52 protein-coding genes (2 of these 52 only partly in view) are annotated in these 57,671 nt (G+C 60.0%); 35 read left to right on the forward strand and 17 right to left on the reverse strand.

Annotation, left to right across the window (positions count from 1 at the left end; translation table 11 throughout):
• The 10 genes from NSND_RS02555 to NSND_RS02600 form a co-directional block, all read left to right on the forward strand.
• On the forward strand, positions 1-950 hold the 3' portion of the coding sequence (locus NSND_RS02555; RefSeq protein ID WP_080877467.1) for a class I SAM-dependent DNA methyltransferase. 610 nt of this gene lie to the left of the window's left edge; the window shows 950 of its 1,560 coding nt (coding positions 611-1,560); its start codon lies off the left edge, out of view; the stop codon is at positions 948-950.
• Complete coding sequence (locus NSND_RS02560; protein ID WP_080877468.1) at positions 940-2,088, forward strand: PDDEXK nuclease domain-containing protein; 1,149 nt, start codon at positions 940-942, stop codon at positions 2,086-2,088. Before NSND_RS02555 ends, NSND_RS02560 begins: the two co-directional genes overlap by 11 nt.
• Before the next feature lie 87 nt (positions 2,089-2,175).
• Positions 2,176-3,342 (forward strand): restriction endonuclease subunit S, encoded by a 1,167-nt coding sequence (locus NSND_RS02565; protein WP_080877469.1) that lies wholly within the window; start codon positions 2,176-2,178, stop codon positions 3,340-3,342.
• Complete coding sequence (locus NSND_RS02570; RefSeq protein ID WP_080877470.1) at positions 3,339-4,157, forward strand: RNA-directed DNA polymerase; 819 nt, start codon at positions 3,339-3,341, stop codon at positions 4,155-4,157. Before NSND_RS02565 ends, NSND_RS02570 begins: the two co-directional genes overlap by 4 nt.
• A 20-nt stretch (positions 4,158-4,177) precedes the next feature.
• The gene (locus NSND_RS02575) at positions 4,178-5,428 is read left to right on the forward strand and encodes an IS256 family transposase (protein ID WP_080877471.1); all 1,251 of its coding nucleotides are present in this window, start codon (positions 4,178-4,180) and stop codon (positions 5,426-5,428) included.
• Between the two features lie 106 nt (positions 5,429-5,534).
• Positions 5,535-6,203: a hypothetical protein gene (locus NSND_RS02580; RefSeq protein ID WP_143833358.1), complete on the forward strand. Its 669-nt coding sequence runs from the start codon at positions 5,535-5,537 to the stop codon at positions 6,201-6,203.
• 7 nt (positions 6,204-6,210) lie between these two features.
• The gene (locus NSND_RS02585) at positions 6,211-9,384 is read left to right on the forward strand and encodes a type I restriction endonuclease subunit R (protein WP_080877473.1); all 3,174 of its coding nucleotides are present in this window, start codon (positions 6,211-6,213) and stop codon (positions 9,382-9,384) included.
• Between the two features lie 49 nt (positions 9,385-9,433).
• Positions 9,434-9,793 (forward strand): type II toxin-antitoxin system RelE/ParE family toxin, encoded by a 360-nt coding sequence (locus tag NSND_RS02590; RefSeq protein WP_080877474.1) that lies wholly within the window; start codon positions 9,434-9,436, stop codon positions 9,791-9,793.
• Entirely contained in the window at positions 9,790-10,182 is a 393-nt protein-coding gene (locus NSND_RS02595; RefSeq protein ID WP_080877475.1) for a helix-turn-helix domain-containing protein, read from the forward strand. Before NSND_RS02590 ends, NSND_RS02595 begins: the two co-directional genes overlap by 4 nt.
• A 502-nt stretch (positions 10,183-10,684) precedes the next feature.
• Positions 10,685-11,164 carry an NUDIX hydrolase gene (locus NSND_RS02600; protein ID WP_080877476.1) on the forward strand — a complete coding sequence of 160 codons (480 nt, stop codon included), beginning with the start codon at positions 10,685-10,687 and terminating at the stop codon, positions 11,162-11,164.
• A gap of 332 nt (positions 11,165-11,496) precedes the next feature.
• Here the strand turns inward: NSND_RS02600 and NSND_RS02605 are convergent, their stop codons facing one another.
• Together NSND_RS02605 and NSND_RS02610 are read right to left on the reverse strand one after the other, a co-directional pair.
• Positions 11,497-11,820: a type II toxin-antitoxin system PemK/MazF family toxin gene (locus tag NSND_RS02605; RefSeq protein ID WP_200810496.1), complete on the reverse strand. Its 324-nt coding sequence runs from the start codon at positions 11,818-11,820 to the stop codon at positions 11,497-11,499.
• Positions 11,814-12,068 carry an AbrB/MazE/SpoVT family DNA-binding domain-containing protein gene (locus NSND_RS02610; protein ID WP_080877478.1) on the reverse strand — a complete coding sequence of 85 codons (255 nt, stop codon included), beginning with the start codon at positions 12,066-12,068 and terminating at the stop codon, positions 11,814-11,816. Before NSND_RS02610 ends, NSND_RS02605 begins: the two co-directional genes overlap by 7 nt.
• A 263-nt stretch (positions 12,069-12,331) precedes the next feature.
• On the opposite strand from NSND_RS02610, the gene NSND_RS21795 reads away from it, so the two are divergent.
• Together NSND_RS21795 and NSND_RS20835 are read left to right on the forward strand one after the other, a co-directional pair.
• Positions 12,332-12,457 carry a hypothetical protein gene (locus tag NSND_RS21795; RefSeq protein WP_255373830.1) on the forward strand — a complete coding sequence of 42 codons (126 nt, stop codon included), beginning with the start codon at positions 12,332-12,334 and terminating at the stop codon, positions 12,455-12,457.
• 140 nt (positions 12,458-12,597) lie between these two features.
• A complete protein-coding gene (locus tag NSND_RS20835; protein WP_159450595.1) occupies positions 12,598-13,326 on the forward strand; it encodes a UPF0149 family protein in 729 nt (242 codons plus the stop codon).
• Positions 13,327-13,591: 265 nt separating this feature from the next.
• Here NSND_RS20835 and NSND_RS02620 read toward each other — a convergent pair whose 3' ends face one another.
• The 3 genes from NSND_RS02620 to NSND_RS02630 all read right to left on the reverse strand — a co-directional run bounded on the left by NSND_RS02620 (position 13,592) and on the right by NSND_RS02630 (position 15,531).
• Positions 13,592-13,903 carry a type II toxin-antitoxin system PemK/MazF family toxin gene (locus NSND_RS02620; protein WP_200810462.1) on the reverse strand — a complete coding sequence of 104 codons (312 nt, stop codon included), beginning with the start codon at positions 13,901-13,903 and terminating at the stop codon, positions 13,592-13,594.
• A gap of 25 nt (positions 13,904-13,928) precedes the next feature.
• Positions 13,929-14,165 carry a hypothetical protein gene (locus NSND_RS02625; RefSeq protein WP_080877479.1) on the reverse strand — a complete coding sequence of 79 codons (237 nt, stop codon included), beginning with the start codon at positions 14,163-14,165 and terminating at the stop codon, positions 13,929-13,931.
• 121 nt (positions 14,166-14,286) lie between these two features.
• Complete coding sequence (locus NSND_RS02630) at positions 14,287-15,531, reverse strand: MFS transporter (protein ID WP_143833360.1); 1,245 nt, start codon at positions 15,529-15,531, stop codon at positions 14,287-14,289.
• Positions 15,532-15,778: 247 nt separating this feature from the next.
• On the opposite strand from NSND_RS02630, the gene NSND_RS02635 reads away from it, so the two are divergent.
• From NSND_RS02635 to NSND_RS02670, 8 genes are all read left to right on the forward strand, one after another.
• Complete coding sequence (locus tag NSND_RS02635; RefSeq protein ID WP_159450596.1) at positions 15,779-19,192, forward strand: DUF3971 domain-containing protein; 3,414 nt, start codon at positions 15,779-15,781, stop codon at positions 19,190-19,192.
• A 51-nt stretch (positions 19,193-19,243) separates the two neighbouring features.
• A complete protein-coding gene (locus NSND_RS02640; RefSeq protein WP_080877482.1) occupies positions 19,244-20,401 on the forward strand; it encodes a M24 family metallopeptidase in 1,158 nt (385 codons plus the stop codon).
• A gap of 79 nt (positions 20,402-20,480) precedes the next feature.
• Positions 20,481-21,455: a succinate dehydrogenase/fumarate reductase iron-sulfur subunit gene (locus NSND_RS02645; RefSeq protein ID WP_080877483.1), complete on the forward strand. Its 975-nt coding sequence runs from the start codon at positions 20,481-20,483 to the stop codon at positions 21,453-21,455.
• Between the two features lie 5 nt (positions 21,456-21,460).
• The gene (locus tag NSND_RS02650) at positions 21,461-21,901 is read left to right on the forward strand and encodes an archease (protein ID WP_080877484.1); all 441 of its coding nucleotides are present in this window, start codon (positions 21,461-21,463) and stop codon (positions 21,899-21,901) included.
• Positions 21,902-22,067: 166 nt separating this feature from the next.
• A complete protein-coding gene (locus tag NSND_RS02655) occupies positions 22,068-23,519 on the forward strand; it encodes an RtcB family protein (protein WP_143833361.1) in 1,452 nt (483 codons plus the stop codon).
• Positions 23,520-23,542: 23 nt separating this feature from the next.
• Positions 23,543-23,908 carry a PilZ domain-containing protein gene (locus NSND_RS02660; RefSeq protein WP_080877485.1) on the forward strand — a complete coding sequence of 122 codons (366 nt, stop codon included), beginning with the start codon at positions 23,543-23,545 and terminating at the stop codon, positions 23,906-23,908.
• Between the two features lie 16 nt (positions 23,909-23,924).
• A complete protein-coding gene (locus NSND_RS02665; protein WP_080877486.1) occupies positions 23,925-24,638 on the forward strand; it encodes a hypothetical protein in 714 nt (237 codons plus the stop codon).
• A gap of 229 nt (positions 24,639-24,867) precedes the next feature.
• Positions 24,868-26,994 carry a putative bifunctional diguanylate cyclase/phosphodiesterase gene (locus NSND_RS02670; RefSeq protein WP_080877487.1) on the forward strand — a complete coding sequence of 709 codons (2,127 nt, stop codon included), beginning with the start codon at positions 24,868-24,870 and terminating at the stop codon, positions 26,992-26,994.
• Here NSND_RS02670 and NSND_RS02675 read toward each other — a convergent pair.
• The 3 genes from NSND_RS02675 to NSND_RS02685 form a co-directional block, all read right to left on the reverse strand.
• Positions 26,960-28,663, reverse strand: a complete 1,704-nt coding sequence (locus NSND_RS02675; RefSeq protein ID WP_143833362.1) for a tetratricopeptide repeat protein — start codon at positions 28,661-28,663, stop codon at positions 26,960-26,962. The two genes, NSND_RS02670 and NSND_RS02675, sit on opposite strands and share 35 nt — an antisense overlap.
• Positions 28,664-28,760: 97 nt before the next feature.
• Positions 28,761-30,179, reverse strand: coding sequence for a Si-specific NAD(P)(+) transhydrogenase (sthA, locus tag NSND_RS02680; RefSeq protein WP_080877489.1), 1,419 nt, complete (start codon positions 30,177-30,179; stop codon positions 28,761-28,763).
• On the reverse strand, positions 30,179-31,048 hold the full coding sequence (locus NSND_RS02685) for an HDOD domain-containing protein (protein ID WP_080877490.1): 870 nt from the start codon (positions 31,046-31,048) through the stop codon (positions 30,179-30,181). The genes sthA and NSND_RS02685 overlap by 1 nt, the downstream gene beginning before the upstream one ends.
• Positions 31,049-31,361: 313 nt before the next feature.
• On the opposite strand from NSND_RS02685, the gene NSND_RS02690 reads away from it, so the two are divergent.
• The 3 genes from NSND_RS02690 to NSND_RS02700 all read left to right on the forward strand — a co-directional run bounded on the left by NSND_RS02690 (position 31,362) and on the right by NSND_RS02700 (position 33,155).
• Positions 31,362-31,805 (forward strand): sll1863 family stress response protein, encoded by a 444-nt coding sequence (locus NSND_RS02690; RefSeq protein WP_080877491.1) that lies wholly within the window; start codon positions 31,362-31,364, stop codon positions 31,803-31,805.
• A 109-nt stretch (positions 31,806-31,914) separates the two neighbouring features.
• Positions 31,915-32,817, forward strand: coding sequence for a CoB--CoM heterodisulfide reductase iron-sulfur subunit B family protein (locus NSND_RS02695; protein ID WP_080877492.1), 903 nt, complete (start codon positions 31,915-31,917; stop codon positions 32,815-32,817).
• A gap of 17 nt (positions 32,818-32,834) precedes the next feature.
• A complete protein-coding gene (locus NSND_RS02700; RefSeq protein WP_080877493.1) occupies positions 32,835-33,155 on the forward strand; it encodes a cupin domain-containing protein in 321 nt (106 codons plus the stop codon).
• A gap of 70 nt (positions 33,156-33,225) precedes the next feature.
• On the opposite strand, the gene NSND_RS02705 is transcribed toward NSND_RS02700, so the two are convergent.
• The 7 genes from NSND_RS02705 to NSND_RS02735 all read right to left on the reverse strand — a co-directional run bounded on the left by NSND_RS02705 (position 33,226) and on the right by NSND_RS02735 (position 39,917).
• Positions 33,226-33,987, reverse strand: coding sequence for a Tll0287-like domain-containing protein (locus NSND_RS02705; protein WP_159450597.1), 762 nt, complete (start codon positions 33,985-33,987; stop codon positions 33,226-33,228).
• A 22-nt stretch (positions 33,988-34,009) separates the two neighbouring features.
• On the reverse strand, positions 34,010-35,041 hold the full coding sequence (locus NSND_RS02710; RefSeq protein WP_159450598.1) for a substrate-binding periplasmic protein: 1,032 nt from the start codon (positions 35,039-35,041) through the stop codon (positions 34,010-34,012).
• Positions 35,041-35,652 (reverse strand): hypothetical protein, encoded by a 612-nt coding sequence (locus NSND_RS02715; protein ID WP_080877496.1) that lies wholly within the window; start codon positions 35,650-35,652, stop codon positions 35,041-35,043. Before NSND_RS02715 ends, NSND_RS02710 begins: the two co-directional genes overlap by 1 nt.
• Positions 35,653-35,731: 79 nt before the next feature.
• On the reverse strand, positions 35,732-36,079 hold the full coding sequence (locus NSND_RS02720) for a hypothetical protein (RefSeq protein ID WP_080877497.1): 348 nt from the start codon (positions 36,077-36,079) through the stop codon (positions 35,732-35,734).
• Positions 36,080-36,192: 113 nt separating this feature from the next.
• Entirely contained in the window at positions 36,193-37,164 is a 972-nt protein-coding gene (locus NSND_RS02725) for a multicopper oxidase domain-containing protein (protein WP_080877498.1), read from the reverse strand.
• Between the two features lie 169 nt (positions 37,165-37,333).
• Entirely contained in the window at positions 37,334-38,074 is a 741-nt protein-coding gene (locus NSND_RS02730) for a Crp/Fnr family transcriptional regulator (protein ID WP_159450599.1), read from the reverse strand.
• Positions 38,031-39,917, reverse strand: a complete 1,887-nt coding sequence (locus NSND_RS02735; RefSeq protein ID WP_080877500.1) for a transketolase — start codon at positions 39,915-39,917, stop codon at positions 38,031-38,033. Before NSND_RS02735 ends, NSND_RS02730 begins: the two co-directional genes overlap by 44 nt.
• A 329-nt stretch (positions 39,918-40,246) precedes the next feature.
• On the opposite strand from NSND_RS02735, the gene pyrR reads away from it, so the two are divergent.
• The 11 genes from pyrR (at position 40,247) to NSND_RS02795 (ending at position 53,202) form a co-directional block, all read left to right on the forward strand.
• Entirely contained in the window at positions 40,247-40,807 is a 561-nt protein-coding gene (pyrR, locus tag NSND_RS02740; protein ID WP_200810463.1) for a bifunctional pyr operon transcriptional regulator/uracil phosphoribosyltransferase PyrR, read from the forward strand.
• A gap of 14 nt (positions 40,808-40,821) precedes the next feature.
• Positions 40,822-41,742, forward strand: a complete 921-nt coding sequence (locus NSND_RS02745; RefSeq protein ID WP_080877502.1) for an aspartate carbamoyltransferase catalytic subunit — start codon at positions 40,822-40,824, stop codon at positions 41,740-41,742.
• Positions 41,743-41,798: 56 nt separating this feature from the next.
• Positions 41,799-43,091, forward strand: a complete 1,293-nt coding sequence (locus NSND_RS02750) for a dihydroorotase (RefSeq protein ID WP_080877503.1) — start codon at positions 41,799-41,801, stop codon at positions 43,089-43,091.
• Positions 43,092-43,103: 12 nt separating this feature from the next.
• The gene (locus NSND_RS02755) at positions 43,104-43,607 is read left to right on the forward strand and encodes a DUF4149 domain-containing protein (protein ID WP_080877504.1); all 504 of its coding nucleotides are present in this window, start codon (positions 43,104-43,106) and stop codon (positions 43,605-43,607) included.
• A 9-nt stretch (positions 43,608-43,616) separates the two neighbouring features.
• Positions 43,617-44,801, forward strand: a complete 1,185-nt coding sequence (gene carA / locus NSND_RS02760; protein WP_080877505.1) for a glutamine-hydrolyzing carbamoyl-phosphate synthase small subunit — start codon at positions 43,617-43,619, stop codon at positions 44,799-44,801.
• Positions 44,794-45,870, forward strand: coding sequence for a signal peptide peptidase SppA (sppA, locus tag NSND_RS02765; protein WP_080877506.1), 1,077 nt, complete (start codon positions 44,794-44,796; stop codon positions 45,868-45,870). Before carA ends, sppA begins: the two co-directional genes overlap by 8 nt.
• A gap of 47 nt (positions 45,871-45,917) precedes the next feature.
• Positions 45,918-46,901, forward strand: a complete 984-nt coding sequence (locus NSND_RS02770) for a M48 family metallopeptidase (RefSeq protein ID WP_235000142.1) — start codon at positions 45,918-45,920, stop codon at positions 46,899-46,901.
• Between the two features lie 21 nt (positions 46,902-46,922).
• Positions 46,923-50,192: a carbamoyl-phosphate synthase large subunit gene (gene carB / locus NSND_RS02775; RefSeq protein WP_080877508.1), complete on the forward strand. Its 3,270-nt coding sequence runs from the start codon at positions 46,923-46,925 to the stop codon at positions 50,190-50,192.
• 144 nt (positions 50,193-50,336) lie between these two features.
• Positions 50,337-50,813, forward strand: a complete 477-nt coding sequence (greA, locus tag NSND_RS02780; protein ID WP_080877843.1) for a transcription elongation factor GreA — start codon at positions 50,337-50,339, stop codon at positions 50,811-50,813.
• Between the two features lie 80 nt (positions 50,814-50,893).
• On the forward strand, positions 50,894-51,694 hold the full coding sequence (locus tag NSND_RS02785; RefSeq protein WP_080877509.1) for an SAM hydrolase/SAM-dependent halogenase family protein: 801 nt from the start codon (positions 50,894-50,896) through the stop codon (positions 51,692-51,694).
• A 359-nt stretch (positions 51,695-52,053) separates the two neighbouring features.
• Positions 52,054-53,202: an efflux RND transporter periplasmic adaptor subunit gene (locus NSND_RS02795; protein ID WP_080877511.1), complete on the forward strand. Its 1,149-nt coding sequence runs from the start codon at positions 52,054-52,056 to the stop codon at positions 53,200-53,202.
• Positions 53,203-53,226: 24 nt separating this feature from the next.
• Here the strand turns inward: NSND_RS02795 and NSND_RS02800 are convergent, their stop codons facing one another.
• On the reverse strand, positions 53,227-54,453 hold the full coding sequence (locus tag NSND_RS02800) for a hypothetical protein (RefSeq protein ID WP_080877512.1): 1,227 nt from the start codon (positions 54,451-54,453) through the stop codon (positions 53,227-53,229).
• A gap of 174 nt (positions 54,454-54,627) precedes the next feature.
• Positions 54,628-56,010, reverse strand: a complete 1,383-nt coding sequence (bioA, locus tag NSND_RS02805) for an adenosylmethionine--8-amino-7-oxononanoate transaminase (protein ID WP_080877513.1) — start codon at positions 56,008-56,010, stop codon at positions 54,628-54,630.
• Positions 56,011-56,152: 142 nt separating this feature from the next.
• Here bioA and lepA point away from each other — a divergent pair, with 142 nt between their 5' ends.
• Positions 56,153-57,671, forward strand: partial view of a translation elongation factor 4 gene (gene lepA, locus NSND_RS02810; RefSeq protein ID WP_080877514.1) — the 5' portion only. 293 nt of this gene lie beyond the right edge of the window; the window shows 1,519 of its 1,812 coding nt (coding positions 1-1,519); the start codon lies at positions 56,153-56,155; its stop codon lies beyond the right edge, outside the window.

Genomic DNA, 57,671 nt, shown 5'->3' on the forward strand with positions numbered 1-57,671 from the left:
AGGGCCGGGTCTATGACCCATGCTGCGGCTCCGGCGGTATGTTCGTCAGCAGTGAGAAGTTCATCGAGGCCCACAGCGGCAAGCTGGGCGATATTTCCATCTACGGTCAGGAGTCGAATTACACGACCTGGCGGCTGGCCAAGATGAACCTCGCCATTCGCGGCATTGATGCGCAGATCGCCCACGGCGACACCTTCCACAACGATCGCCACCCCGACCTCAAGGCCGACTATGTGCTGGCCAACCCGCCCTTCAACGACAGCGACTGGCGCGGGGAGCTGTTGAAAGATGATATGCGCTGGGTTTATGGCACGCCGCCCGCGGGCAATGCCAACTATGCCTGGGTGCAGCACTTCATCCACCATCTGGCGCCCACCGGGCTTGCCGGATTCGTACTCGCCAATGGCTCCATGTCATCGAATCAATCGGGCGAGGGCGAGATTCGCAAGGCCATCATCGAGGCCGACCTCGTAGACTGTATGGTCGCGCTGCCGGGGCAGCTATTCTATTCGACGCAGATCCCGGTCTGCCTGTGGTTTGTCGCCCGCAACAAAAAGAACGGGAGGTTTAGAGACCGGCGGGGCGAAACGCTTTTCATCGATGCCCGCAAGATGGGCACGCTCGTAGATCGTGTGCATCGCGAACTCACCGAAAGCGACCTTACAAAAATCGCCGGCACCTACCACGCCTGGCGGGGCGATAAAGCCGCGGGCAAGTACGACGATATACCCGGCTTCTGCAAAGCGACCAAGCTTGACGACATCCGGAAACATGGCCACGTGCTCACGCCGGGCCGTTACGTCGGTGCTGAAGCGCAGGTGGAGGATGCCGAGCCATTCGGAGAAAAGATGAAGCGGCTTACTGCGACGCTGCGAGAGCAGCAGGCTGAGGCTGCGAAGCTGGATACCGCCATTGCCGCCAACCTGAAGGAGCTGGGGTATGGCTCCTAAGCGCCCGCGCAAAGAAGAGCCACGCTTGACTCGTGGGCGCGCAAGGCCCGAAGCGAGCTTCCCGGTTGCGCCGGCCAAGGCAACCGTTCCACAGGAGTATGCCGCGGCACTCGCCACGATCAAGACACGTATCCTGCAGGAACGATTGCGCGTCGTCCTGTCCGCCAATGCAGCTATGATCCTTCTCTATTGGGACATCGGCAGCACGATCCTCGACCGTCAGAAACGCGCGGGCTGGGGCGCGAAGATCATCGATCGCCTGGCAGCCGACCTATACGAGGCGTTCCCCGATATGAAGGGGTTCTCGCCCCGCAACCTGAAATACATGCGCGCGTTTGCCTCAGCCTGGCCGGAGCGCGCAATTGTGCAAGCGTCTCTTGCACAAATCCCCTGGTACCACCACATCGCGCTGTTGGAGAAACTCGACAACCCCGTCGAGCGCCTGTGGTATGTGCGTCAAGTCATTGAACAGGGGTGGTCTCACAACATCCTCGCACTCCAAATCCAGGCCCGCGTCCATGCGCGGCAGGGCAAAGCGCTCACCAATTTCACCGCCACGTTGCCTCCGAGTGAGTCCGATCTTGCAACCCAAGTCTTCAAAGACCCCTACCTGTTCGACTTCCTCGGCACGGCCGATCCCCGCCGTGAGCGAGAGGTCGAGCAGGCGCTGGTGGATCACATCCAACGATTTTTGCTGGAACTCGGTGCCGGATTCGCATTCGTAGGCCGGCAGGTACCACTCGAAGTCGGGGATCAGGACTTCATCATCGACCTGCTGTTCTATCACCTGAAGCTGCGCTGCTATGTCGTGGTCGAACTCAAGGCCGTTGCCTTCGATCCTGCGTTCGTCGGTCAGTTGAATCTCTATCTTTCCGCCGCCGACGATCTGCTGCGGCATGCGGACGACCAGCCTACAATCGGGCTGCTCTTGTGTCGTGGTAAGAATAAGCTCGTGGTTGAGTATGCGTTGCGGCATCTGAAACGCCCGGTCGGCGTCGCGCAGTGGGAAACCCAGCTCGTCGAGAAGCTGCCGAAGGCCTTGAAGGGAAGCCTGCCCACGGTGGAAGAGATCGAGGCGGAATTGGCCGGGCAGGAACCGCGACCGAGGAAATCGACTAGGCGGGCGAGGAAAAGATGACTCGGCTTACCGCGATGCTGCGAGAACAGCAGGCCGAATCCGCGAAGCTGGATGTTGCAATCGCCGCCAACCTGAAGGAGCTTGGGTATGGCGGGTGAGTGGGCAGAGATAAGCCTCAGCGACGCGATCGAGTTGAAACGTGGCTATGACCTGCCTAGTTACGAGCGTAGGGAGGGACCTGTTCCGATCGTGTCGTCGTCGGGGATAACCGGCCGGCACACTGAAGCAAAGGTTAAGGGCCCTGGTGTCGTGATTGGACGATACGGAACGCTCGGCGAAGTCCACTACATCACCAAAGACTACTGGCCGCTCAACACAGCACTCTACGTCCGCGACTTCAAGGGGAACTGTCCGCGGTTCATCAACTATTTGCTTCGATCCCTCGATTTCACAGCCTACTCGGACAAGGCGGCCGTCCCGGGTCTCAATCGAAACGATCTTCACACTGCGCGCATAGTTCTGCCGCCGCTAGCCGAGCAGTATGCAATCGCCCACATCCTTGGCACACTGGACGACAAAATCGAACTGAACCGCCGTATGAACGAGACGCTGGAGGCAATGGCGCGGGCGCTCTTCAAGTCCTGGTTCGTGGACTTCGACCCAGTCCGCGCCAAAGCGGCAGGCCGCGACCCTGGCCTGCCCCAGCCCCTCGCCGATCTCTTCCCGAATTCCTTCGAGGACTCGGAGCTGGGAGAGATACCGAGAGGGTGGCGCGTTACGAATTGGGGAGCGTTGGTAAGTCTGGGATATGGGAAAAGTCTCAGAGACTACGACAAAACCAATGAAGCTTATCCTGTTTATGGCACGAACGGCATGATCGGGAGCCATTCGAGACCACTTTGCGGACACCCGGGAATTATCATCGGGAGAAAAGGGGCCTATCGCGGGGTTCACTTTTGCAGCAGTCCATTTTTTGTGATCGACACAGCGTTCTACGTTGAACCCAAAGAACCGATCGAGCTGCGCTGGGCCTATTACCAGTTACTCCGGCAAGACATTAATAGTATGGACAGTGGGTCTGCCATCCCTTCGACCGGCCGAGAGGATTTCTATAACTTGAGCGTTTTGGCTCCACCGTTAGAAGTCCAGGAGGCCTTTGCGGAACTACTGAATCCATGCTGGGTACGGCAGGAACGTAATAATCGTGACTCCAGCACTCTCGCAACCTTACGCGACACACTGCTGCCCAAGCTAGTCTCCGGCGAGCTGTGCGTGAAGAACGCGGCGCGCATGCTGGAAAGGACAGCAGTGTGAGCGGCAAAACAGTCAGACCCAAGCGAGGGCCGACCGATCGGTCTGTGCTTGATATGTCAGCGCGGCAGGCTCGTGCATTTTTTCTAAAGCCAGAAAGCTATTGCCGTCTCGACCTTCCACCATACTTTGATTTTGGACGGCTCTTGCGGCCGGTGGAGAAGTTTCTGACAATCAAACCGCTGGCCAGCCTGAAGCTCAAGCCGCGAGACTTTGAGGATGTTAATTACACAATCTACTCCAACAAGGACGGTCGCTATGCGTGGCGACCTTTCCAACTTATCCACCCCGTGCTCTATGTTGATCTTGCTCATTCAATGACCGAATCCATAGCGTGGGCTGCCATCCGGTCAAGATTCCAGGAGTTCTCGAAGGATCCCAAGATTCGATGTCTGAGCATCCCGCAAGAGTCCCTGACAAAGAAGAAAGATCAAGGCGCCCAGATTCTCCATTGGTGGCAAGGAATCGAGCAGGCTTCTATTGATTTGGCATTGGACTTCGCCTATGTGCTCCACGGTGACATTACAGATTGCTACGCTTCTATATATACGCATTCAATTGCATGGGCCTTGCACGGGAAGTCGACTGCAAAGGCTAAGAGGCGAGATCTATCGCTCAGCGGCAACGCAATTGATTTTCGACTTCAAAATATGCAGCACGGACAAACCAATGGCATCCCCCAGGGTTCTGTACTGGTAGACCTGATTGCTGAAATGGTTCTTGGCTATGCCGACCTAGAGCTAAGCCAGCGGTTGGCCGATACAAAAATCACCGACTTCCAGGTTGGACTTGTCCGAAATTTTGTGTGTGAGGCATAGTGTGGCTGAAAGGAGCCTCGATGCCTCGCAAGACGAACACGACGAAGGACCTCGCCCCGGCGCTGCCGGTAAGCCAGGAATTGTTGGACCAGTTGGTGCCTGGGCCGCTGACGCCGGCACAATTTGAGACTCTGTTCCGGGGCCTGAAGAAGGCGGTGCTGGAGCGTGCCCTGGGGGCGGAGCTGACGCATCACCTGGGGACGGAGCAGGCCCCCGGCGCGCCCCGTGGCAACCACCGCAACGGCACGACGCCGAAGACCGTACTCACCGACGAGGGGGCAGTGCGGCTCGAGGTGCCGCGGGATCGGAGCGGGACCTTCGAGCCGCAGTTAATCGGCAAACACGAGCGGCGCTTCACGGGCTTTGATGACAAGATCATCGCCTTGTATGCTCGGGGGATGACCGTCCGGGAGATCCAGGGCTACCTGTCCGAGATGTATGCGGTGGAGGTCTCGCCCGACTTCATCAGCACCGTGAGCGAGGCCGTGCTGGCCGAGGTGACGGCCTGGCAGAGTCGGCCCCTGGAGCCGCTGTACCCCGTCGTGTTCTTCGATGCGTTGCGGGTGAAGATCCGTGAAGACGCGGTGGTGCGGAACAAGGCGGTGTATCTCGCGCTGGGCGTGCGCGCCGATGGGACGCGGGAGATCCTGGGGCTGTGGATCGAGCAGACCGAAGGGGCAAAGTTCTGGCTGAAGGTGTTCAACGAGCTGCGCACCCGTGGGGTCATGGACGTGCTCATCGCGGTGGTGGATGGTTTAAAGGGGCTCGCCGAGGCGATTGGCACGGTGTTTCCACAGACCACCGTGCAAACCTGCATCGTGCACCTGATCCGCAATTCACTGGACTACGTGAGCTGGAAGGACCGCCAGGCGGTGGCCGCCGCAATCCGGCCGATCTACACCGCGCCGACCGAGGCGGCGGCTCACGCCGCGCTGGACGCGTTCGAGGCCGGTCCGTGGGGGACCAAGTATGCGCCCATTCGCGGCCTGTGGCGACGGGCCTGGAACCACGTGACGCCCTTCTTTGCGTTCCCCCCGGAGGTGCGGCGGATCCTCTACACGACCAATGCCATTGAGTCGGTGCACATGCGGCTGCGCAAGATCATCAAGACGCGCGGTCACTTCCCGACCGACGAAGCGGCGACCAAATTGCTGTGGCTGGCGCTGCGCAATATTACGGCCGGCTGGAGCCGGGCGACGCGGGACTGGAAGGCGGCGATGAATCAATTCGCCATCCTGTATGCAGAGCGGTTCAATCCGAGTGTGGCGTGAAACTAACCCGCCTCACACACAGAAAATCTGACAGGCCCTCCAGGTTCTTCGGTATCGAGACGATTACCGTATCTTCGTGAATGACTCCCGCGCCGGAGAGTTAATTTTGAAGACGTTAACTGAGGTCTTGATTGCTCTCGGCCTCAAGCTTAATGCGTCTAAGACCACCACGGCGCAAGCAGTCATTGCAAGTTCTATCAAGATGGATAAGCGCGAATGGATGCGACGCCGGCAGAGCGATAGAAACCTACAGAAACACCTACTGCTAATCCATGCTCATGGAACCGATTTTCCTAACGGTGGCAGTTTGCTCATCGCCCTCGACCAGTTCTACAGACGACTGGCTTCCAGAAAATCAGTACATAACCCGATGCAGCTCATTAGTATCGCAATTGATATCGGCTACAACAGTCCGCGATGTTTCCCTACCTGCGCCGCGATCGTCAGCAAGCTTTTAAGCAAGCTGCCAACAAAGAAAGAAAAGCTTGTTGCAGTCGATCGTATCCGGAAAAGGCTCGACCAATTGCCGAATAACGGACACCTCGAGGTATGGCTTCAACGGATTAGCTATTGCTTCAGTCCAAAGCTAACCTACGGAGACAAGCTATGTGGTCTTGTCGAAGGTAAGAAGATGAATCTATGGAACGATTCTTGGATTTCTGACACTGGGCTTAAACGGACAGTTAGACCAAACATTATTGTAAACAAGAAACGCTTAAAGGTACTGCGATCAATCGTGTCCCGTGCTGAATACGCCTTACTTAGAACCTATTGAGTTGTTTATGGAGCTGTTTGCCGAATCCATCGTCGAAGACGCCGCCCTCGCCTGGCTAGAAGCGCTTGGCTACGGCGTGCTGCACGGGCCGGACATCGCCAACGGCGAACCAGCCTCGGAGCGCGGCGATCCGAACTACCGAGACGTGGTGCTGGAACAGCGGCTACGCCAGGCGCTCGTGCGACTGAATCCAGAGCTTCCATCCGAAGCCCTCGAAGACGCCTTTCGCAAGCTCACCAGGACGGATGCCGCGATGTTGATAGAACGGAACCGTGCCATCCATCGGATGATTATCGATGGCGTAAACGTTGAGTATCGCCGGGAGGGCGGCTCGATTGCTGGCGCACAAGCAAAGGTGATCGACTTCGACAGGCCCGAGAACAACGATTGGCTTGCCGTCAATCAGTTCACGGTTTCAGAGGGGCAGCACCAGCGGCGACCTGATATCGTCCTGTTCGTGAATGGCCTTCCGTTCGCCGTGATCGAGCTGAAAAACCCTGCGGACGAAGAGGCCACCATCTGGACTGCCTACCGGCAACTTCAGACCTACCAGGCTCAAATTCCCTCGATCTTTGCTACCAATGTGGCGCTCATCATTTCTGACGGTGTCCAGGCTCGCATCGGGACTCTTGGGGCCGGGAAGGAATGGTTTAAGCCCTGGCGAACCATTGCAGGGGTTCAGGACGCGGCCCCCACAATGTCCGAGCTGCAAGTGGTGCTGGAAGGAGTCTTTGAAAAACGGCGATTCCTGGATCTGGTGCGGCATTTCGTTGCCTTCGAAGACGAGGGACAGGGCAAGCTCATCAAGAAGATGGCGGGCTACCATCAGTTCCATGCGGTGAATGTAGCGGTTGAGGAAACCTTGCGGGCAGCCCGTCATGCGGCAGAACATCGAGCCGCCGAGGCCTGGGGTCATTATAAAGCGGGGCATCAACCAGGTGGCGAACCAGGCGATCGGCGGGTGGGTGTGGTGTGGCATACCCAGGGATCGGGTAAGAGTCTGACCATGGCCTTTTATGCGGGACGGGTCATCCTGCATCCGACGATGGCGAACCCCACCATCGTGGTGCTGACCGATCGCAACGATCTCGACGATCAGCTCTTTGGGACGTTCGCTCGTTGTCGCGATCTGCTTCGACAGGACCCGGTTCAGGCGACCGACCGGACTGACTTGCGTGCAAAGTTGAGCGTGGCTTCCGGAGGGATAGTCTTTACGACGATTCAGAAGTTCTTTCCGGAAGAAAAAGGCGACCGGCATCCCGTACTGTCAGAACGCCGCAACATTGTCGTGATCGCGGACGAAGCCCACCGGAGCCAGTATGACTTCATCGACGGCTTCGCCCGCCATATGCGTGACGCGTTGCCTCACGCCTCGTTCATCGGATTCACCGGCACACCCATCGAACAGACCGATGCCAATACACGAGCCGTCTTCGGCGACTACATCAGTATCTACGACATCCAACGGGCGGTCGTGGATAAAGCCACAGTTCCCATCTACTACGAGAGCCGGCTTGCCACGCTGGAGCTGAAGGCGTCCGAGCGGCCGAAGATCGACCCCAATTTTGAAGAGGCGACTGAAGGGGAAGAGGTCGAGCGGAAGGAAAAGCTCAAGACGAAGTGGGCGCAGCTTGAAGCGGTGGTGGGATCGGAGAATCGAATCAAGTTGATCGCGCGTGACCTCGTCGATCACTTTGAGAATCGCCTTGCGGCCATGGATGGAAAGGCGATGGTGGTCTGTATGAGCCGCCGGATCTGCGTGGAGCTGTATCGCGAGATTGCAGCCCTGCGTCCACAATGGCATGCCGATGGGGATGGTCAAGGCTCGATGAAGGTGATTATGACAGGCTCGGCGTCCGACCCGATCCAGTGGCAAAGCCATATCCGGAACAAGAAACGCCGCGAAGACATGGCCCTACGATTCCGTGCTCCCAAAGATCCCTTTCGACTCGTCATTGTTCGCGACATGTGGCTGACCGGTTTTGACGCGCCGAGTCTCCACACGATGTACATCGATAAGCCGATGCGCGGGCATGGGCTGATGCAAACCATTGCCAGAGTCAACCGCGTGTTCAAGGATAAGCCCGGTGGGCTGGTCGTGGACTACCTCGGCCTTGCCGACGAACTCAAGCAGGCTCTCGCGACCTACACGGAAAGCGGTGGGACGGGTAAGACGGCGATCAACCAGGCAGAGGCCGTCGCCGTGATGCAGGAGAAGTATGAAATCTGCCGAAGTCTCTTTGGTTCATACACCACACCTGCCGGCCTGGTGAGGGGCTTTGATTGGTCGCCATGGATGACCGGCAAGCCGCAAGAGCGGCTCTCTGTCTTGCCTGCTGCACAAGAGCATATCTTGAAGCAGCCAGACGGTAAGGCGCGTCTCCTGCGCGCCGTAACGGACCTGTCGCAAGCCTTTGCGTTGGCTGTCCCGCATGAGGAGACGTTCCGGATTCGGGATGATGTTGGTTTTTTCCAGGCCGTGCGTTCGGTGTTGGCCAAGAGCGTGCCGGCTGAACAGAAAACCGACGAAGAGCTCGACCATGCCATTCGCCAGATCATTTCAAAGGCTGTGGTGTCCGATGAGATCCTGGACATCTTTGCCGCTGCGGGGCTGAAGAAGCCGGATCTCTCGATCCTCTCGGACGAGTTTCTAGCCGAAGTGCGGGGGATGCCACAGAAGAACCTGGCTGTCGAACTCTTGCGCAAGCTGCTGAGCGGGGAGATCAAGGTACGGTCTCGAAAGAATGTGGTGCAGGCCAAGTCCTTTGCAGAGATGTTGGAGCAGGCCGTGAGAAAGTACCAGAACCGGGCGATCGAAGCCGCACAGGTGATCGAGGAGATGATCGGATTAGCCAAAGACCTGCGCCGGGCGCACGAACGAGGGGAACGCCTTGGTCTGACCGAGGACGAAATGGCCTTCTACGATGCGCTCGAAACGAACGACAGCGCAGTGAAGGTATTGGGCGATGAGACGCTACGGACCATCGCGCGAGAAGTAGCGGACGCCGTCCGCAAGAATGTGACGATCGATTGGACGGTGCGAGAGAACGTGCGTGCTCAACTTCGCGTCATCGTGAAGCGGATTCTTCGCAAACACGGCTATCCGCCGGACAAGCAGGAGAAGGCAACCCAGACGGTGCTGGAGCAGGCGGAAGTGCTGTGCGCGGAAGCGGGCAGCTAATCGAGCCTAATGTGAGACGGCTGAGAGACAACACTAATATTGATGTTGCATGAGCATGGAGTTCGCGGTAGAGTTCTATGAAACGGTGGCAGGGCACTGTCCCCTTCGGGAGTTTCTCGATGAACTCAAAGCCAGCGATCCCGGCGATTTTGCCGCAGTGCTGGCTGGGTTATCCAAGCTGCGCAACCGGCAGTATCACCGTGAGCCGCTGTCCAAGTCGCTTACGAATGGACTCTACGAACTCCGGCATGTCGGCAAACTGAATACGAGAGTGCTGTGGTTCTTTATGAGCGGCCGCCGCATCGTCGCTCTGCACGGCATCAGGAATAAAGGCCGCGCGATTCCTGCCCGCGATCTCGATACGGCCCGCGAACGGATGCGAGATTGGCAGAAGAGGATGAAGGGATGAAACAGACGAACTTTGATCGCTACCTCAAAGAGCAGCTTGCGGATCCGACGTTTGCCAGGCGCTTCGAGCAGGCGGGCCAGGCCTGGGACGTGGCACTTCAGATTGCCACGCTGCGACGGCAGGCGGGCCTGTCGCAGAAGCAATTGGCTGAGCGGGTGAAGACCTCGCAACAGCAGATTTGTCGGCTTGAATCGCCAGGCTATGAAGGTCATTCGCTCAGTATGCTGCGCCGCGTCGCCCGGGAACTCCATGCGCATGTGCGGGTGGTGCTTGAACCGGAGGGTGGAGCCGATCAGGTGGCCGAAACCCCGGCCGCATATCGTGCGGAACGGCGCAAGACGTCGAACCGGGTCGCACGATCATGGCGCACCAAAAAGCCGAGGAACTGACCTAGTTGGAGACAATGAGATTCTGACTTACTCCACCCACTTCTCTTCCGGTTCAATCGCTTCACCCACAATACCCCGCCGCAGAGGGCGATGAGCGCTACCATTAGCAACGAGGCCGCCCTCCCTCGGAGATCGTCTAGCCAGAGGGTGAGGCCCGGGGAGATGATCCCGCCTTGATTCGCGACATATTCATCACGCCGACAACCTATTCACCCGGCTCTTCGAGAATCCGGTCAACCGCGCAGCGTCTTTCCGTCACTCACGCCATCGCCGCCGCTTCGAAGACCGGCGTCGGTCGGTGAGCATCCCATGTGGGCCTGCTTGACAGTGTGAGGCAGACTGCCTAGCCTGATTGCTGACCCTTGCACCTTGCGGCTGTCCAACTTCGATTCCCACCGGAAGAAGGGAGCTGCGTGCCCGACATGGATGCGACGTGGACGCAACCCGGTTACGGCATCCAGCCTCCGCGGCCTCATACACGTCGGATTGGAGGAATCCTCACATGAGTCACCATGGCAAGACGAAGGCGCAGAAAGGCTCGCTGCCGGCCATGACCGTCACGCCGGTTGCTGCGGCGATCGGCGTGGTGCTGCGAGACGACCAGGTTCTACTCGTCCGCCGCGCGAATCAGCCGGACGCGGGGAAGTGGGGCTTTCCCGGTGGCAAGATCGAGCCGGGTGAACCGGTCCAAGCTGCCGCGGCACGGGAGGTGGCGGAAGAGACCGGCCTCGTCGTGCGCCCGCTGCACGTGTTCACGGCGGTCGACGCCTTCCATCGGAACGCGAGTGGACAGTTGGTCACCCACTATGTGTTGATCGCCGTATTATGCGAGTGGATTTCAGGCCTCCCGCAGGCGGCCGGTGATGCGTTGGAGGCGGAGTGGTTCCCGATCGAGACGTTAGACTCAGTCGACATCGTCATGAGTGTTGACGTCGCACGCGTCGCCTCGATGGCTGCGAAGGTCCGTGACGACGTTCAATGACCCGCTGTTGATGAAGGATCCTGAATCGGGCAGGCTTCACAGGCTTCTGTGGTTGCGCCGATTCCGCTAGCACCTCTGGATCGACCCTTTGTCCACGGAGTGACTTCCAAAACCAGTCAGCTGAACCGCTGGTCCCCGGCTTCGTCCAACTTCGAGCGTTCTCCTTCATGAGCCCGTCACTTCTACTTCTTCATCGCCTGGGGCGAATCAATCTTCACCCACATCACGTCGCCGCAGGTGGAGATGAGTGCGGCCACCAGCAACGAGGCGGTTCAACCCCAGCTATCGGCGAGCCAGGGCGTGAGTGTGGGACAAGTAGGACTGTCGAAGGATTACGGGGCAAAGAGTTCGGCAAGCAGAGTGAGGATCTGGGCGCGTGTCACGTCAGTGATCGTTCCTACACGCTTGACCAATCGGCTTTTGTCCACTGTCCGGATTTGATCCAGCACAACTTGCCCGGACTTACCTTTGAATCGAAGCGGGACACGAGTCGGGTAGGGACGGCCTTTCGTCGTCATGGGAGCGATGATGACCGTGTCGATGTGCTGATTCATTTCATCCGGGGAAATGATGAGACAGGGGCGGGTCTTACGGATCTCACGTCCTTGTGTAGCATCGAGACGGACGAGAAAGACATCGAAGCGGGACACTACCATGTCCATTCGCTCCGATCCCATGTAGACATCGCTGCAGATTCTTCATCCAGCAGGTGGTCATCCTCGTGTCGATGCATCTGCTCAAACGCTTGACGCCAGCCGGCGCGCGGTTTGGATGCCGCGCGAATAACCAATTGTCCGTGCTGAATCTCCAGATCGACGTCGCCGTGCAGGTGACACTGTTCAATGACAGATTTCGGAATCCGGATGCCCTGGGAATTGCCGATTCGCACAACACGAGCTTTCATTGCGATTTCCTCCCCTGCCTTGCTGAACTCTTGTGTAATTACATTGGCACTACCCGCTCTGTCAAGAATTCATACCACCGCCTCACTCCCTCAACCCCTCGCTCGCATCGATCTTCATCCACATCACGCCGCCACCAGCAACGAGGCGGTCCAACCCCAGTGGTCGGCGAACCAGGGCGTGAGGGGCAGGGAAAATGAGACGTAAAAATGTACAGGGAGTCTCCTAGGCCCCCCATGTGCTGCAACATCAGGAAATGGCTGGTATGGCGCAGGAGATAGAACGGGTGCTCCAGTCGCCGACAGAAGTGCGGCTTTCACGGTTCGACCGGGCGGTGCGGTTATTTTATGAGCGCTACGCCAAGACGAAGGATGGTGGGAAGTGGCTCTGAGTCGTGGTAACCTGGAAAGCCTAGGCAAGGACAACGGCGAAGGGGAGACAGGAAGCCATACCTCCCGCTGCTGCCCGACGATGAGCCTACCCGCATTATTTCGCCTTCCATCCCGAGTGCATCGGGGCTATGATCGCCGCATGCCTTCCATGGTCCCCCCATTTACCGCCACCCAGGCCGCCGTCCTGAAGAACTTTCTCGCATCGCCCCAGCGCCCGACCGGCACGCTAACGTATCCACAGCTGGCAGGATTTCTGTTCAGCCTCGCGAACGGTCCGGAATTAATCCCGCCATCGGAGTGGATACCGATGGTATTCGATGATCATGACGCCGGCTACGACACACAAGCTGAGGCAGAGCAGGTGCTTCAGGCCATGATGGCACTCTATAACGACTGTGCCCGGCAGTATTTTGCTGATCGTCCCACGCTTCCACCTGGCTGCGACATCAGACCGGCCCCCCTCGATAATCTGGAGCCCGACGCACCGCTGAGCCACTGGGCACAGGGGTTCGGCATGGGCCATGACTACCTGGTGGAATACTGGGACGAATTCACCCCGGAGGAACTCGATGAAGCGCTGGGAGCCGCGCTGATGACGTTGACCTTTTTTTCCTCTGCCAGCCTGGCCAGGGCCTACCATGAAGAAGGCAAGGCCGGCACAAGCCTCGCGCAGTTGGCCGGAACCGTCCTCGACATCTTTCACGATGCCCTGGGTGAGTACGCGCACCTCGGTCGCGCAATCTATCAGGGACGGCGCGAAGCGGGCGATCTCAGCCCTGCACCGACGACCGGCCGGAAAGTCGGGCGCAACGATCCCTGTCCATGCGGCAGCGGCAGCAAGTTCAAGAAATGCTGCGGGGCGACATGACTCAGTGCCGGGACGTATCCTCGGGTGCGGAAACACCACCGGGGCATCTCGTGGGCAGGTGCCTCTTCACGGCGATACTCCGCAAGCTTGCGACCGGTCTCGTCTCCTTTCACTCCCTCACCCCTCCGTCGGATCGACCTTCATCCACTAGCGACACCCTCCAACCCCAGTGATCGGCGAGCCAGGGCGTGAAAGTATGAACAGTGGCGGCGCTTCACTTCACCACAGAGCACAGCCTAATGGTCGGGGAGAGCGAGCCGCGGAACTAACCGAGATCCATCACTTCTTTGAGAGCGTGGGTTATGGCCCTGAGTTGGATCGTGGTGAGACGGGTCAACGGACCTTCGATCAATCGTTGATTATCGATCGCGCGGAGTTGATCCAACAGCAGATCGGAGTCTCTCCGAAGTTTGCCCTGAGCGGCAATTCTGAGACGGAGCGGTTCCGCGTCGTCAATGAGCTGGGTGGCAAGGGGAATGATCAGGGTGGAGGGATGTCCGGCATCGAGCAACGCTTGGGCTTGGACGATGAGCACGGGTCTGGTCTTTCCCGGTTCCGTCCCACGGCGAGGATTCAAGTCGGCAAGCTAAATCTCGCCGCGCTTACGCATAAAGGTCTGTCTCAATGGCATCAAACTCCCCGTTGATGCGCATACTTTGGTCGCGCACCTTATACGAGGCCTTGGTGAGACGATCGACACGAAGCCTTCGCTCGGTTTCGAGGTTCATGCGTTCCAAGGATTGCCGGATATAAGCCGCCCTCGATATATGGAGGGCCTGGGCGTAACGCGTGCAACGCTTGAGCAATTCGTCCGGCAAGGTCACCGTAATGGTACTCATCGATACCTCCAGCAACTATCGGAACCCGATATCATGTCATACTAAATCGAGGATGAGCGACGGCGCAAACAGTCCCGCATCCGCCTTCGTTATGCGCCAAGCCAATCCCTCGCCGTCCGCCTCACTCCCTCAACCCCTCGCTCGCATCGATCTTCATCCACATCACGCCGCCACAGAGGGCGATGAGCGCGGCCACGAGTAACGAAGCCGTCCAACCCCAGTGGTCGGCGAGCCAGGGCGTAAGGCTCGGAGAAATGACGCCGCCTACGTTCGCGCCCATATTCATCACACCCGACAGGGTGCCTGCATGGGTCTTAGAGAGATCGGTCGTCACGCTCCAGTAGGCCCCGACGGTGAAATACAACCAGCCGGCACCCAGCGAGAGAGAGGCGATGGCCACGGCCTGTGAGTCGGCCCAGGCGCCGACGGCGATCAGTCCACCGGCCAGCCCCATGCCGATCATGCCGACGATCATTCGAGCCTTCGTCAGACCGAGGGTCGAGACCAGGCGATCCGTGGTCCAGCCGCCGAGCGGGCAGAAGACGAGGATCGCCACGAAAGGTGCAGCCGCAAGCCAGCCGCCACGCAACAGATCGATGCCGCGGACGTTCACCAGGTAGAGATAAAACCAGGACATATAAATGTAGGCGACGTAACCCAGGCAGGCGTAACTCAACACCAGCCAGCGCAGGGATGACGAAGCGGCGAATTGCCGCCAGGGAACGACTACGCGCGGGTGTATGGACGCCACGCCATCCGCCGCTTTCTGCTCTCGGGAGCAGAGCACCCATAACAGGGCCACCACCAGACCGATCAACGCGGAGAGGTAGAAGACCGTCTGCCAGTGGTAATTCACCATGACCCAGGAGGCGAGGGGAGGGGTGATCGCGGCGCCGATGCCGATGCCGCCGATGGCAATGCCGATGCCGAGTCCACGTTGCGCAGGCGGAATCCAATCGGCCACGGCCCGATTGAAATTCGGCAGAGCCACCGCTTCTCCGACACCGAGGAGAAAGCGCACGACGATCAGCGCACCGACCGTCCCGACCATGGCGGCCAACGGCAGGGTTGCGGCCACCGCCGTCAAGGCCGTGAACAACGACCACCAGACCAGCGCACCCGCCAGCACCACCCGGGCTCCCCAGCGATCGCCCAGCCAGCCGCCTGGAATCTGGCAGAGCGCGTAACCGAACACAAAGGCGGAAAAGATATAGCCCATGTCCTGGTCGGTGAGGCCATAGGCGGGCATCATCTGTCTCGCGGTGACGGAGATGTTGACCCGGTCCATGTAGGTCACGGCGCTGATCGCGAACAGGAGCCCGAGAATGCCCCATCGCGGTTGTGTCGTCGCTCTGCCTGCTCCCACGCGTACCCCCGGTTTTTACTCACCCGTCAGAAAGCGAGGCATTATAGACCGGCACGCATCAACCGACGAAAGGTATTTGCGATCCCCAACGAGATACGGTCTCCTACCGTTTCACGTCACACGTGTGACGCCTCACGTTTCACCTTTCTCGTTTCACGTTTCACGCCCGATAGCGCCTCTCTGCCGTATGGATTTCCCTCTCATGCATCCAGTACACTCAGATTTTGACCTACCTGATGGAGGTGGAGTGAGGGTTCGTCCGCGCGTTGTCGTGTTATCGCTGCTCGGCCTGGTGGTCGTGGGTGCGCTCCTTCTCCTCTATTCGCGCGAGTTGTTCGGCGTCGACGTCATCAAGAATTTCTTCCTCCAGCAACTCGAAACCAGTCTGCGGCGCAAGATCGAGGTCGATCGGATCAAGCTGGTCGTCCTGCCCAGCGTCCGGCTCGAACTCTCCAATGTGGGTGTCTATGGTCACGACGACCCGACCCACGTCGTCTTCCAGGCCAAAGAAATCGACATCGTCCTGCGCCTCTTGCCGCTGCTGAAGAAGCAGGTCGTGGCCAAACGAATCTTTCTCGACGAGCCGACCGTCACGCTGATCCGCAATCGCTCCGGCCATTGGAATGTGCTCGCCGGGCTCCCCTCTGCGGCCAAAGACGAATCGGCCTATCAGATGTTCAGCCGTCTCCTGCAAATCCGTGAGGCCACGATTCAGCAGGGGCACATCACGATCACGGACGAGGCCCGTCCGGACGGCGTCCGCACCACGAAGCTGGAAGCGGTCGAAATGGCATTGAAGGTCTATCCTGGCAAGGCCCAGGGAGACTTGCACATCTCCGCCTCTTTGCCCGCAGAAGCGGCCCCTTCTTCATTTTCCTTAACCGGCACCATCGGCTTGAGCGAGTCCTCCTCGTCGCTGGCGGCGGAAGAACCCTATTCCGTCCATCCCGCGTTTCAGTTCGACGGCGAGATCGAAACCACCAACCTGCGCCTGCGCGAAGCGGCCGACTTCTTCGGCCCGCGCCCCGTGCCCGCTCAACTGCAGGGTGGCGCCAATCTGCAGAGCCGCATCCGCGTGGCGCCCGGCGTGGCCGGGTATGACGTGGTGCTCACGGAGATCGCCGCCAATGTCGATCAACTGGCGATCACCGGCAAGGCGAACATGGCGGGACTCCTGACCTCGCAACCCACGTTCTCCATCACCTTTGCGTCGCCCACCATCGATCTCAAGACGCTGTTCGCCCGCATGCCACCGCAATGGATTCATCCCCAATTGCCCGGCATCGTCGAACAGCGCCAACTGGGCGGGACGGTCGAAATCGTCTCGGCCACGCTGACCGGCGCCACCGCGCCCAGCCCGCAACTGTCGCTCACAGGCGACTTCCGGATTGAGAAGGGCACGGCGCTGATCGGAAACGACCGTGTGCCGACGCAGGATCTGTCCGCCACCATCTCCGTCGAGCCGGGACGTATCCGGGTCGGAAAGGTGACGGGGAGCTACGGGTCCCTCCAGATGACCGACGGAAAAGCCGTGGTGTCGTTCTTGGATGAAGGGCCCTGGATGGAGCTGGACATCAGCGGCAACATGACGGCGGCGGATCTGGTGAAATTTTTGACCAAGACGATCCGTGCGGACCGGTTGACCTCGCTGCTCGCGCAATCGCGTGAGATCGAAGGCCAAACGCATCCGACCTTCCGCCTCGTCGGTCCGCTGGACAAACCGGAAGGCATCACGTTCGCAGGCGGGGAAGTGCTGGCCGAACAAGTCAGCCTGGTGAATCCCTCCCTGCCGCAACGGCTCACGGCCATGCACGGGCGCATCCTGTTCTCGCAAACCGGCGGAGCCCAATTCGATCAAGTCACCGCCAACGTGGGCGAGACGCAACTGCAGTTCAACGGCATGATCAGCGGCGGCACGCCCAGCGTCTTTCAGGATTTTGTCATCCGCGCCAAGGGCAGCGCCGCCCAACTTCGCCAGATGGTCTCTGCCGGAACCTTCCCCGACGATCTCCTCTATGGCATGGTCAACGCGAAAGTCCAGTTATCCGGGGCCTCCGGTGCGCCGCACCTACGCGGGGAGATCGCCCTGAACGACGCCAAACTCGTACTGCCGATGGTCGGAGAAAAACCGTTCGGCTCACCGGCCTCCCTGGAGCTCGATGCCGATGTCACACGGGGAGTCGGCTTGGTGATTTCCCGCATGGAGCTCGTGGTACCGCCGTTGCGGTTGCCCTTGAAGGGACGCATCACCTTGGGCGATCAATTTTCGATCGACGCCTCACTCGCTTCCGGAACGGTCTCATTGTCGAGCCTTCCCGAATGGATCTACCGCAGCGGGTTCGAGGCGGGAAATCTCGAAGTTTCCATGGATGTGAAGGGCACGGATGCCGAATGGAGAAACTGGCGCACGGGCGGATGGCTGGCGCTCACCAACGGCCTGATGTCAGTGAAGGGCGTGGACGGCCAGGTCGAGGATATTTACCTCCGGCTGAAATTCTCGAAGAACATCGCCGATATCAAACAGCTCTCCTTCCGCATCAAGGACAGCGATGTCAGCCTGTCGGGGGCGCTGAAGAACTGGACGACGAAACCGGTCATCGCGGTGAAGATCGAATCGTCCCAGATGGATCTCGACCTGCTCATCCCCAAAGGCCACCGCTCACCGATCCGGGAATTTCTTGAGACCCTGGCTTCGACCAGTCAGGTCAGCGCTACCGCCACGATTGAAAAGGGCCTCTACAAACACCTGCGATTCGGCGGCTTGTCCGGGCGCTTGACGATTCAAGACGGCATGCTGGATCTCGACCGTGTCGTCGCTCAGTCTGGAACCGGCCATGCAGCCGGACGCATGGTCGTCCGGCTGCCCAAGGGACAACCGGCCGAAACCGAAACCTCAATCCGGATGACGGGCATCCCGGCCGAATCCCTGTTGCCGCTGCTCGGAGCCCATGATCAGCCGGTGACCGGCGAGATGAAGCTGACCGGTGTGATCCGCGGGCATGGACGGAACCCCCATGGCCTCCTACCGACCCTCAACGGCAAAGTCGAGCTGGTGTTGCAGGATGGCCGCATTCTCAAGACGGAGAAACGCGCCATCTGGAAGATACTCTCCATTCTGAATCTCCCCGCGGTCCTGCAAGGCAAGGTGGATCTGGAGAAAGAGGGATTACAGTACAACCGGGCTAGCACCACCCTGACGATTCAAAACGGATTGGTGAAGACCCAGAACATCGTCCTGGACAGTCCCGTGTTGAAAATTTCCGCCGTCGGTAATTACGACATGCCCACCGATCAGCTGGACATGATCTGGGCGGTGAGTCCCTTCGGGTCCTACTCACAATTTTTGAAATCGATTCCGCTCTTCGGGCGGCTGATCGCCGGGGACCGCAAGGGCCTGGCGACGGCGCTGTTTCAAGTGAAGGGCTCCATCGACGATCCGGACGTGACTTACATGCCGATGAAATCCTTTACGACGGGATTGACCGGTGTCGCGCAGCTCGCGTTCGACCTGCTGAAAAATACGGTGATGCTCCCGATCGACATTTTGTCGCCGCAGGAGGAGAAGGATCCGATGTTCGATCCCTCGCTGGAAATTCAGACGCCGCCGTCCACCGCGCCGCCGGTCGAGACGCCCACGACTCCGACACCGGCCACGCCTTGACCACCTCAGGACCGCGTGATAGCATCCGAATGACGTGAACGCACCCATCTCATGAGCCACTCGACCGAACACAACAGCCGCCCCGAACAGAGCGCGACGCTCTTCATCGCCGCCAGCGAAACCGATTCCAATCTCTATTACGCCACCCGCTTCATCGCGCCGGATCCCTTCATTTATCTTGAAGTGAAGGGTGAACGGCTCATGGTCATGAGCGATCTGGAAGTGGACCGGGCGCGTAACCAGGCGACGGTCGATCGCGTATTGTCCTATTCCGAGTTGGAGCGGCGGGCCAAATCGCAGGGCGTGAAAGATCCCGGCACGATCGATGTGATTCATCTGGTCTTGCAGGATGCCGGCCTGAAAGACATTCTGGTACCTCCGACGTTTCCCTTTCTCCATGCGAGCCGCCTCCAGGAACTCGGCTATCGGCTGCGCACCAAACGCGAACCGTTCTACGAACAGCGGGTGATGAAATCGGACGACGAAGTTCGGCACATCGAAGCCGCCCAGCGAGCAACGGAAACAGCCGTGGCCGCCGCGCACCAGACCCTTCGACGCGCCGAGATTCGCGACAACGTCCTCTGGCTGGACGGCGAGATGCTGACCTCCGAGCGGGTCAAAAAATTGATCAACGTCGCCCTGATGGAATGTGACTGCGTCGCGCAACATACCATCGTGGCGGGCGGGGAGCAGGCCTGCGATCCCCATGATGAGGGCAGCGGCCCGCTGCCGGCTCATCGCAGCATTATTTTCGATGTTTTTCCGCGCTCGGCCGGCACCCGTTACTTCGCCGACATGTCCCGCACGGTCGTCCGCGGCACACCCTCGCCGGAATTGACGCGCCTCTATCACGCCGTCAAAGACGCGCAGGAAGAAGCCATTACCAAGATTCGCGACGGCGCCGACGGGGCTGCCATCCATCAGGGCATCTGCGATCGGTTCGAGAAGGCGGGCTACAAGACCGGCCTGGTCAACGGCCGCATGCAGGGGTATTTTCACGGCACCGGCCATGGCGTCGGCTTGGATATTCACGAAGCGCCCCGTATCAGCCGGACCGGTTCGCTGCTGCAGGAAGGACATGTCGTCACCGTCGAGCCGGGACTCTACTACCCGGGCCTCGGCGCGGTGCGTATCGAAGACATGGTCCTCGTGACGAAAGACGGCTGCCGGAATTTGACGAATTACCCGAAAGTCTTCGAACTCGGCTGACCCATGGTACGCGCTCCCTCAACCTAGGGGCGGCTCTCTTTTCCGGTTTCACGTTTTAGGTCTCACGCCTCACGATTCTATGCGCCTGACCTTTACCATCCAGCGTTTTAATCCCGAAACCGATCAACAGCCTCACCGGGAAGACTATCGTCTCGACATCGGGCGGGGCATGACCGTGCTCGAGGCTTTGATCCGGATCAAGAATGAACTCGACGGCCGGTTGGCGTTGCGTTATTCCTGTCGATCCGCCATTTGCGGCTCCTGTGCCATGCATATCAACGGCACGGAAAAGCTGGCCTGCCGGACGTCCATCCGCAAAGAACTCGAACGCCACGGCAGAATCTCGATCGAGCCCTTGCCCAACCTCCCGGTCATCAAAGACCTGGTGGTCGATATGTCGCCGTTCTGGGAGAAGATCCGGGCCGTCACGCCCTGGCTGACGCCCGAAACCCATCCCACCAAACGATACGGGTCATCCGGACAACTTCGCCTGTTGCCGGAGTCGTACCAGTTTCATAACGTAGACGCCTGTATCATGTGCGGGGCCTGTGTGGCCGCCTGCACCTCCCATGAAATCTCACGAGGTTTTCTCGGCCCGGCGGCGCTCGCGAAGTCTGCGCGATTCGTCGCCGACCCGCGCGAACCGGCAGGGGCGAAACAGGCCAGACTCACCGCGCTCCAGGAGGCCGATGGCATCTGGGACTGCACCCGCTGCAACATGTGCGTGCAAGTCTGCCCGAAGGATGTGCAGCCGATGGAGGCGATCATTCGTTTGCGTCGCTCGTCCCTCCGGCATGGATTGACCTCAGCCGAAGGCGCTCGTCACATCACCGGCTTCGTCGACCTGGTCCGCCACGAGGGACGTTTGAATGAAGCATTGATGCCGTTGAAGGTCCTCGGGTTCAATCTCCGACGGGTGCTGGATGTCATGCCGCTCGGCGTGCGTATGTGGCTCAAAGGAAAGGTACCGTTGCCGTTCGGCCACACCATTCCGGGCATCGAACAGGTCCGGGCCATCTTTGCCGCTGCGCGCCGTCGGGCTCCGCGCGCCTGACGCCCATGCCGGGCTCTTTCCGATTCCTCGACGACATCGCGCTGGCCGATATGGCATTCGATGCCGAGGGAGAGTCTTTGCCGGCCCTCTTCGAGGCCGCGACGCAAGCTCTCATCGAAAGCCTGGCCGATCCTGTCACCATCGCCGAAACGTGGCGGCACAGCGTGGACATGGAAGAAGCGGACATCGAGACGCTCCTGTTCGAATGGCTGGGACGGCTCGTCTATTTGAAAGATGCGCAGGGCGTGGTCTTCCATCGGGCGACATTGTCGCTGAATCAGAATGAGGCCCACACAGCCTGGCACCTCCATGCCGAACTGACCGGTGCACCGGTCGATCCCGCGACACAGGACCTGCGCTCAGACGTCAAAGGCGTCACCAAACATCTGTATGCGGTCACACTAGAGGGGATAAGCTGGAAGGCCAGGGTGGTGCTGGACGTATGAAGCACCCCTTCGCGCAGAATCACCTTCATTCAATACAAGGATGCTCAAAAAGGATCGCCAACTAGGCCGCAGGACGCGAAGGCCCCGAGGCGTACTCAGCGTACGTCGAGGGGATTAAGTGCCCGAGCACGACGTTGGAGGCCTTTTTCAGCATCCGGCTGGACGTATGAAACTGAACACCGATATGCAGGTCGTCAAGATCAACGACTACCTCTGGGAAATTCCGCCCTCTGAAAAGCCGGGCATGCTGGTCCCGGCTCGCATCTACGCCAGCGCGGCGATCCTCGGTGCGATGGATAGGGGCGTCTTCGATCAGGTCACCAACGTGGCCTGTCTCCCCGGTATCCATCGTTATGCCCTCTGTATGCCCGATGGACATTGGGGGTACGGCTTTCCCATCGGCGGTGTGGCCGCATTCAATCCTGAGGATGGAGTCATCTCACCCGGCGGCGTCGGCTACGATATCAACTGCGGGATGCGGCTGATCCGTACCGACTTGTCGCTCTCCGAGGTGCAATCGAAACTGGAACTGCTGATGACGGAACTCTTCCGGCGCGTCCCTGCCGGTGTCGGATCGCGCGGCTTCGTGAATCTTTCCCGGCATGACTTTCGCGACGTTATGCGGCAGGGAGCCGGCTGGTGCATCTCCAAAGGATATGGCTGGGAGGAGGACCTCGAACGCATCGAGGAACGCGGTTGTCTGGAGGGCGCAGACCCCACCCATGTGACGGACTACGCCATCGAACGCGGCATCAACCAACTCGGCACCCTGGGATCCGGCAACCACTACCTGGAAATACAGGTGCTCTCCGACAAAGGGATCTACGATCGTGCGACCGCCGCGGCCATGGGGTTGACCGGTCGCGATCAGGTTGTCGTGATGGTCCATTGCGGTTCGCGCGGATTCGGCCACCAAGTGGCGAGTGACTACCTCAAGGTGTTCGAGAAAGCCATGCGCCGGTACGGGATCTCCGTCAAAGATCAGCAACTCGCCTGTGCGCCGTTTCGCTCACCGGAAGGACAGGACTATTTCGGCGCGATGAACTGCGCGGCCAACACCGCGTTCGCCAACCGGCAAGTCATCACGCATCAGATTCGCGAGGCCTTCGAAGCGGTGTTCGGAGAAAGCGCCCGGCGCCTGGGCATGCAGCTGATCTACGATGTGGCGCATAACATCGCCAAGGTGGAACGCTACCGGGACGGGGAGTGGCTCGTGCACCGGAAAGGCGCCACGCGGGCATTCGGGCCCGGAAGCCCTGAACTCCCGGCCTGTTATCGAGGGATCGGCCAGCCGGTCATCTGCGGCGGCTCCATGGAGACCGGCTCGTATCTTCTCGTCGGCACGGATCGGGCGATGCAGGAGACGTTCGGCTCGACCATGCACGGGTCCGGCCGGACCATGTCGCGCGCGCAGGCGAAACGCACGGTGCGCGGCGAGCAGCTCATGCGCGACATGAAACAGCACGGCATTCTGGTCAAAGCCGTATCCATGTCGGGTCTGGCTGAAGAAGCCGGGTTCGCGTACAAGAACATTTCCGATGTCGTCGAGACGGTGGATCACGCGGGAATCACAAAAAAAGTAGCGGAACTCAAACCAATCGGCAATATAAAGGGCTAGCCTTGTACCAGCGCTAGCCGATCATGGACCAACGCCACCATCCTCGTTTTTCAGTTCACTTTCGCAGTTCCTTCAGTTCGGTCAACCGCGTCGGCGGGGAGGGCAATGTCGTCGATCTGTCCCTGCGCGGTTGCGGGATCCTGAGCGCGACAGCCGTGCATCCAGGCACCACTCTTGAACTTCGCATCCAGCCCGCCGGTGATGCCGCCGCTCTGACCATTCAGCAAGCCGTGGTACGCTGGTGCCGCGACGGCCGCATCGGCATCGAATTCGTGTCCCTGCAACCGGACGAATGGACTCGCCTCCAAGGCATTGTCAAAGAACTCACGCGCCAACCCTATGAACGGGCCAACGACCGGCAAGACGGTCCCGGCACGTCACGACCCTGACCGAGGAGGATACAGCATGGCTCACGCGTCCCGATTGCCCCGCACCTGGCTTCCGGCGGTGTTCATCAGCGTGATCGTCTCCGCCTGCTGCGCGGCGGCGCTCTATGTGCTCCTGGCTCAGCACGATCGTTCGCTCGTCTCACAGCGCAATGCGGCGGCCATCATGGCGGCCGAGCAGAGCGCACGCGCCATGGCGCGAACCGTGGCCTGGTTCAGTGAGTCGCTCCCCGGCGAGAGTCTGGGCACCGTTCAACAGACCCTGGAACAACATGCCAGACAGGCCAATCTGCTCGATGCCGCCGTCATCACAACGGACAACATGATCGTGGCCGCCAGTAATCCGGCCATCATCGGCAGCCCGATGCAGGATGCCGCATGGCCGGCTGCACGCAACAGTCAGAGCAGTTCCATCACTCACGGGGTAGACAAGGGGAGGCCGGTCATGATCGTGATCGAGCCCTTCCGCCAGGACAACCGTATCGCAGGATGGATCAGACTGGTTGTCGCAACCCCGCCGGAGGCCGCAGCCCTTCGTTCGGAGGATGATCTGGGGCGGGACGTGGCCCTGGTCATCGGACCGCTGCTCCTGGTGATGGTCATCCTCTTGACCCTGACCATGCGAGGACTCATGAGCCGGGTTCGCACGCTCTTGGCCGGCATCCTCATGGAAGCCGGGGAACAGCGCTTCGTCCCGGCCGGGAATCCCGTCGAGACACCGGACAGGGGTTGATTCACCGGCACGGACATTCCCGCCGTCGGCTTTGAGTCCACCAGATTTCCACTTAGGGATGGGAGCGGCCTACGCTGCTCAACAAGTGCTAATTATGTAGCGCTTATTCAGAAGTTTGATACTCTCACACGAGAGCGAAACAGGCAGGCCTGTCAGAGGCACCCGAGGCATTCTCGCCCCGGGAACCCATGCGCCCGCGCTATAACCACCTGTGCCTGAAGACCATACGATGACTCAAACCCGTCCCACGATCCTGATCGCCGACGACGACCCGCTCTCACGGCTCTTTGTTCGGAACGCATTGGAACCGGCCGGCATGACCGTGGCCGAGGCCACCGGAGGGCAGGATGCGCTGGTGAAATTCGAGGCACTGGCACCTGATCTGGTCGTCCTGGATATTATGATGCCGGACATGGACGGGTATCTGACCTGTTCCCGGCTTCGCACGCTTCCTCGCGGCAAACGCGTCCCGATTTTGATCCTCACGGGATTGGATGACGCACATTCCATCGCGCAGGCCTATCAGCACGGCGCTACGGATTTCATCACCAAACCGGTCAACGCCACGATTCTCTGCCACCATGTCCGGTACATGCTCAGAACCAACAACGTGCTGCACGCGCTCATCCGAAGCGAATCGCGGCTGGAATTGGCCCAGCGGATCGCCCGGATCGGCAACTGGGACTGGAATCCCAAGACGAATCGTTTGAGTATGTCCAATGAATTATGCCGCCTGCTGGGCGTGCGTCCCCAGGATTTCGGCGGCACCTTCGAGGCCTTCCTGAATCTGATTCACCCAGACGACCGATCCGTTGTGACCAAGGCGCTGGAGCGATTAGTCTCGCAGCACACGCCCTGCGATATCGACCACCGCGTCGTGTTGCCGAACGGGACCGACTTCATCATTCATCTCCAGGCCGAAGGGGTGCGCGAAGAAGAGACGGACGAGCTGACGGTCATCGGGACCGCCCAGGACATCACCGAACGCAAACAGGCTGAACGGGCCATCCATCAACTTGCATACTACGACAGCCTGACGGGCCTGGCCAACCGTGTGTTGTTCAAAGATCGCCTCTCCAACGCCCTGTCCTACGCCGAACGCTACCATCAGCATCTGGCCACCCTGTTTATCGACTTGGATCGGTTCAAGGTGATCAACGATACACTGGGGCACACGGTGGGAGACCGCTTGCTGACACATGTGGCCGAACGGTTGAGTGAGTCGGTTCGTCAGAGCGACTCGGTCGGCCGGCATGCCGACCACGAACCGACGCATGCCCTCGCGCGACTCGGCGGCGATGAGTTCACCATTTTGCTCACGGCCTTGCCGACGCCGGAAGACGCAGGCCGGGTGGCCCGTCGGATACTGGAGGCATTGGCGCACCCCCTCAGCATCGACGGGCATGAAATTTTTATTTCCGCGAGCATCGGCATTTCGATCTTTCCCTCGGACGGCGCCACCGTGGAAGCGCTGCTCAAGAACGCCGACACCGCGATGTACCACGCGAAAGAGCAGGGGCGGAACAACTGCCAGTTTTATTCGTCCGGCTTGAACGCCGCCGCGGCCGAACGCCTCGACCTGGAAAACGAACTCCGTCGCGCCTTGGAACGGGAAGAGTTTGTCGTCTTCTATCAGCCGAAGCTGAACATCCATTCACGCAAGATACTGGGCGCGGAAGCGCTCGTCCGTTGGAAACATCCCAAACGCGGCCTGGTGCCGCCGGGAGTCTTCTTGAATGCGGCCATCGACACGGGCCTCATCCGCCCGATGGACGAATGGGTGCTCCGCGAAGCCTGCCGCCAGGTGAAGGCCTGGGAAACGGCCGGCCTGCCGCCCATCACCGTGTCGGCCAACGTGTCCAATTCCCTGTTTCATGGACGGACGCTGCCCGCCACGGTGGCCGATGCGCTTCGGGACTCCGGGCTGAATCCATCGCAACTGGAGCTGGAACTGACCGAGTCCATCGCCATGCGGGACGTCGAGGCGTCGGTCACCATGCTGGAAGGCCTCCGCACCATGGGTGTCCGCCTCTCCATCGACGACTTCGGCACCGGGTATTCGTCCCTCAGTTATCTTCAGCGTTTTCCCCTGAGCCGTTTGAAGATCGATCAATCGTTTGTCCGCGATCTGCTCACCAACGAAAACAACGTGAAGATCACCCGGGCGATCATCGCGATGGCGCACAGTCTGAATCTCTCGGTCTTGGCCGAAGGAGTGGAAACAGAAGGCCAGTTGGCACGGTTACGGGAAGAAGGATGCGACGAGGTGCAAGGCTACCTGTTCAGCCGGCCTGTCTGCGCGGAAGATTTTGAGAAGTTACTCAGGGGCGATGCCGATGCCCGTACAGCAGCGTGATATTGATACGCCGGTTGGTGAACCCTTCCTTGAAGGCAATGTCATCGGTTTCGTGGAACAGATCTGAGTTGAACACAACCGCCCGGTTCGCCCGATACGGAATCTTGATTTCCTTCGCCCCCTGCGCGTTCAGCCACTCGTAAATCTTACCTCGGGCCTTGTCGCTATTGTACGTCTTGAAATCCCAATCCCTGGGCGCTTCCTTATCCCACACCACCAATCCACCACTGTCAGGATTCAGGTTCGCCTCATCCGGCGTGATCCAGAAATTGACGTTGACCGCCGCAGCATCGGCGTGAATGTTCAAGCCGCGCCTGGCGCTGTCGTGCTTGAATGCCCAGGCCTGCGTCAGGCGATGCGTCCCGAAAATGCGGGGAAACCGGCGGCGTAACTCCTCGGCAATTTGAAGCAGCAGGGGAGAGGCGAATCCATCACCGAGGAAGGCCCCGATATAGCCGTTCTCGTAGTCCTTCTTCCAGATCGTGGACGCCCAGCAGAACCGTCTCAACCGTTGCAACGCTTCGTCCGCCAACAACCCGTCGATGTACGTCACCTCCGGATTCGTCGCCAGATAGCGGGCCTCCACGGCTGCGCTGTCCAGATCCGCATCCAGCGCCCCTCCCTCGATCGCCTCGCAAGGAGCGATATGGATCAGCCGGTTGTACGAGGCCGCAATGGGCTGCATGTCGGCAGGCGACAGCGGCACGCGATTTGAGGATCCGGTCGCATCGGTCGCCGAGTGTTCCAATTTTTCGCACAGTCGAGTGAGGGCCTCGTGATAGGGGTTCCACTCATCGCCCAACAGCCCGCTCTCTCGAAGATACTCTAGCTGCTCGGCATCATGCTTGAGCCGGGAGCGAAAGACGGTCGTCTCTGCCACAGGGCGGCCGTGCGCATGTTTGGCTTGCGCGGTTTCGGCAAAACAGCGCAGCGCCCGCGGTATATCCTCCCGCCAGATCCAGGCAATACCGAGGTTGTAGAGCGCGGTTCCATAACCGGGAACGATCTGAAGCGCGCGTTCGAAGCAGCGAATGGCATCGTCCAACCGACCCTGTTCCAGGAGCACCAGACCGAGATTGTTCTGTGCCTCCGCATGAGTCGGCTTCAAGGCGATGGCACGCCGATACGACTCCGCGGCTTCATCCAACCGCCCCTGTTCTTTCAGCACGACGCCGAGATTGTTGTGCGCCTCGGCATGATCGGGGTTGAGCGTCAGGACCTGCTCATAGGCGGCTTGCGCGTCTGAAAGACGTCCCAGTTCTTTGTAGGCGTTCCCGAGATTGGTGCGGGCTTCGATGTAGCGGGGATTCCAGTGGATGGCCTGGCCATAGGCCTCGACCGCGTCCGTCGTGCGTCCTGCGCGTTGCAGCACGACGCCGTGATTGAACCAATAGATCGGATTCCGCGGACCGGCGGCACAGGCCTTTGCCAGCCACCCGAGCGCGTCGTTCAAATGACCGTGCCGGTAGTTCAGGAGGCCTAAGCCATGAAGTGCGTCCGGCTGTGTCGGTGCGCGCTCGAGCAGTGATCGGTAGCCCCGTTCCGCTTCATCCAGACGTCCGGCCTGATGATGCAGCTGCGCCTCGCGCAGGAGCGCCGCCGGGGCATCGGCACCTCCGGCCTGCTTCCCATGTAATTTTTCATCGCGGCGGCGCTCATTGCGATTCACGAAGATCCCTCCAGCGGCGACCTTACGGGTCGCCCCGGAGAGTAGCGCACATAGGGCATGGGGGTCAAAGAGGGAGAAGACGGCAGGGGGCGGGAGATTAGGCCGCTTGAGTGGTGCTCTGACGCTTGCGGCGTTGGCCCAGAATATCGAGCGCGGCCACGCGATACCCTTCGGCAAACGTGGGAAAGCTGAAAATGGAATCGATGAACCGGTCGATGGTCGCCCCGTCCTGCAAGGCCATCTGTCCGAGGTGAATCAATTCGGTCGCATGCTCGCCGACGATCTGCACGCCGAGCAACCGTTCACCGGAGGGGTCGGCAATCAGCTTCAGGAGTCCGTCGCAGGATCCCGTGATCTGCCCCTTGGCGATTTCCGTAAACCGCGCGCGCCCCACGAGCGGGCCACGGTACCGGGCTGCAGCCTGTTCCTCATCGAGTCCGATGGAGGCGATTTCCGGAATGGTATAGATTCCGATCGGCACCTGATTGAGCGAGTCGCCGACTGGAAGGCCCAAGGCGTGACTGACCGCCCGACGACCATCCTCCATCGCTTGTGAGGCCAAGGCCGGGGGACGACCCAACATGTCGCCGGCGGCAAAAATATGCGCGACGGGGGTTTGCCCGTATTCGTTGACGGGGATCCGGCCCTTCTCGTCTAACGTCAACCCGGCCGCCTCAAGATTCAATTCTTCGATGTTCGGTTGACGCCCCAGCGCGACCAGCATCTTTTCGCTCTTGACCGCCATGCCGTTCGCCAGCCTGGCGACGACGGAGGACACGCCGTCCCACACCACTTCCTTGACGGTCTGTCCCACGTAAAACCGTCCGCCTTGCCGTTCGATGCTGCGCTGAAACACCTCGACGATTTCCGCGTCCATGAACGACAGGGGACGCTGGGCCCTATCGATGAGCGTGACTTCGACACCCAGCAGCGCAAAGGTCGAGGCATATTCGCAGGCGATGACCCCTCCGCCCAAGACCGTCAACGAGCGGGGCAAGTAGATCATCGACAGGATCGAATCGCTGTCCAGCACATGTTCGTGATCGACAGGAATTTCAGGAATCGAACGCGGTCGGGACCCCGTGGCCAGCACGATCGTGTCGGCTCGCAGGGCCTGGCAGGCGCCGTCGATGGTCTCCAATTCCACTTCATGCGGCGAGAGAAATCGCGCGCGTCCGTGTCGATAGGTCACGCTGTTGCGGGTGAGTTGGTCGGCCATGTAACACTCGTGCGCCTTCACCACCTCATCCAGGCGGTGCAGCAGCACGGACATGGGCACATCGAGCCGCAGCCTTCCTTCGAACACTTCACTCGACCGTTTGAGACGCTCGAACTGCAATGCCGTCTCGCGCAGCGTCTTACTGGGAATCGTGCCCCGGTACACACAGTTGCCGCCGATGCCCTGTTCCTGTTCGATCAGGACGACTTTCTTGCCGGCCTTGGCGCCTTGAATGGCGGCCTTCTGGCCAGCCGGACCGCTCCCCACCACCACAATGTCATAGGCATTGGGGGGCATCACAACGGCATCGCCTCCACGACGGCTTGCACCTTGTCTTTCAGGGCCAAGAGCGCATCGATATCTTTAGGATAGAGGTTCAGATCGGCAAAGACCGCATGCTCACGGACCATCGCCTCATCGAATGCGACGGGATCGAGAAAATGGTTGGCCAATCGCCCGGCCAGACAAGTTGTCATGCACTCCTGCTTGGCCGTCTTGGCATACTGGTAATCGCTGTGAAAGCCGATCGATTCCACGACAGGCGGCGGGAGCCCCCAGTCTTCGGCGACGAGCAAGCCCACCTGGATGTAGTAGCCTTCCAGCAGTTGATGCAACAACTCCTGCGTCAAGGTGAGATTCTGTTCCTTGGCCAACGCGACCAGCGTCTGCAACACCACCGGTTTGCCGATCCCGTGCAGGAGCCCGCAGAGATAGGCGCTTTCGACGTTGAACCGGCGGACGCGGGCAATTTCTTTGGCGTAGGCGCCGCTTGCCAGTGAATACTGCCAGAGGCGCTTGACTTCATCATCCCACCCCGGCACCTTGAAGGCACTGCCTTTGATGGAGGCGGAGAACGCCAATTCCGACATCAAGTTCATGCCCAGCATCGAGACGGCATGTTGTAACGACACCACAGGATTGCGGGTCATGTAAGCCGGAGAGTTGGCGATCCGGATGACATGGGCGGCGAGGGCCTGGTCCTGATGAATGAGCGCGGCAAGCTTGGCCGCCTCCGCATCCGGATCGTAGACCATACTCAAAATTCTGGAAGCTACTTGAGGCAAGAGAGGGAGTTCGATCGCTCCCTTCCGGATTCGCTCGATCAGATGCTGTTCCAACGCGTCCGTAGAGGCCGCGTCCGTCGCTTTGGGAAGTTCAGCGCTCATAGGGCTTACACCACACGTCAAGGTTGCGGGATTGTCTGCCTTGTAGATCCTTTTCGGCTCATTCTTCCCAAAACCTTAACCCGCATTATTCATGAGCGCTTCTGCTGCAATCGCCGATTCACTGCTGCGACGGGCCTTTGGCCGGCGGGCTCGCCACGTGACTCGGCAATTTCGCGACGAACCGTCATGAATAACGCGGGTTAACCGTCCGGCAGGGGATCTGGGGGCACAGAACATGCCGGAGAATGAGTATAATGTGACCGCGTTGGGCCGAATGGCTGCATCCCGTCTGAAAACAAAAAGGAGTCCCCGCATGGCCGTAGCTAGAACGCTGGCGTTTCTGTGCATGATCGGCACCTCCCTCACGCTTCCTCCCCGGACGACCGCCGGAGACCAGCCGCAACCGTCTACAACCGACAGGGTGATCCGGGATACCAAGGAGGCCGTCGAAGCGACCAAACAGTATACGCTTCAGCAAAAGGAGACCTTCCAGAAGGCGGTGCAGGCAGAACTGGCCGAGATGCAGGTCAAAATTGCGGAACTCCAAAAGAAGACCAACGCCGCCTCCGCGGAAGCCCGGACTGAAATGCAGAAGGCTCTTCAGGAGCTGGAACACAAAAAAGCCGAGGCAGGAAAGCAACTCGAGGAGGTGAATGCCTCCACCAGCTCAGCCTGGAGTAAGCTGAAAGACAACATGAACGCCGCCGTCGAAGACCTGAAGAAAAGCTATAAAGAGACCGTTTCAAAACTTCCCTGATTCCACCTATGGCTCACGCACCCGAGAGAATCCCGATTCCGTCTGTTCATCGAGGGGTGAAATACGCTATGTTGGGACGGACAGACCGGACGAACAGGCGACCCACTCTATGCCCCTGAAATTTGCCCTCTATCCCGGTTGCGCAGCGAAAGGCGCCACCCCCGAACTCTATCAATCCACGATGGCCATCGTCGGGCGATTAGGCATCGAGGTCGTCGAGCTTGCCGCCTCCTCCTGTTGCGGCGCCGGCGTGATCGGAGAGGCCGATCCGGATGTGGCCCTTGCGCTGAACGCCCGGACCTTCGCTCAAGCGGAGCGGCTCGGGCTGGACATCATGACCATCTGCGGCACCTGCCAGGGGGTGATGAGCGCGGCAAACCGCCGCCTGAAGAACGAACCGGGCACCCTTGAGCGGGTGAATACCATCCTCGCGCAAGACGGCATCAGCTACGGCGGCGGGGTCCAGGTGAAACATCTCCTCTGGATCGCGGTGCGGGATATCGGACTCACCCGCGTGGGTGAGACGGTCCAGTCTCCATTTCGTAATTTTCGTATCGCCCCTTTCTACGGATGTTACATGCTCCGGCCCTCCTGGGAGTTGGGATTCGACGATCCTGAGAATCCGTCATCGCTCGAAAAAATTATTCTCGCCGTCGGCGGGGAACCGGTCGCCTATGCGGGCCGGACCAAGTGCTGCGGCTTTCCTATCATTCTGGAGAAGGAAGCGATCGCGGTGGCCATGGCCGGCACCAATATGAAGGATGCGAAGGACCATGGCGCGGACTTCATGGTGACTCCCTGTCCGCTCTGCCACATGAGCCTCGACATTTACCAGGAACGGGCAGGGCAGGCCGTCAAAACGGCGCTGAACCTTCCCATCCTGCATCTTCCCCAGCTACTTGGCCTCGCGATGGGTCTCCCTGCACAGGACTTGGGGCTCTCACGCCACTTGATCTCCGTCGACCGTATCGTGACGCGCCTGCACACACCGGACACAACACATTCATCCTGACCCGTGGAGCCCACGACATGAAGGTACTCACGCTCGCAGATTTTCAGCAGTTCAGTTCCGAGAAAATGAAGAAGAATAACCTCTTCCAGACCCCGCGTTTTTTTTGCGACATCTATTGCTTTGAACCGGGCCAGGAACAGAAGGGCCACATTCACGGCGAGCAGGATAAGGTCTACATTGTGCTGGAAGGGGAAGGGACGTTTCAGGTCGGCTCAGAAAAGCAGGTGCTGCGACCGGGCCAGGGCACTATGGCCCCGGCCGGCGATGAGCATGGAGTGAAGAATCACACGCAACAGCGGCTGAAAGTCCTAGTGTTCGTCGCGCCGAATCAGGCCTGACATCCGGCAACCGCCATCCGGCAATCAGCGATCGTTCCTGTTATCAGAATCCCGACCGACGCATGCCGTCTCATTTTCGGATCGTTAGCGGGGCCGTGACTGTGATGGCCCCGGCAAGGTCGCCTTCCTTGTGCCCTTCTTTGGGGTAGCCGGAGATGTCGAGATCCCCCTTCGGTTCGCCGTGACAGGCGAGGCAATCCTTAGCGTAATAGATCGGCATGACGACGCGCAACGTACGCCCCTCGTCCGTCAGCTCACTGACATAGGCTTCCGCGCGTGGCCTTGCAGAGAGCCATTTCAGCACCGACGCCTCATATTCATCCGGCTCGTTTTTCGGATTGCGGGGCTCGATGGCCGTCTGTTTCAGGCGCACGTGCGCCGACTTGGAGAAGCGAGCCGAGGCCTGACTCCCATACGTCGCCGGGATGAAATTCTTATAGCCGATGCCGCGCTGGTTGATGACGACTTGAGCATCCCGCACCACTTCCCGGCTGGCCTGCACCAGCGCTGGCAAGAGTTCTTTCGCCAACGGCGGGATAAGGATGGAAACCGGCGCGGCGGGCAGCGCGGTGAGATCGATCCCGGTCTTGGCCAGAAACTCCCGCACGAGTTGTTGCTCGAATAGTTCCGGCGTGAACCCTTTCTCACCCTTGTGGGGATCATCGATCAACGTCTGATTCCGTTCGATCACCATGCGGCCGGATTGCAGGAGCTTTGCCAACAACCGCGCCGTTTCTTCCGCCTCCGCCCGTTCGACCGCACCGACCATCGACGGTTGCGCGATCACTAACAGGACTGCGGCCGCCAGGATGCAGAACGCGTGAGTTCTCATGACCATTCTCCTATCCGTGATGTTACGGCTCGACCTTGAGGCGACAGGTCCCTTGTGCGTAATGGGCCGCCATCCGTTCCACGTCAAACGACAACCCCTCCAGAGAAGCCCGGCGTGGAAAGGCGTACTCCTCATCAAGCCACCTGGTTCGCATCTCGCGAAGTCGACCCGACTCATCGAGTTTCAACAGCAGGTCGTTCAACAACCACCGCAGGTGGTAACTCTCTTCGGCCACCACAACTCCGTAATCGGCTTTGGTCAAAAACAAGGGGCGGCCGTTTTCCCGTGTCAACGGCGACCAGTCTTTACGAACCCGTTTGACCATATACTCCAGCACCGGTTGCGCACCGAGAATCACGTCGACACGTGGCTCTGCCTGCGAGTCGGCATACTCAAACGCGGCCGGGAGCGAATCGCATAGAATCAACCGGTGGGGGCTCAGATTCGCCTCGGCGTAATAATAGGCGCTGGTTTCGTCCTGTACTGCAATCGTCAATCCGTCCAACGCATGGCTGGTCGCCGCCAGCCGGTCGGGAGTGGGATGAATCGCCTGCTCTCGTACATTTGCGCGGACTCGCTCAAGAACCGCGGGACTTGTCGTGATCCCGCTGATCCCACCGCCGTAAAAGTAGGGTAGGGAATAGGCCACACCGGCCCGGGCCGGCGCTGGTGTATTGATCGCCACGGCGGACATAAACCAATCGAGATGCCCTTCATTCAGCAGTCGGAACAGATCCCTGAACCGCACCAGGTGCAAGACAGGGGTCACCGTGCGTCCGCACCGTCGGGATAATTCATCGGTCATCGCCCGCACCAGTTCCACGTCGAGCCCGGTGACCCGAGCGCCCTCGTCGGTCCAGATCGTCGGGAACACAAACGGACGAAAGGGCTCCATCGCGAGGCCGACTTGCACCCGTTCACGTTCGCAGATGATATCGACCTTGTTGCCTGACACGGGCCAGACGTGCTCGACCGCGTCGATCAACAGCCCGCACCCGGGAAGGCACAGACAGAGGACCGCCATCCATCCCACGCGAACTCGCGACGCCCGCATCAAAACCGAACGCCTGTGAGAAATACCCATTGTTGCGCCTGTCCCGCCTCGCCGCGAAAATCTACGCCGTACTGGCTATATTGCACGCTGATATCGACCGACAGACTGCGTGCCACAGGAAATCGCACGCCCAGCTGACCTCCGATCAAATGGCCCGGCGCGTGGTTCCCCGGACCGGGCAGCACACCTCCGGCCAGGAGCCCGACGTACGGGACCGCCCGATCCTCCAAGGGACCGAACAGGATATGACGGAGCAGGCGACTGATCGGTTTGTGTGTGGGAAAATCCAGAATGTCGATGAAGTTGTTCCAACGGGGATTGAGAAACAGGGAATGCTGGTCGGTCCGGAATTCCTGGGAATGGATGCTGAAGTATTGGTAGATGGTCCGAACCTCCACGTTGCCGTAGCGGAGCGCCGTGATCCCGAGTTGCACGCCGATCTCGCGGTCGTCAGGGGCGAACGTCTGCTGGCGAAGCATGACATCGACATTGAAGGGCCGGATGGGAAATTCCAGCATCGCCTCCTGGGCCGACAGAGACGCGGCAGAGGCCAGACACCACCCAACGATTGCGATCGCGCCACACAGCAGACCGGTCCATTTGTGCGCCATGACGCCGGTAGTCTCCGCAGAGAGCTTCGGATAGACCGCGCCTACTCTGTCTGAACGGTTCAAAAGTCGCAAGCGCTGCTTACCGGGGCAACGGAGCGGGACCTGCGGAAATACAGGACTGCATGATCTCAATCCGGCAACGCATACCGGGAATCAGGCGACGACGCGCGGCCGCCAAGAGATCTTCCGAAGTGACCTGGCCGCCGACCACATCGATCAGCACATGATCAGGGACGCTGTCCGGCTCCACGCGCGTGACGCCGGGAACCTGCGCCAACTCCGCAGCGAGACTCGGGCGGAAAGAGGGACAGTCTTGGCCGGACAAGAAGAGCGCCACGCGCTCGTGCGAGGTGTCGGCATTGGCTGGGCTCGCTAGGCATCCGACGAACAGGAGCGAGCAGCACCGCGTCATCCCATGAAATCGCATCGGCCTCCCCCAAAAACCACACACCCGGGACAATTGGATTGGTCATGATCTGGCTTTCGGATTGTCCGGCCGGCCCTTTCGAGCCGGCCGGTGCATCGATGAACCCGGCTGCGTTACTTCGCCGGCAGCTCCCACGGCACCATCGGCATCAACGGCGCCGGTTTGGCATCCGGTCCGGCCAGCAACACCGCGATGGCTCCTCGCAACGCGCCCGTGAGCGAATGGGTCACCAGCGGATAGGCGCCGGCAGATTCCACCACCACGTCGAAGGTGGCCGCGCTGCCCGGTCCCACCACGTAGGTCTGCACGCCCTTCAAATTGTTGGCGGGATTGCCGCTTTCATAGACGTTGTCCCAAATCTCGCCGATCGGGTGAAACGAGGAAAACTCATTCGGGCCCGCATTGACGAAATAAATCCGCACCCGTTCTCCCGGCTTCGCATCCAATTTCCCGCCGCCCGTCACGAACGGGTGATACTTAAAAATACCGCCGTTGAACATCATGCCGTCGTACTTGCGATCGAACATCGCCTGCACGTCGTTCGGATTCTTGAAATACTCCGATTGCACCAAGACATATTCCCGATCCGCTTTCGGCCAGACCTTGGCGTCTTTGGGATCCACAATGATGGCTCCGAACATCCCGCGCGCGACGTGCTGAATCATGGGCGGGGCGCCGCAATGGTAGAAGAACACCCCCGGCTTCTTCGCCGTGAACGAGAAGCTGTGCGTCTCGCCGGTATTGACGGCGCGGTAGTTCGTTAAGAAATCGACTTCTGCGGCATGGAAATCCATCGCATGGGGATTCTTGTTCGTGTCCGGGTTCGTCAAGGTGAAGTTGACGACATCGCCTTCCGTGACCCGTACCACCGGACCGGGAAACTGTCCGTTGAACGTCCAGGCGGCATACTTCTCTCCGCCTCCGTCGATCACGATGTCCGTCTCGACCGCCGTCATCTTGACCTCATGGGTTTTCGCCTCGGCCGACAGGCCCATGCCGGCCACCAACCCCAATGTCAGCCCCAACAACGACGCCGTCTTGCACCGACCGCGTCCGTGATTCCGTGCACCCTTCTGCTCTTGCATGCCTGCCTCCTATGAAATGGTCCTCGCGCTTTCGGTTCCGCTGCTCTCCGGCATCATCCGTAGCGCTCATATGACGCTCACTTCTTACACCATACGACAACGCATGCCTACAAAATATGACATTTGTCATATTTTAAAAGATTCTTCACTTGTGGTATCGAACAAGCGATTACGTGGAAGCGAGCAGCTTCAAGCGAGGAAGATCACGGACCACAAGGCGGGAAGCGGTTCCGGAGACGAGCCCATCCCGTTTGAAACGCGCGAGGATGCGGATGACCGTTTCGGTCGTGACGCCCACCATATCGGCCATATCCTGGCGGGTCAGGCGTACGGAGAGACGGATGCCTTGCGGCTCCCGCAGCCCAGTTCGCTCGGCAAGACTGGCCAACAACGAGGCCAGCCGTTGATCGGCCCGGTCCAGCGCAAGGATCTTCGCCTTTTCCTGCGCTTCGTTCAACCGGTGCCCCAGGTGACGGATCACTTCCATGGCGGCATCCGGATTCCGGCGCAGCATGTCGAAGTAGGCTTCTTTCCTCATCCGCAAGACGCTGACTTCGCTCATTGGCTGAGCGGTTCCTGGATGGTAAGCGCCGTCGAAGGTCGCCGCATCGCAACAAAACAGGTCACCCGGCATGAGCACTTTCAACATGCATTCCTTCCCGCCTGGGGAGGATTTAAAGCATTTGACCGTGCCTTCCTTGACGATGTGGAAGTATTCGGTGGGGTCCCCTTCGCGGAAGATGTACTGCCCCTTGCCGTAACGGGTTTCCATCATTTCGCCCAGGACCTTTTGGCGATCCTGGGCGCTGAGGATCTGGAGGAGGGGAATCTGATTTAACCCGGCAGGGAAGGCAGGGCCGGATTGTTCAGCGGGAGGCTGTTTTGACGATTTCTTGGGCAGCTTTGACAATCGAGCGTACTCCAATTCCAAAATGATCGACGAGTTCATCCGGCTTTCCGCTGCGCGGAATCTCCCGCACGGCCAGTTTGTGCACCCGCACACCGTCCGATGCGAGCGCGCTCAAGACGGCATCGCCGATGCCTCCGTGCGCATAATGGTCCTCGACCGTCAGGAATCGTCCGCCGGTGGCTCGCGCGCAATCGAGCAACGTCGCCCGATCCACCGGCACGATGCTGTAGAGGTCGACCACGCGGGTCGTGATACCGGCCGCCTTCAATTGATCGTGAGCTTTTAAGGCCTCGAACAACGTCACGCCGGCCGCCACGATCGTCAGCTGGTCGGCAACACTCTGTCGGACCACCTTGGAGCCTCCGATCTTAAACTGCTCATCCAGGCCATAAATCACCGGCGTCTTGGGCCGACCGGCGCGGAGATACACCATGCCCTTATGAGCGGCAGCCGCTTCCACCAGTTTGTACATCGAAAGCGCGTCGGACGGGTACAGCACCGTCACACCGGGCTGCGCCGACATCATCGCCAGGTCTTCGAGCCCCATCTGCGAGGGGCCGTCTTCACCGATGCTGACGCCGACGTGGGTCCCGACTAGTTTAATATTCGACTGGCTGATCGCCGCCATACGAATGAAGTCGTAGGCCCGCGTGAAGAACGCGGCAAAGGTCGCCACAAAGGGAATCTTTCCGCAGGCGGCGATACCGGCCGCAGCGCCCAGCATGTTCTGCTCCGCGATAAAGTTCTCCAGGAAGCGGCCCGGAAACCGTTTGCCGAACTTGTCGCTATAGGTGGAGTTCTTCACATCCGCATCCAGCGCGACCACCTGCGAGTTGGCCTCGCCGAGCGCCAGGAGGGCGGCTCCGAACGCTTCCCGCGTCGCCGCTGAATCACCGAGTTTGTAGGGCGGAGGCGCCATCGTCCCCTTGGCAGGGGCAGCAGCTTTGACGGCTGTCGGCATCGGAATCTGCGGTTGCGTCGAGCCGGGCTTGAGTTGCCGCGTCAACTCATCCAAGGCCTTCTGCGTTTCTTCACCCTTCTTCATGGGCTTTCCGTGCCATTCGGGATGATTCTCCATGAAAGAGATGCCGCGCCCCTTGAAGGTCTTCGCCAACAACACCGTCGGCCGCCCCTTGGTCCGCGCCGCTTCCTCAAACGCTGCCACGAGGGCGCCGATATCGTGACCGTCCACCACAATGGCATGCCAGCCGAACCCGGCCCATCGGGCACGATAGGCCTCCATGTCATGCTGCAACATCGTGGGGTCGCTTTGCCCCAACCGGTTCACATCCACAATCGCGCACAAATTATCCAACGCCGCGTGCCGCGCCACTTCCGCCGCTTCCCAGACGGAGCCTTCGACGGATTCGCCATCGCCCATCAGCACATAGGTCCGGTAGTCGGTCTTGTCGATTGATTTGGCATTGAACGCGAGACCCACTCCGGCCGGCAATCCCTGCCCCAACGAACCGGTGGCCATATCCACGAATGAAAGGCGGGGAGTCGGATGGCCTTCGAGATCCGACCCGAGGGTGCGCAATTTGAGCAATTCCGATGTGGGAAACAACCCGGCTTCCGCCCAGGCCGCATACAGCAGGGGCGCCGCATGGCCCTTCGAGAGGACGAATCGATCGCTATTGGGCAATTTCGGGTTTTTCGGGTCGTACCGCATCACCGAAAAGAACAGGACCGCGACGATGTCTGCGGCCGAACAACAGCTGGAGGGATGTCCGCTCCCGGCTTCAGTCGTCGCCTTCACACTGTCCATGCGAAGGTGCGTCGCCTTATTGGCCAAAGCGGTCAGAAGGTCAGGCGTGGCGGTAGAGGCAGCAGAGGCAGTCATGCGCGATCCTTTCAGGATGGGAGCTGATAAATTCCGGGTGACTGGATGATAGTCGAGAGAGGCGGACCGCCTCTCAACGGCACGAAGCTAACAAATGGCATGCAGGGAGTCAATGAAGGCGTCGTCGTGCAACACAGGCCACACGGGGCACGGAATTCTTGACACGGTAGGGGCAACTCGTTAAGATCGGCTCGCCTTTAATGCTCATCCTGTGAGGTGGGTAAGGAGATCATGACCACACGACACGGCAGCCAGCCGTCCGACAACCCGCACCTTCTCATCCAAACCGATGGGAAGGTTTTTTTATGCCCCCATCGACTGAACCACCTATGACAACCGAACCCACAACTGGCAACCGGCAGGAGCGAGTGGTGATGGACGCCGGCGATATCGCCCGCGCCGTGACCCGCATCGCGCATGAAATTCTGGAACGCAATAAGGGCATCAAGGACCTGGCCTTGGTGGGCATCCGGACGGGGGGCGTGCACCTGGCGCATCGTCTCGTGCGGCGCATCCACGACATCGAGGGCACCCAGATCCCGATCGGCGAATTGGACATCACGCTCTATCGTGACGACCTGTCGCTCCGCAAGGATCAGCCGATCCTCCGCAAGACCTCGGTGCCGTTCAAAATTTCCGATCTCAAGGTGGTCCTCGTGGACGATGTGCTCTTCACCGGCCGCACCATTCGCGCCGCCATGGATAGCCTGATCGACCTGGGACGACCGGCGGAAATTCAGCTGGCGGTACTGGTCGATCGCGGCCATCGGCAACTGCCCATCAAAGCCAATTACATCGGCAAAAATATTCCCACGTCACGAGAAGAGGCCATTGAGGTCCATCTCGAAGAAAACGGGGAAGAGGATCGCGTCGTCATCCTCAGGGCGTAACCGGAGACATTGTCGTGGGGCTCAAACGGAAAGACCTGCTCAGCCTGACCGACCTGTCGGCGGACGACATCACGTTGATCCTGGAAACCGCGGATTCCTTCAAGGAAGTCTCCGGCCGGGAGATCAAAAAGGTGCCGGCGTTACGAGGCAAGACGGTCGTCAACCTCTTCTTCGAGCCGAGCACGAGAACCAGAACGTCGTTTGAATTGGCCGCCAAGCGGCTCAGCGCCGACGTCATCAATTTTTCCCCCTCCTCCAGCAGCGTGGTGAAGGGGGAAACGCTCCTGGATACGGCCCGCAACATCGAAGCCATGCAGGCCGATATCATCGTCCTGCGGCACTCCTCAGCCGGCGCCGCAGAGACCCTGGCGCGGGGCGTCAAGTCTTCGGTCATCAATGCCGGTGACGGGTGGCATGAACATCCGACACAGGCTCTGCTCGACCTGTACACCATCCGCAGCCGGCGAATGGGCTTCGCCGGATTACGCGTCGCGATTGTCGGCGATGTGGCGCATAGCCGCGTCGCCCGCTCGAACATTTTTGCCCTCACGAAACTCGGAGCGGAGGTGCGGGTCGTCGGACCGCCGACCATGATCCCTCTGCAGATCAGCCAGCTCGGAGTGCAGGTGTACCACAACTTGGACGAAGCGCTGCGAGGCGTCAACGTGATCATGATGTTGCGGCTCCAACTGGAGCGACAGGGCCGCGCGTTGTTTCCGACGATCCGGGAATATGCGCGACACTATGGATTGACCAGCGAACGCGTAAAGCTGGCCGAGCCCGGCGCCATCGTCATGCATCCGGGCCCCATCAATCGCGGGGTGGAAATCGCGCCCGACGTGGCGGACAGTCTCTCGTCCGTGATTCTCGATCAGGTGGCGAACGGCGTGGCCGTGCGCATGGGCATTTTGTATCTCATGTCGGGAGCCGGCTGAGCGGGACGAAGCGACTGAATGAATCCTTTTTACCTTATTCTTTTTATGAGCGAACGATGACACTACTGATTCAAGGCGGTCATGTGATCGATCCCGGACGCGTGAACGGCGTGGCGGATGTCCTGATCGAAAACGGAACAATCTCGGCAGTCGGACCGGCACTTACTGCGCCGGCCGGCGCGACAGTCATTCAAGCCAAGGGCCAACTGGTGCTTCCGGGGTTCGTGGATCTCCACGTGCATTTCCGCGAACCGGGTTTCGAGTATAAAGAGACGATCCAGTCAGGAACGGCTGCGGCCGTCGCGGGTGGATTCACCACCGTCTGCGCGATGCCCAACACCAATCCCGTCAACGACAATCAGGCCGTCACCGAATTCATGCTCGAGCGCGCGAAGGCAGCGGGTAACGCCCACCTCTATCCAATCGGCGCCATCACAAAAAAATCGGAAGGCAAAGAACTGGCGGAAATCGGCGATCTGCGCCGCGCCGGTTGTGTCGCCATCTCCGACGACGGAAAGCCGGTGATGAACAGCCTCGTCATGCGACGCGCCATGGAATACGCGCGCGCCTTCGACGTGCCGGTCGTGGACCACTGCGAAGATCTGCACCTGTCCGAGGGCGGGTGTATGAACGAAGGGCTGGTCTCGACCGAACTCGGCCTGCCGGGCATTCCCTCCGCGGCGGAAGATGTCATGGTGGCCCGCAATGTCTCGCTGGCTGAACTGACCGGCGCCCGCCTTCATCTCGCGCATATCAGCACCGCCGGCTCGGTGCGTATGGTGCGGGAAGCCAAGGCGCGCGGCCTCAAGGTGACCGCTGAAGCCTGCCCGCACCACTTCACCCTGACCGAAGAACTGACACGCGGGTACAACACCCACGCGAAGATGAATCCTCCGCTGAGGACCATGCAGGACGTTCAGGCGATCAAGGAAGGACTCCGCGACGGAACCATCGACGTGATCGCGACCGACCATGCCCCGCATGCGACCCAAGAGAAGCAGCAGGAGTTCACCGAAGCGCCCTTCGGCATCGTGGGCCTGGAGACCGCCCTCTCCCTGACGTTGGCCCTGGTGGATGAAGGGGTGCTCACGCTCGAATCCGCGGTAGATAAACTTGCGACCGCGCCGGCCAAAGCGTTCAGTCTCAATGCCGGAACCCTGGCGGTCGGCGCGCCGGCCGACGTCGCCATCGTCGATCCGAACAGGGAGTGGCAAGTCGACCCGTCACGGTTTCGTTCCAAGAGCCGCAACACACCATTCGCCGGCTGGAAGGTGAAGGGACGGGTGACGACCACCATCGTCTCCGGTCGTGTCGTGTTCGAACTCGATCGCTCAGAGCGACAGGCATAGGGATTCGACACGGTGCGCCAAGGACTGATCGCCTGTATTACCTGTGAGCTGCTGGCCCTGGCGGTCTGGATCGGTGGGCTCTTGGTGCTCGTTGCCGCCGTCATCCCGGCCGTGTTCAATACGTTCGGCGGGCAGGACACCGGCGGATTCTTTCTGACCCGCGCCTTCGACGGGTACAACCGTCTGGTGCTCGGATCGGCGGCAATCCTGACCTCGGGAGTCCTGTGGCGGGCCTGGCTGGTCCAGCGGGGCTTGGCGGATGGCGAGATCACCAGAACCGAATGGCTGTTGCTCGGAGCCATGCTCCTCACCGCGGGAGTCATCACGTTTGTGCTACATCCCCAGGCGGCGGCCCTGCAGGCACAGGCCTTTGCCTCCAAAGGAGAGGAAGCGCGGAAAGCGGCGTTCGAAGCATTCTTTCAACTGCACAAACCGGTACGGGCCTTGTATATCGTAAATGTCGGACTCGGAATCGCGCTGCTGACCGTGCGCGTACGATCCTGGGTCCCTCGATAAGGAGTCATCTTGAAGAAAGCGATTCTTGCGCTCGCCGACGGCACCTGGTTCGAAGGACGGGCCCTCGGCGCAGAAGGGGAGACCGGAGGCGAAGTCGTGTTCAACACGGCCATGACCGGCTATCAGGAAGTGTTGACCGATCCCTCCTACCGGGGACAGATCGTGACCATGACCTGTCCTCACATCGGCAACTACGGCGTGACACCGGAAGACATCGAGTCCACCCGGATCTGGGCGGAAGGATTCGTCGTCAAGGAGTCCAGCCGCCTGGCGAGCAACTGGCGCAGCAAGGCTACGCTTCAGGAATATTTGCAGGCCGCGAACATCGTGGCGATCGAGGGCATCGATACCAGAGCCCTCACCACACATCTGCGGGAGAAGGGCGCCCAGCCGGGCGTGATTTCCCACATCGATCTCGATCCGCGTCGCCTCGCCGACAAGGCGCGGAAGGCGCCGAGCATCATCGGACGGGATCTGGCCGCCACGGTGACCTGCGAGCGACGCTACACCTGGACAGCCGGAACCGGCGACTGGGCGCCGAAGCTGACGATGCCCGAGCCCGGCGCCGCGCAGGCAGCCCGAAAAACCTGGCGTGTGGTGGCCTATGATTTCGGCGTCAAACAGAACATTCTCCGGCGGCTCGTCGATGTCGGCTGCGAGGTCACCGTGGTGCCCGCATCCACCCCGGCGAAGGACGTGCTGGCGCTCAATCCTCAGGGATTGTTCCTCTCGAACGGCCCAGGGGACCCGGAAGGGGTGCCTTATGCCATGGACGCGCTTCGGGAACTGATCGGCCGGTTGCCGATTTTCGGCATCTGTTTAGGTCACCAATTGCTCGGCCTGGCGCTTGGCTTCTCCACCTACAAACTGAAGTTCGGCCATCATGGCGCCAATCACCCGGTCATCGACCTCCGGACAAGAAAGGTCGAGATCACCTCACAGAATCATAACTTCGCCGTGCGCTTTCCGATCGGGGCACCGGCGCAAGGACAGGCCATGCCGATTGTGGACACGCCGTTCGGGCGCGTGCAGTTGACCCATACCAGTCTCAACGATGGATCGGTGGAAGGGATGATGTGTCTGGACCGCCCGGTTTTCTCGGTCCAGTATCACCCTGAAGCGGCACCGGGCCCGCACGACTCGGCCTATCTCTTCGAACAATTTGTCGCGTTGATGGAGACACATTATGCATAGGAGCCTGCCCGACGTTGACCTGTCTGCTGTGGCGAACGATCTGCAGCTAAATGCGAGGCCGCATCTTCGTCGCCTCGACATGAACCGCAAAGTCGGACAGGCCCTCAGCCCTTGGCATCTCTGTACCGCGGTTGCCGTGCTTGTCCTGGCCTTGATGCAGGCTGCCTGTGTCACGATCAATCTGCCGCCGGGACCGGGCGCGCTTGAAGAGCATAAAGTCAGCGGGACGGGCAAAGACAAAGTCCTGCTGATGGACGTGTCGGGTGTGATCAGCTCCGAAAATAAGGACGGGTTTTATTCCTCACCCGGCATGCTCGCGACCGTGAAAGAAGAGCTGGAGCGGGCCACGAAGGATGAGCGCATCAAGGCCGTCGTGCTCCGGATCAACAGTCCGGGCGGCACCGTCACGGCCTCCGACATCATTTATCACGAACTCAAGTCGTTCAAGACCAGCCGGAAGATTCCGATTGTGGCCTCCATCATGGATGTGGGCGCCTCCGGCGGGTACTACATTGCGGCTGCAGCCGATACCGTGCTCGCTCATCCGTCGACCGTCACCGGCAGCATCGGTGTGATCATGTTGACCGTCAATGCCAGAGGGCTGCTCGAAAAGGTCGGCGTGGAGACCAACGCCGTCACCTCCGGACCGCGCAAAGATATGGGCTCGCCCTTCCGGGCGATGCTGCCGGAGGAACGCGCGATATTCCAAGGCGTCATCGACGGCTTCTACCAGCGATTCCTCCAGGTCGTGCAGGACGGTCGCCCGAACATGAACGGCGAGACCATCAGGAAGCTGGCCGACGGCCGGATCTATTCCGGCGAGCAGGCGAAAGCCTCCGGGCTGGTCGATGACATCGGATATCTCGAGGACGCCATCGAGCTGGCGAAAAAGAAAGCCGGCCTGACGGAAGCGCGAGTGGTGACCTATCGCAGACCGGGCGAATACCAGAACAATGTCTACTCGCGCTTGGTGGCGCCGGCGCCGAGCCTGGCCAGTCTGGCGAACATCGATGTGCTCTCGGTCGTGCGAGGCGGGTCTCCGCAGTTCATGTATCTGTGGATGCCCTGAGACGGTGAGTTGCATCCCGCGCCTGGTGCTGATTGAATGGAGTGGACATGATGCATCCATCAGGCCGACATTCAATCGACACCCTACTCGACACCCCGATGGGAAGACGGGCGGCCCTGGCGCTGGGAGTCCGCGCCGCCTATCTCCTTTCGACGACGTTGGGGCTCGGTGCGGCGTCAGGCCTGATGCAATCGCTCGCGGGTTGCCAGCGGGCGCCCGGCACCGCGCGGGAACAGTTCATCTATATTTCGGAAGAAAAAGAAATGGCGATGGGCCTCTCGGCCTTTCGAGAAGTGCTCCGGCAGGCTCCCTTGAGCGACAATCCGGAGCTCAACGAAATGGTGCATCGGGTCGGGAATCGCATCGCCAAGGCGGCAAATAAGCCTGAGTATCAGTGGGAGTTCGCGGTTATTCAGGACGATCGCACGATCAACGCCTTCGCGCTTCCCGGCGGCAAGGTGGCGGTGTTCACCGGAATTTTGAAGGTCACGAAAACTGAAGACGGGTTGGCGACCGTCATGGGCCATGAGGTCGCGCATGCCCTGCAGCGCCATGGAGCGGAACGGATGAGTCGCAGCGTGCTCGAACAGATCGGACAATTGGCGGCCTTGGGCGCCGGCGCGGCCGCGGGTCGCCCGGATGCGGCCATGGCGGCCATGACCGTCTACGGTGTCGGAGTGTCGTTGCCCTTCGACCGCCGGCAGGAATCGGAAGCGGATTTCATCGGCCTGCGCTTGATGGCCGAAGCCGGGTACGACCCGCGCGAAGCGGTCGCCTTCTGGGAACGGATGAGCGGCTGTCCGCGCGCCATGATCAATAAACTCTGTTTCCGCTCGCAGCAGGCCATTCCGGAATTTCTCTCGACCCATCCGTCCGATGTGACTCGTATCAATCAGATCGAGGCCTGGATCCCGGACGCCATGAAACACTATCATCCCGCAGGAAAGGTCCCGGCGATCCCGTCCGGACCGATCCAACCCTACCGGCCACCGGTGGGGCCCATGCCCGAGGCGCCTCTGCCGACCGGCTAACTTCTTGAGTTGAGGTCAATTGTGCCACGACGGACAGACATCCGCTCCATTCTTCTGATCGGTTCCGGCCCCATCGTCATCGGGCAGGCGTGTGAATTCGACTATTCAGGCACGCAGGCCTGCAAGGCCCTCAAGGAAGAGGGCTACCGCGTGATCCTGATCAACAGCAATCCGGCGACGATCATGACCGACCCGGATTTTGCGGACCGCACGTATATCGAACCGATCACGCTGGACGTGGTCGAGAAGGTCATCGAATGCGAACGGCCCGATGCGCTCCTCCCCACCATGGGTGGACAGACGGCGTTGAACACCGCCATCGGTCTGGCCAAGCGTGGTGTCCTCGAAAAATACGGCGTCAGATTGATCGGCGCGTCGATCGCGGCCATCCATAAGGCCGAGGATCGCGATGCCTTCCGACAGGCCATGTGGAAAATCGGCCTGCGGGTACCCGACAGCGGTGTGGCAACCTCCCTGGCCGAGGCCGAGCGTGAACTGGAACGGATCCGCTTCCCGGCGATCGTGCGACCGTCGTTTACCATGGGCGGCACCGGCGGCAATATCGCCTACAACATTGAAGAATTCCGGACGCAGGTGGAATGGGGCCTGTCCATGAGCCCGGTCCGCCAGGTACTCATCGAGCAGTCCGTCATCGGATGGAAAGAGTTCGAACTCGAAGTGATGCGCGACCTGAAGGACAACGTGGTCATCATCTGCCCGATCGAGAATCTCGACCCGATGGGGGTGCACACCGGCGACAGTATTACGGTGGCCCCGGCCCTCACCTTGACCGACAAAGAATATCAAATGCTGCGCGATGCGGCCGTGCGCATCATTCGTGAGATCGGCGTCGACACCGGCGGAGCCAACATCCAGTTCGGCCTGAACCCGGTCAACGGCGAAATGGTCGTCATCGAGATGAATCCGCGCGTCTCCAGAAGCTCGGCCCTGGCGTCGAAAGCGACGGGATTTCCCATCGCCAAGATCGCCGCCAAGCTGGCCGTCGGGTACACCCTCGACGAAATCACGAACGACATCACCGGTGTGACGAAGGCCTCGTTCGAGCCGACCATCGATTACGTCGTCGTCAAGATTCCACGCTTTGCCTTTCAGAAATTCCCCGGAGCCGATCCCACGTTGACCACACAGATGAAGTCGGTGGGCGAAGTGATGGCCATCGGACGCACCTTCAAGGAATCGCTGCAGAAAGCGATCCGGTCCATGGAAGTCGATCAATTCGGATTCAGCTCGAAGATGGGGCTGGATCTCGCGGTGCCGCCCGGCCTCGACCGGGAAGAGGCCATGGAGCAGGTCCGCAAGTCGGTGCGCACTCCGCTACCCGACCGGCTGTGGCGGCTGGCCGACGGCATGCGCCTCGGCATGCCCAATCAGGAATTATTCGCGCTCACCAAGATCGACCCCTGGTTTCTGGAGCAGATTCGTGAACTGATCGACTTCGAGGCCCGACTCGTCGCGGAACGGGCGACACTCGGCGCCACAGGTCTGCGGCCTGATCTTCTGATCGAGGCGAAGGAACTGGGATTCTCCGACCAGCGCCTGGCTCAACTCCTGGGAGTGGAACAACAAACCGTTCGCGGCTGGCGGCGGACACTGAGCCAAGGGGCTCAGCCGCGGAGCGTGACGTACAAGCGGGTCGATACTTGTGCGGCCGAATTTGAAGCCCATACGCCATATCTCTACTCGACCTACGAGCGGGAATGTGAAGCCCGGCCGACCGACAAAAAGAAAGTCGTCATTCTCGGCGGCGGACCGAACCGGATCGGGCAGGGGATCGAGTTCGACTACTGCTGTGTGCACGCCGCCATGGCCCTGCGGGAAGAGCAGATTGAAACCATCATGGTCAACTGCAATCCGGAAACGGTCAGCACGGATTATGACACCTCCGACCGTCTCTACTTCGAGCCGTTGACGGAAGAAGACGTGCTGAACATCGTGGAGCGGGAACAGCCGATGGGTGTGGTCCTGCAATTCGGAGGACAGACACCCTTGAAACTGGCGCTCTCCCTGTCCCGCGCCGGGGTCAGGATTCTCGGCACCAGTCCGGATGCGATCGACCGGGCGGAGGATCGCGCCCGCTTCCGTGAGTTACTCGATAAACTCGGGTTGCGTCAGGCCGAGAGCGGGATGGCCCACTCCGTCGAAGAAGCGTTGACGATCGCCGCAGAGATTACCTATCCCGTGATGGTGCGGCCGTCGTATGTGCTCGGCGGACGCTCGATGCAGATCGTGTATGACGAAGCGGGATTGCTCCACTACATGAACACGGCGGTCAAAGCATCGGAGAAACATCCGGTGTTGATCGATAAATACTTGCGCGATGCCATCGAAATCGACGCGGACGCCATTTCCGACGGCACGACCGTGGTCGTCGCCGGCATCATGGAGCACATCGAGGAAGCGGGCGTTCACTCGGGCGACTCGGCCTGTTCGCTGCCTCCCTACACGCTGGATGCGACGATCATCGAAGAGATCCGGCGGCAAATGACGGCGCTCGCCTTGGAACTCGGTGTCATCGGTCTCATGAATGCACAATTCGCCGTGAAGGACCGGACGATTTATGTCCTGGAGGTCAACCCGCGCGGCTCACGGACCGTGCCGTTCGTCAGCAAGGCGATCGGCATCCCGCTCGCCAAATTAGCGATGAAGGTCATGGTCGGCAAGTCGCTACAGCAGCTGAACTTCACCACCGCTCCGACGCCGACACATCTCTCAGTGAAGGAAGCCGTGTTCCCATTCACGAAGTTCGCAGGCGTGGATGTGCTCCTGGGCCCAGAAATGAAATCCACCGGGGAAGTCATGGGGATCGACAGCGACTTCGGGTGGGCTTTTGTCAAATCCCAGGCCGGCGCCGGTGCCATTCTGCCGACCTCCGGCACCGCCTTCCTCAGCGTGAAGAGCGAAGACCGGGCAGGGGCCTTCGATGTCGCGCGGCGGCTCGTGGCGCTGGGCTTCCGTATCACGGCCACATCGGGCACTGCGCTGTACCTGAGCGAACAAGGCCTGTGCGTGGACGTGGTGAACAAGGTCCAGGAAGGACGGCCGCACATCGTCGATCATATCAAGAACGGCGAGGTGGCATTGGTGGTCAATACAGTGCGTACCGCTTCGGCTCAGACCGATTCACTGTCCATTCGACGCGAGGCCCTGCACAAGGGCGTGCCGTACTACACCACGATGCGCGGAGCCCTGGCTGCGGTCATGGGGATCGAAGCCTTATTGAAAAAGGGGCTTGCCATTCGAGCGTTGCAGGAGTATCACCGGGTGCATTGAGCGAAGCGTCAAGCAAACAGGCAATTGACAACAGGTTCCAGGATGGCGGTCGAACATCAACTGCCTTCCTGGATGCGGGGCGACCGGAAAGACCACCGACACGCAATACGAAAAACCGGTTTCAATGGTCATCGGGGGGAAGATATGCCGACACCGATTACGAGAAAAGGATACGAAGCGCTGAAAGCCGAATTGGACCGACTGCACAAGGTCGAACGACCGCGGGTGATCGAGGCCATTGCGGAAGCTCGTGCGCATGGCGACCTCAGCGAAAATGCAGAATATGACGCGGCCAAGGAACGCCAGGGCTTTATCGAAGCGCGGCTGGCCGAGCTGAAGGGCAAACTGGCCGACTGCCGGATCATCGACATTGCGGGGCGCACCAGCGAAACGGTCGTGTTCGGCGCCACCGTGGTGCTGATCGAGCAGGAGGCGCAAGCCAAAAAACAATATACCCTCGTGGGGCAGGATGAGGCCGATTTAAAATTTTCCCGCATCTCCGTCCAGTCGCCCGTCGGACGCGCCCTCATCGGCAAGCGGGTAGGGGACATGGTGGAAGTCACCACGCCCGCGAAGGTCGTCGAGTACGAAGTAATGGAAATCCGTTTCGAAGAATTATAGCCGCCGATGTCGACTCTGATCCCGCCACACCATTCAATCTGTCCTGAACCACCCTCCAGCATCCGGGTCTGGTCTTTGTCATGCCGGTAACGATCCCGCTCATCACGCTGCTGACGGATTTCGGCGAGCGCGACTATTTCGTCGCCAGCATGAAGGGCGTCATCCTCAACATCAATCCCCAGTCCCGGATCGTGGATCTTTCCCATCAGGTCACGCCGCACGATGTGGCGGATGCCGCGTACCTTCTCAAGTCCTGTTATCGCTATTTCCCGGACGGAACGATCCATGTGGCCGTCGTGGATCCCGGCGTCGGCGGCACCAGGCGGCCGCTGCTCGTGTCGTCGTCGCGCTATGTCTTCATCGGACCGGACAACGGTCTGTTCACCCACATCTATGAGGAAGAACAGAGCGTCGAAGTGCGACAGATTGAGAACCGTCAGTATCGATTGGACTCCGACGGGGCGACGTTCGATGGGCGCGATCTCTTCGCGCCGGCAGCCGCCTGGTTGACCAAAGGCCAACCGATAGGCTCGTTCGGGCGACTCGTGCCGAACTACGAACGCCTCCCGATTGCGGAACCGGCATGGGACAAACATGTGATGGCGGGACACATTCTCTACATCGATCGGTTCGGCAATCTGATCTCCAATCTCACGGCCTACCACCTCAAGGAAGTGCGTGGTCTGACCAAACGCCCCGAGCCCTATATCCGCATCGGCGGGATCACAATCGACGGGATGGTGCGAAGTTACGCGGAGGGTTCGCCCGATACCCCCCAGGCCCTGATCAACAGCAACGGATATGTGGAAGTATTTCTGAAGGAAGGACGCGCTGCCGACCGCTTGAAGGTCGACCGCGGCCAGCGGATCGAACTCTGCTGAGTACATCACTCGCCGGTCACCGAAACAGCCCATCCCGCCAGACATGCGGTCGCCTCGATTGACAGGCAAAAGACGTCGATGTTTCAATGACACAGTTGGCGAGTAGGCCGGGACGAATGAGTTGGTCTTCCCGGAACATGCTGATCTCCTTGCGTATCTGCCCGCAGACCGTTCGGATCACAACGTTCCCCTTCGTCCTAGCCGGCTGCTCCTGCCCCTTCAGCAACATGCATCGAGGAATCATGAGTGAATCTGTACGGAGCAGGCCCCCTCAAGCCGACCAGCCGATGTCTACCGCTGTCATGCGCTTGCCTTCTGCGACAAGACGACCGATACGGGACCAGCGAAAACGGAATGCCATGAAACAACTGCTCTGCCAACTGTCGCTCATTCTTGTCGGCCTGACGTTGACTGGCTGTACGCGGCCTGATCCACCCGCCCCGTCGTCGAAAACCGTTCAACCGCCGGTCGTCGCCAGCCGCCAACCTGATATTCAATCGATGCTGATCGAAACTCCGCCCTCGCTTCCGGCCTTGACCCTGTCGGCCAGAGTGACCTATGCCGAGGATGGGTTTTCCAGAATCTCATCCCCTCTCCAGGGACCGGTGCTGGATGTGCGGGTAAAACTCGGCCAAGCCGTCAAAGCCGGCGACATCTTGATGGTCATCGATGCGGCCGACATCGCCACCGCCTACGCCGCCTATGTCGAGGAGATATCCGAGCTGGGACTGGCCGAACGCAACTACGAATTGACGAAGGACCTGTACGACGCCCAAGCCATGTCCCTGAAGGATCTGGAACATGCGGAGAACGATCTGAACCGGGAACGGGCTGAATTCAAGCAGGCGAAAGGACGGCTCCTGTCTCTGCGCGTGCCGGCGGCCGAACTCAGCAAGCCGCTTGCGCAACAACAAATCACGTCACGGTTCGAACTGCGCAGCCCGTTGACGGGAACCGTGGTCGAGCGCAATGTGACACCGGGACAAATTGTAGGCCCTGCTTCGGACACGCCGTTGTTTACCGTCGCCAATCTCGACCGTTTGCAGGTCGTCGCGGATGTGTATGAACATGACCTCTCGGGGATTCGTGTCGGAGCGGTCGCGCCCATGACCGTCGAGGCCTACCCTGGCATCGAGTTTCCCGCCACGATCAGCGTGATCGGCGATGTGGTCGATCCGGCCACGCGCACCATTAAAATTCGCGCGTCCGTGTCGAACGTGGATCGTCGCCTGAAACCGGAAATGTTTGCACGAGTGACCATCGCGGGCCACACCATGCGCCCGAAGATTGTCATCCCGAAACAGGCGATCCTTGAACGCTCCGGCAAACAATGGGTGGTGGTGCAGCATGACGCCGGCCGGCTTGAGGAACGCGCCATCAATATCGACAGCGTGATCGGTAATCAGGTGACGATTCGAGAGGGGCTGACGACCGGCGAACGAATCTTGCTCACGCCGTCGACCACCAATCACCTCGCGGCTGGCGACACCTCAGCCGGTGGAGCGTAGCGAAGCAGGACTTGGGGGAGGGGGCTACAGAGAGGCCACCAGAATACGCACGAGCCCGGAGAGATCCTCGGTATCGAGCCCTGCCACAGTCCGATTGGTCGTGTTGGTATAGGCGGCTTCCAGAGAAATCGTCGTGGGATGGCCGTAAATCGGGGCTAGATGCAACGCAAACATCCCCTTGCCCACGATGCTGTTCGTATCGATCAGTCCATCACTCGAACTGGTGCTTGTATACCCTCCCATCGCACTGACCAATAGCCGCTGACTTTGTTTGTACAGCAACGACAGGGACGCCATGGGCGTCTGAATCGTCGCGCCTGACCAGCTCTGGGTCTCTGTCCGGTAGCTCAGCGTGGGAGCAAGGGTCAGGGTGTTCATGGGCCGATAGGTCGCCACCAGGGTCTGGGCAAAGGCGGTCGATTGGGAGCCCCCTCGCGTCTCGTCGTTCGTCAGGATATAGCTCGATGAGAGCCGCGCGTTCCACGTGAGCCCTGTATAGGAGAGCGCGGCTTCCATACTGTTGCTCTGACTCCGTTGCGGGATAGACCCACTGGGGTCGAAACTGCTCGCGAGGGCGCTTCGTGTATAGGTCAGACTGAGTTCGGGCCAAGCCGTCTTGGCCACCGCGAGACCGATTCGATTGAAGGTGTGTTGAATCCGTGCCCGGGTAGGATCCAGGTCGACATTATTCCAGGTCTGACCGGAGGAACTTCGAAGCTTGGCAATCCCCATCCCCCATTCGCCCCACATTTCACGCACCGTCTGATCGGGTGAATTGAAGAACGCCTTGCCGGCCGACCGATAGTTGATGCCGTAGCGAAACTGACCGTTCGTGCCCGTTAGCGCCATGCGCACCATCCGTTTGGTCCCGTCATCCCGCTGATCGATGCGAGAGGGAATACCCGCATCGTTCGTCGCATTGTTGGCCACCTCGCCTTCCGTCGTGAGCTGCCCCTTGAAGAATGTCGACGCGGCCACCACGCCTTTCGTCTGCGGCCGTTCTGAATCGGGAACCAGGTCTTTCAAACGCGTCGACGCGGTCGGCGGCGCAAAGGAGGTGGTTTGAAAAGAGGCGTGCAGCACCGGAGACGCGATCGAAAATGGAATCGCCGATGAACCGGACTCGCGGGCGGTATCCGTGAACTGAATCCGTTGCAGGAGGAGATCCGATTGCTGGGCCTCCTCCGCCTGAGCCGTCAACGGGAGGGCCACAAGCAGGAGCCAGCCCCACGACATCAGACGGCGTGTCATGCTGAAAAATCCGTCGAGAGGATGTCGTGGCGCAGCATGAAATCAAGTCTAGCACTCGATTCTCAGCCGCCCGGGCGCCGGCGTGGGTGCACAAAAACCGTCGAGGGATGTTCATCGGCGAACGCGTGACGCCGCGTTCCAGCAGGCAGGAATCAGCCGTAATGACGGGACGTTCTACGCCGGAGATGCACTGCCTTCGGTCACATCAACGATGGCGCTGTGCAAAATTGCCACCATCTCAGTCAATTCCTGAGGGCTCGTAGAGAGGGGAGGGACCAGTGCGATGACGTTGCCGAGGGGTCTCATCAGAAGCCCGCCTTTCCGGCAGGCCTGGGCCACGCGATGGCCGATACGCATTTCAAGCGGATAGGGAGTGCGCGTCGTGCGATCCTGCACCAATTCGATTCCGACCATCAAACCACATTGCCGTATCTCGCCCACATGACTCAGCGAGGTCATCGGACGCAGCAGACGCGTGAGCAATTTGGTCTGCTTTCGAACGTGCAGGAGCGTCTTCTCGCGACGAAAGATGTCGAGGTTGGCCAGGGCCACGGCGCAGCCCAGCGGATTGCCCGTGTAACTATGCCCATGGAAGAACGTTTTCCATTCGTCATACCGTCCCAAGAAGGCGCGATAAATCTCCTCCGTCGCCAGGGTGGCTGCCAAAGGCATGTATCCGCCGGTCATGCCCTTGCTGATCGCCATGAGATCCGGCGTCACACCTTCATGCTGACAGGCGAACATTTTGCCCGTGCGACCGAAGCCGGTCGCCACTTCATCCGCAATCAACAACACGTTGTACTTCGTGCACAGCTCACGCACGCGGGTGAGGTATCCGGGCGGCGCGGTCAACATCCCCGCCGCCGCTTGCACGAGCGGTTCGAGAATGACCCCGGCCAGTTCGCGATGACGGGCCTTCAACAGCGACTCCAGCGGATCGATGCAGGCCATGCGACAAGCGGGATACGTCAGGCGCAGCGGACAACGATAACAATAGGGCGGATCCACCTCGAGCGTCGGAAACAGGAGGGCTTTAAACCGCGCATGAAAGAGCTCGATGTTCCCCACGCTGACGGCACCAACCGTGTCCCCGTGGTAGGCCAGTTTCAAATGAAGAAAGGAGTTCTTGGGTCCTACGGACGGCTGCCGCTGTTGCCAGTATTGCACCGCCATCTTCAGTGCCACTTCGACCGCCGTGGAGCCGTTGTCGGAATAAAACACCCGTCGAAGTCCCTTGGGCGCGAGACGGATCAATTCCCGCGCGAGACTAATGGCCGGCGGATTGGACAGGCCGAGAAACGTGGAGTGCGCGATCTGCCCAAGCTGCGTCGTGAGGGCGCGATCCAATCGCGGATGCCGGTGACCGTGAATATTGACCCAGATGGACGACGTGCCGTCGAGATACTTTCGGCCCTCCGTATCGATGAGGTAGGAACCTTTGCCCTTGTGGATGATCAGGGGCTCCTCCTGCTCCCATTCCTGCATCTGCGTAAACGGATGCCACAGATAGGCATGGTCCCAGGCGGCAAGTGGAAGGCGCTTGGATGGTCGAGTCATGATGACAGGAGAATACAGAACAACTCGTGCGGCACGATCGCATCGACGACGCAAAATCCCGCGCCGCGCGCGGATTATAACGGCGGGCGATTTCTTTGACAACCTTGGGAGCGGTCACTATAATGAACCGATTTTGGGGAACATGAGCCAGGATTTGCAAAGTCTCATCCGAAATTTCTCGATCATCGCCCATATCGATCACGGTAAATCGACCCTCGCTGACCGGCTCCTCGACGCAACCGGCGCAGTCACTGCGCGAGAAGCGAAGGAGCAGATCCTCGATGCGATGGACCTGGAGCGTGAGCGCGGCATCACGATCAAAGCGCACGCTGTGGCCATCCGCTACAAGGCTCAGGACGGGAAGACGTATTTACTGCATTTGATCGATACGCCCGGTCACGTCGATTTCACGTACGAAGTGTCGCGCAGCCTCGCGGCCTGTGAAGGCTCGCTGCTGCTCGTCGACGCGACGCAGGGGGTGCAGGCGCAGACCATCGCCAACGTCAACCTGGCCATGGGCAACCACCACACGATTATTCCGGTCATCAATAAGATCGATCTCGCCAGCGCCGACGTCGAGGGCACAAAACAGCAAATTTCCGATGTGCTCACCCTGGACGCCAGCGATGCCATGCTGGTCAGCGCCAAAGAAGGACGCGGTGTTCCGGAAGTGCTGGAGGCGATCGTCAAACGCATCCCACCACCGTCCGGCGATCCGACTCGGCCACTCAAGGCGCTGATTTTCGATTCCTGGTTCGACAATTACCAGGGCGTGATCGTCCTCACCCGCATCATCGACGGCTCCGTGCGACCCGGGATGAAAATCAAGGTCATGTCCAACGACCGGCTGTTCGAAGTCACCGAGGTCGGGCAGTTTACGCCGAAACGGACCAAGGGCACCCAGCTCATGACCGGGGAGGTCGGTTACCTCTGCGCCAACATGAAGGAAGTGGCCGACGTCAAGATCGGTGACACGTTGACCGAGGCGGCACACCCGACCGAGCAGCCGTTTCCCGGCTATAAAGAAGTCAAACCGCTGGTGTTTTGCGGACTCTATTCCACCGACACCGCTCGTTATGAAGATCTGCGGGATGCGCTCTTGAAGTTGCGCTTGAACGACTCGTCGTTCATCTATGAGCCGGAAACCTCGCTCGCCCTCGGGTTCGGCTTCCGTTGCGGCTTCCTCGGCCTGCTCCATATGGAGATTATTCAGGAGCGGTTGGAACGCGAATACGGATTGACGCTCATCACCACCGCGCCGACCGTCATCTACCGGATCCTGACGACCAAAGGCGATGTGCTCGAACTCAATAACCCGGCGGAACTTCCTGAACCCAGTTCGATCGCCTCGTTCGAAGAACCGTTCATCCTGGCGACGCTGATCGCACCGGAGCGGTATCTCGGCACCTTGCTGCAATTGTGTCAGGAGCGGCGCGGTATCCAGCGAAGCATTCACTACCTGGATCCCACCCGCGTCGTGATCAGCTACGAGCTGCCGCTCAACGAAGTCATCCTCGATTTCTACGACAAGTTGAAATCGAAGACGCAGGGCTATGCGTCGCTCGACTATGAACTCCTCGGGTATCGGGAATCCGAACTGGTGCGCCTCGATATTCTGCTCAATGGTGAGCCCGTCGATGCATTGTCCTTCATCACGCATA

This window comes from Nitrospira sp. ND1, from assembly GCF_900170025.1.
In the GTDB taxonomy this organism is placed as follows: domain Bacteria; phylum Nitrospirota; class Nitrospiria; order Nitrospirales; family Nitrospiraceae; genus Nitrospira_A.

Bases quoted from the DNA above. Each gene is read 5' to 3' on its own strand.
- NSND_RS02650 (WP_080877484.1), top strand. From the start codon at position 21,461: ATGCCGGGCTCTTTCCGATTCCTCGACGACATCGCGCTGGCCGATATG.
- NSND_RS02640 (WP_080877482.1), top strand. From the start codon at position 19,244: ATGAGCCACTCGACCGAACACAACAGCCGCCCCGAACAGAGCGCGACG.
- NSND_RS02695 (WP_080877492.1), top strand. From the start codon at position 31,915: ATGCCCCTGAAATTTGCCCTCTATCCCGGTTGCGCAGCGAAAGGCGCC.
- NSND_RS20835 (WP_159450595.1), top strand. From the start codon at position 12,598: ATGCCTTCCATGGTCCCCCCATTTACCGCCACCCAGGCCGCCGTCCTG.
- NSND_RS02585 (WP_080877473.1), top strand. From the start codon at position 6,211: ATGGAGCTGTTTGCCGAATCCATCGTCGAAGACGCCGCCCTCGCCTGG.
- NSND_RS02625 (WP_080877479.1), bottom strand. From the start codon at position 14,165: ATGAGTACCATTACGGTGACCTTGCCGGACGAATTGCTCAAGCGTTGC.
- bioA (WP_080877513.1), bottom strand. From the start codon at position 56,010: ATGACTCGACCATCCAAGCGCCTTCCACTTGCCGCCTGGGACCATGCC.
- NSND_RS02560 (WP_080877468.1), top strand. From the start codon at position 940: ATGGCTCCTAAGCGCCCGCGCAAAGAAGAGCCACGCTTGACTCGTGGG.
- sppA (WP_080877506.1), top strand. From the start codon at position 44,794: ATGCATAGGAGCCTGCCCGACGTTGACCTGTCTGCTGTGGCGAACGAT.
- NSND_RS02660 (WP_080877485.1), top strand. From the start codon at position 23,543: ATGGACCAACGCCACCATCCTCGTTTTTCAGTTCACTTTCGCAGTTCC.
- NSND_RS02800 (WP_080877512.1), bottom strand. From the start codon at position 54,453: ATGACACGCCGTCTGATGTCGTGGGGCTGGCTCCTGCTTGTGGCCCTC.
- NSND_RS02670 (WP_080877487.1), top strand. From the start codon at position 24,868: ATGACTCAAACCCGTCCCACGATCCTGATCGCCGACGACGACCCGCTC.
- NSND_RS02685 (WP_080877490.1), bottom strand. From the start codon at position 31,048: ATGAGCGCTGAACTTCCCAAAGCGACGGACGCGGCCTCTACGGACGCG.
- NSND_RS02735 (WP_080877500.1), bottom strand. From the start codon at position 39,917: ATGACTGCCTCTGCTGCCTCTACCGCCACGCCTGACCTTCTGACCGCT.
- NSND_RS02665 (WP_080877486.1), top strand. From the start codon at position 23,925: ATGGCTCACGCGTCCCGATTGCCCCGCACCTGGCTTCCGGCGGTGTTC.
- NSND_RS02610 (WP_080877478.1), bottom strand. From the start codon at position 12,068: ATGAAAGCTCGTGTTGTGCGAATCGGCAATTCCCAGGGCATCCGGATT.
- NSND_RS02795 (WP_080877511.1), top strand. From the start codon at position 52,054: ATGAAACAACTGCTCTGCCAACTGTCGCTCATTCTTGTCGGCCTGACG.
- NSND_RS02725 (WP_080877498.1), bottom strand. From the start codon at position 37,164: ATGCAAGAGCAGAAGGGTGCACGGAATCACGGACGCGGTCGGTGCAAG.
- NSND_RS02645 (WP_080877483.1), top strand. From the start codon at position 20,481: ATGCGCCTGACCTTTACCATCCAGCGTTTTAATCCCGAAACCGATCAA.
- NSND_RS02750 (WP_080877503.1), top strand. From the start codon at position 41,799: ATGACACTACTGATTCAAGGCGGTCATGTGATCGATCCCGGACGCGTG.
- NSND_RS02690 (WP_080877491.1), top strand. From the start codon at position 31,362: ATGGCCGTAGCTAGAACGCTGGCGTTTCTGTGCATGATCGGCACCTCC.
- NSND_RS02770 (WP_235000142.1), top strand. From the start codon at position 45,918: ATGATGCATCCATCAGGCCGACATTCAATCGACACCCTACTCGACACC.
- NSND_RS02590 (WP_080877474.1), top strand. From the start codon at position 9,434: ATGAGCATGGAGTTCGCGGTAGAGTTCTATGAAACGGTGGCAGGGCAC.
- NSND_RS02720 (WP_080877497.1), bottom strand. From the start codon at position 36,079: ATGCGATTTCATGGGATGACGCGGTGCTGCTCGCTCCTGTTCGTCGGA.
- NSND_RS02595 (WP_080877475.1), top strand. From the start codon at position 9,790: ATGAAACAGACGAACTTTGATCGCTACCTCAAAGAGCAGCTTGCGGAT.
- NSND_RS02600 (WP_080877476.1), top strand. From the start codon at position 10,685: ATGAGTCACCATGGCAAGACGAAGGCGCAGAAAGGCTCGCTGCCGGCC.
- NSND_RS02700 (WP_080877493.1), top strand. From the start codon at position 32,835: ATGAAGGTACTCACGCTCGCAGATTTTCAGCAGTTCAGTTCCGAGAAA.
- NSND_RS02715 (WP_080877496.1), bottom strand. From the start codon at position 35,652: ATGGCGCACAAATGGACCGGTCTGCTGTGTGGCGCGATCGCAATCGTT.
- NSND_RS02705 (WP_159450597.1), bottom strand. From the start codon at position 33,987: ATGAGAACTCACGCGTTCTGCATCCTGGCGGCCGCAGTCCTGTTAGTG.
- NSND_RS02605 (WP_200810496.1), bottom strand. From the start codon at position 11,820: ATGGTAGTGTCCCGCTTCGATGTCTTTCTCGTCCGTCTCGATGCTACA.
- greA (WP_080877843.1), top strand. From the start codon at position 50,337: ATGCCGACACCGATTACGAGAAAAGGATACGAAGCGCTGAAAGCCGAA.
- NSND_RS02565 (WP_080877469.1), top strand. From the start codon at position 2,176: ATGGCGGGTGAGTGGGCAGAGATAAGCCTCAGCGACGCGATCGAGTTG.
- NSND_RS02710 (WP_159450598.1), bottom strand. From the start codon at position 35,041: ATGCGGGCGTCGCGAGTTCGCGTGGGATGGATGGCGGTCCTCTGTCTG.
- sthA (WP_080877489.1), bottom strand. From the start codon at position 30,179: ATGCCCCCCAATGCCTATGACATTGTGGTGGTGGGGAGCGGTCCGGCT.
- NSND_RS02785 (WP_080877509.1), top strand. From the start codon at position 50,894: ATGCCGGTAACGATCCCGCTCATCACGCTGCTGACGGATTTCGGCGAG.
- NSND_RS21795 (WP_255373830.1), top strand. From the start codon at position 12,332: ATGGCGCAGGAGATAGAACGGGTGCTCCAGTCGCCGACAGAAGTGCGG.
- NSND_RS02655 (WP_143833361.1), top strand. From the start codon at position 22,068: ATGAAACTGAACACCGATATGCAGGTCGTCAAGATCAACGACTACCTC.
- NSND_RS02575 (WP_080877471.1), top strand. From the start codon at position 4,178: ATGCCTCGCAAGACGAACACGACGAAGGACCTCGCCCCGGCGCTGCCG.
- pyrR (WP_200810463.1), top strand. From the start codon at position 40,247: ATGACAACCGAACCCACAACTGGCAACCGGCAGGAGCGAGTGGTGATG.